Genomic DNA, 57,671 nt, shown 5'->3' with positions numbered 1-57,671 from the left:
ACTCTCGTCAAGCATGTAGCTTTTGCTGTGAAACCTCCAGTTACCCTTGTAAGAGTAGTAGGTAAGCATACGCTTCCACCCCTTTCCTCCTTATGAGGCTGTGTATTGTAGTTAACGGTTTTCTTTCGACTGCTGTCTCCCTCATGCTCACCCAGTCCGTGTACTCTTTCAATATCCTCTCCATTTGCTCTTTACCCACCTTGTGGTCGTTCGGTAGGACGTCTTCCCGTGAGTTTTGTACTTGTGTTTTTCCTCTAGCTGATCGTCCTTTACTACTCTGTTTGATTTGTACGAGGGGCTCGGTGGTCTTTCTCCTCTCCTCCTCTTTATCCCGAGTTTTTTAGTGTAGTAGTGTAGTGTTGATGGTGGTGTCCCTAACTTGGTGACTTGTACTCCGAGTATGCTGCTATTGTGTAAGCGAGGTCTTCCGGCTCGTGTTTTCTCGGTTTAAATCCCTTAAAACTAAGGGTATTAATTGTGTAGGGTTACGGGGTCTATTTCGTAGACCTGCATAAATTTCGTGACCTTTGCACGTAAGTGTTTCTGAAGTAGTGTTTGCTCTCATTACTTCTAGCCCTTTCCCGCAAGTAGTGTTAGAAAGGACAGTTTTTATAAATACTCTATTATTTTTACAACTATTTATCGAATTTGATGATTGTTTAATAACACTCCTAAAAGTGGGGTTTTGCGACCTCACAAGGTGGTGATAGTATTAACAAACTGTTTACACTTTGTTAACAATTAACAGATTAAAGATAGAATAAGGAATTTACTGATGATTTGTCTGTATTCGTTTTAAATAAAGAGATATACTAGAATCGTTTCATTATTTTTAAATTTAAAAATCTTAAAATAATACTTTAAAACTTGATTTCGCATATTTAATTAAGGAAAAAACTCTCTATGGTCTATTTTAATTTTATCATTAAGGTTACCACTGTAAATGCCTTGTATACTACCAGAAATGAAATTGTATATTATATTAATTAAAATCTATAATAAATTTTTCGCATGAGACTAATCTTCTATTTTAAGTAAGAAATTTTTAATAGGTTTTGCTCTACATTACGCCTAGTAACAGTCATTTTAAACTTAATAAGGAGCTAGCAGAGCACAGATCTCTTTCTGTGAGGTATCCACAGTTTATAACTTATCACAGTTATATAACTTATTTTGAATAATTTAGTCAGTTTCTCCGAAACAGAAATATAAAGCTAAATATATTAACGTTAAAACAGTTATAATTAAGTTATAAATCCCATTTAATAAGGACTTTTTTAATATCTTTATCCGTTTTTTGGTAATGATTGTAATGTATTAAAAAATTTTTAATAACATAAAGCTAACATAGTTATTATGGCTATGAAAGGACTACTACCCAACGCCCTCGTGATTTTAGTTATAATGTCTTTTCTTCTTATCGTCAACTCAGTAATTGTCACTACAGCTTATAGCGCGACGCCTTCAGCTGTCCCGGTGTCAAATATCCAGTTCCAATTACCTGAAGTTGAAATAACATCTGCAATACCCTACGACCACGGACTGGTACTAACATTAGAATATGTTAATATATCCTCTATAACTTCTCTCCAAAATAGCCAATCGCAACTACTAGTATGCTTTGTTAATTCCTCCATGAAATACCAGATGTATTCCTCAACAGTAAGTTCCGTCTCAGGGATTATAAGCACGGTATTGAACGGAAACCTAATAGTAATAGTAGAGAGTTCCAATAGTGGGAACCCCCAGTCTATAGTATATAACTTTTCCGGACTCCATTTCGAGGACTATTATACGCTCAACGGTATAATTTTGACCAACGAGCCCCCTTCCTATAATTTAACCTACTTATCGCTTATCCAGTATTCATCCAATTTCAGGAACGCTAATTATACGCTACTGTTCCCCAACGGAAAAGTGACCTTTAAAGACGAACTACCTGTTTTTGCACTCCAGTTACCAGAAGGTATACTGGTCCTAGCCTATAACGTTACTTACCTTTACACCTCAAATAACCCTATCATACCCTATAACCTTACCCTATTATCAAATAACGGGCAGATAATCTGGACTAATTCATATTACCTGAGTTATTATAGCCCGCAAATCCTGTACGGTGGAATAACTTTCTCAAGTACCCTTATTAACTATGCCATACTCGGTAACACGCTGTACATCACTAACTCCACAATGCTCAAGAGCGGTAACAGTTTCACAATAGTAAACGAGAGCCTATTAGGTATTTCCCTAAGTAACGGGGACTTAATCAACAGTTTCCAGGTCTCTCCAAACACAGTGGGTCTTGGGACTACTCAAGGTACCCTCTACGGTATCGTATTTCAACATGAGGGGGTCACTGTTACTAGTCCGGTGAAGTACGTGATAGTCCAGAAATATGAAAGCGGAAACATATACCCAGTTGTGAAGATACCGTTCAAAGAGAGGACCGTTTTGAAAAACATAACGGCCCCTAACGGTAAAGTAACTTCGTTTAATTACACCCAGCCTTTAACTAACATTTTTGTATCCGACGGTAATTTTATCTTGGTGAGCAGCCCGGAAACCGGGTCAAGCGGTAGTAATGTGACGGTGATACATGGGGACAACGTCTATTCTTACACGCTGGACTTCGAGGTAACGCAGTCCCTGACCCCTAACTCTATGATATTATTGGGTAACAGTTCAGATAACTACTATCTCTTGTTCCTTAACCCTAACGGGTCAATGAAATACTACTATAATATAGGGAAGATCTCTAACGCAAATTTGTTAGGCATAATTAGCTTAGTGGGAGTTAAAATAGCCCAAGTTTCACCGGAGTGCTATTATGTAGCGTATACATCGACTTATAGTAACCCGAGTTCCTTACTGCCCGGGACCCAGGTTAATATAGACCTGATCACTTTTAACTCCTCATTGGTATCGAGTGTCCATCCACCTACTACTACTAGTAATAGTAATACATCTAGCCCTTCACCTCTATCCTCCACACTCATCTTAATCTTGGTCGTTATCGTTATTGCCGTCATAGTTGGTCTAATATATATCAATAAGAGAGGTTTCTAGCGAAGGTAAAAGTTAAAAACGGTAATTCTTGTTTTCTCCCCAAATGTGGAGAGCCGGACAAGGGGTATGAAGATGGGTTGATATTAAACATCATTAGACCCTATGAAAGCCTGACCCCCGCGTAACCTCTATTAGAAGTTTACGTAAAATCGCCATGCACTTATTCTGATGAAAATCTTTAAGGCACATTAAAGTAGAATATAAAAAACTGCTGTTAGTAAAAATATATCAAATATTTCCTAAAACGATTTTTGAAGAACGGGATTAGTCCCTCCACACCCTTTATACTGATGGGCTACCTGACTACAGAGGTCAACCCTTTCCAGTCCTCAGCTCCTTTTCGTAATAGACGTTTTTCAATAAACCGCACACAGACCTAAAAACTTTACAGTAATACCAGTTTATTTTACCAAGGAAAAAGTAGAATAACTGCCTGTTACTAATTAGCCCCTGCCCTCTCACGGCGTGTACATCTGCCTTAAGCTGACGATAACGTCGCCCTTTATAACTGACAAGTACAATAAGCGTTTATACAAGAATGAAAAGTTTGATGACGCACTGCATAAGCAGTTACTCTTTATCCGAGTTTAGTAATTCAATGACCTCTCTTATTACCTCATCACCTTACTTAGTTATAAGCACCTTCAGTCTCTTGCCCTCGACTGTGGGGATGTACATCTCTATATACCCGCTGTTGTCCAACACCTTAAGGTGCTGGTATAGCTCAGCCTTATTTTGTCCAGTGGCTTTTAACAGACCCTTAAACCATGCAGGCCTAGTACAGTATAAGCTAAGGGGAGTCCCGGGCCTGACTCCCACGTTTATCTTTCAACAGTCTTATTAACCCCTCTAAGAAAACGAATAGCGGTGGGACTAATAGGGGCAGTAGTTACAGTTGTCAAATATAATCACAAGTGATCTCATAATTTTCGATAATAAAGGCTAAGAGAGAGAACTTTTCTGATATAGGATTTAATGCATAGTACAATACTATATGTGAGCTCCGTTAAGTATTATTATACTGGTTGGGTTCTATAATACCTTTTTTCATAAAATTTTATTAATAAAGTAAATTACATTGATTACACATTAGACACTGTCTCATGACATAACTTTTAATTCCACCGAGGAGCCAGAAGCCGGACTAGGAATAATCACTGAAAGTTTTCTAAAACGGTTTAACTATCCCTCCTTCTCCTATAACTTACCTCCTCTACTTCTTCCCACCTAATTTTCTTCTTATTCTCGACCTCTGAGTAGGATATAAACAAATGCCTTGGGAAGTTGGAGTAACCGTTAACCTTAACCACGAGCTCTCCGGTCAAGTACTTTAATGCGTTTATCAAGTCGGGTGCCCTAAACGGGATTTTCCTTTTCAAGAACTCCTTAACAGCGTTTATGTACTCGTCAACGAAGTCGTTAGCTATGATAGTATACCTACCGTTTCTAAGAGGGTATAAGTAAACGCCGTAAGTTATAAACCCTCCCCTAATGACCTCAAACGGGTGGCCACTGCAATGAGCTTCGGTGTTCAACCACTCCTTAAACGCCTCCTTATCGTCTAACGGTAAGTCCATCATACCGCAATCCCTACCGTCAGCATAACGTTTATATAACTCTTTAAGGTCATTGCCAACCTCGAGCTTGTTTGCCTCATAAACTATTTTAACAGCCTCTAAATAGTCCCTCAAGGTCATGTCATCTGAAGGGAGCTTATTCTTCAAGTTCTCCTTGTAATGTATGAGTAACTGTTTGGCCTCCCCCTTACTCATTATAGGTTTTATAACGTATTTCAGCTCAACTTCTCCGACCAAGTAGTATTTATGAATGTCCTTAGTGGTAATAAATATGGGGTCTTCATATTGCATTTTCATGAACTCGTAAACTCTCATTAACAACGAATTATAGCACTGTGGTAATTCACCATCACCTTTCCCAACCCTTATCCCACCTTTGGTGTGGACGAAGAACTCATACTCGTCAAACTCTTTAAGATAGCAAAAGCTTGTGGGCACGAACTTTATCTTCCCCCTCACGTTAACCGGTAAGAAGAGATAACGATAGCACCTAACGTAATCGTCTTCCCTTGTAGGGTAAACGTAATTTTCCATTTCCTTTAACAGGCCATAAGCCTTAGTACTTTTGAAAGTTTTATCCCCTCCACAACTGAACTCCATTAAGTATAAGACTAACGGGTGTCTTTTGATGATCTCCCAAACCTTATACACAGCAATATTATCTATTTTTATGGGTGGGGGTAAAAAGGGAATAATTTGACGTTTTTCGGAATAGGGATTAATAACCCTTATGGCCTTTCCGTTCCCAGGTTACGATCCAGTTAAGGCTTTATTGTATACACCACCTCCTCAAGTAGTATCGTCATTGGGCAAGGCCGTGATTGACACGATAACTAGTAGGCAGTGGTTCCCGGAGGGTATCGTACCAGCGTTTATGCACGCACTTAGCGTAACACTCTACGTCTCTGTTGCCCTAGCTTTTATAGCTGCGGTGATTTCACTATTTCTAAGGGCTGAAGTTAGGACTTCAGAAAAATAAAGCCTATCTGAAAAATAAAGCTTAGGTGCATGACACGGCCATTTTAAATAAAAAAGATGATAGATGTTTTTAATTCCTTTTACTCCCTCTCCCCCTCGTTTAATGACCTATTTCTTCTTCAGTACCAGCACTACAGCAGCTATGGCGACCACTACGATTATGACCGCTATCGCTAGATCTATAGGTATACTTGAAGGAGTAGACGGGTGGGGTGCCGTAGTCGTGGTAGCGGGTGACGTTGTCGTATAGGGTACGGTTGTCGTGGCCGTACTATTCTGCAACATAGCCTTATACACTACCAGAACAGTCTCAAGACGCGAAGACGACGTGTTGAGGTAGGACTTGACTACATAATACTCTAAGGGGTTGAATTGAGCGACGTAAACGCTGGGGTACTTTATTAAGGTGAACACAGCGGGAGTAATATTACCTATGCCCACTTCCCCCCTCACTATACCGTTACTGTTTAAGAACGCTAACGAGAAATTACCGCTGTCGTTCAGTAATACCACACCGTAAGCGATAAAGTAGTCCGGTACTTTACCGCTTAACGTGTAGTGTACTGTCCCTCCCGAATAGATGTCCGTAACGTCTGAGCCGTTAGGCGCGGGGGTGACGATAATTAAGTATTTCCCGGGGTAATAGAAGAAACCCGTCTGAGGTGTCAGGGCACTGCTATACACCGTAGAAAACCCCGTGCCGTTATATTTTTGCACAGCTACCTCATGGTGCCCTAAGGTGACAGCGTATAACTCACCCCCTATATTTAGGAGTGCTGTCCCGGACGAGAGGCTCCTCATCCCTACCCTCGTCGTGACTTCACCGTTAGATAAGTTTATGCCTACCAGAGTATAGTTGACCGTTTGCCCGTTTACGTTGAGCTGGGACGACGAGGTAGCGTTTATCACGAACAGCTGGTCACCTACTACCGTAGCAAAGCCCTCAGCTACCAATAAGTACTCAGTGGGCATCGTACGTATATCTCCCGGGCTAAGTGAGAGTAAGTACAGTGGTTCGGGAGGGATAATCTCGTAAACACCACTCCACAACGTTTTACCGTCATAACTGTACATGGTGAAGTTGAACGGTATAGCGTAGGCGACCCCACCGAATTGGCCGAGGTACGACATGTTATATGAGGCTATTAAGACCCCTTTAGGTAACTGTAGCGCAATTACGGGGTAGAGTTCGCGTGGCAGTGTAATGTTAGAAGAGTTTAACATTACCGTCACGTTGAAAAACTTATTGAGCAACGGTGCGGACAAGTTGAAGACAGGCTCATCGATACTCCCCCCATACGACAAGATGCCTTCTACCGTATAAGTATTAACAAGGGTTAGCCCCTGAAATACGTATACGTCCGCTTCATAGGGTAGCCTCGAACCCGGTGGGGCCTCCATGTCTACTACGACGTAAAGCTTCCCGCCCCCGACATAGGTGTATACATAGGATATACTCGGCACTGTGACCTCATATAGTAACCGTTTGGTAGTGCTGTTTAAGAAGTACACGTACAGTACGGACGAAATATGTGCCGTACCGGACGGTGTAAAGTTCGTGTAGCCCAGAGTTATGACAACACCGCCGTTATACGGAGTCACATCGTATATCGTGACCGACTTGCTGTTAACCGACTCGGTGCCGACTTGTTTCAGCCCTATTTGTACAGACGCGATAGTAGTTAGGGAGATCAAGAAGACGAACGTTAAGACTAATATTAAATGCCTTTTCATTGCATAAAATAATGAGAAGAACTAATAATAAAAGTTTTCCACAACAGTCATCAATTACCTCTGAATAAGATACACAAAAATTAGCAGAATACTAAAATAGAAAAAGTGGCTAAGTTTATTCTCGGGTCGCTAAGGCGCTGGTCTATCACACGCCCTTTGCGGATCGTAATATTCCCTGTTGAATTAGTACAATTCAGTACAAATAATACAGTACACTTAAGGTCGTTCCGGGTAAATTGAGAAGTTATTAACCCGTAGTCTTACACTGTTACACGGTATCACGTATTAATATTATCACGTAATGTAAATTTGTTAGTTACAACCTAGCTCTGCCTAGACAGAAAAGTATTGCGAAATAAAGACGGATCGCTTGTTAGCTTGCCCGTCACGGTCCTCCGACAAACATTATCGGAAATTTTACTATATTTTACCCTTGTATGGAATAGAATATATTCACCATCACCTCATAAATAAAAATTATAAATAGATAATTCACATAAATATTTAGGTGGAATTGTGGAGAAAAAGACGGTGGTTCTACAGTCATTATACATACTACTCATGTTGAGTGCAGTCCTCTTTTTGCCGACGACTGGGTATGCTGCGACCTCTTCGGGGGCTTTTTTATCACGCCTCGACAGCGAGCTGGGGCTTAACCCGATAAACTATAATTTTGCAGTTCAGGGTGATGTCATACATTTTAGTGAGTTAGCATATTATAATTCTTCTTATTATAATTCTTCACCCCTATACAAGCTTTATAATTCTATCAACGATAAAGAGAGCCTGGCGGAAGCGGCGTATACTTCGCATAACTCTACCCTATGGCTCGAGTATTATAATTCCTCTAGTACGAATAAAGTTGGGGAGTACCTCAGTGCTGTAGCCAACGATTATGAGCACTCGGTTAATTCCTCTTACTCGTTATCAATGAGTGAGTGTTCCATCCACCCGGTAGGCGGTAACGGGTACAAGCTGGTGTCCTATTTTAATTTAGTGTATAAGGGAGTAAAATCGCTGTCTACTATCAAGGTAGTCCTAGTGATAAACAGTTCGGTAGTGGACATGAGGGTAATTGATGGGTTGAGCCTACTCCATGTAGTCCCGTTCACCCCGGTCAATATAACCGCAAACCTAACAAAGTTAATAGAAGAGAAAATCGATAATGGGGTCCAGTGGCAGGACGTACATATAAGACCGGTGTTAATGACTAGGGGCGACTCCTTGGTCTATGTACTTCAAGTTGAGGCTTGCTACCAGCAGGGCGGGGGCTCGTCCTTATATTTGACAGCCTATTTCTACCCCTATAACGTTAGCCTGATCAATGAAAAGGTAACGGGAGGAGCTAACCAAGGGATCGGGGTCCCAGGTTATAACGGGAATTCTGGAGGTGTAAGGGCTATAAGTTATAACGGGAATTCTGGAGGGTCCTTGTTCTTATCGACGTATAATTTGTTCTTCTTGGTAGTCGTTATAATGTTCGCGTTAATTATAGTATATAATAAGAAAAAAGTCAGGTAGTTTATTAAAGACGTTTTCATAATTCATAGTATGGTGAGACAATGAACACGCTTTTGTTGGCATTAGGTATTTTTTACTATATTATTTTCATAGAACCTTTTCTCGTCATGGCTTTTAGTAAGAGGGTTCAACTTATCGTGTCTGTCTTGTTACTCCTCCTGTTGTCTTACCCCACTTATTTACTTACTGTACCTTACAACTTCTTGTTTATCTCTATAATAATGTGCATGTACCCAGCATCCCTAATAATCTTGAGGTTATTTAAGGAGGAGGTATTTAGGAAAAATTATAGGGGGCTCCTCTTTTCCTCCCTGTCCTTCCTCGCGATATACCTATTGGTAGAGGAGAGGGTATATACCCCGTTTGTTTTGTCCTACCCGTTATTAATGCTCTTGTTTGAAATCCCGGTTTTTGTAGTCATATTCGCTAACGACCAGCTACCTACTCTGATGCTCCTAGAGTCCTATATCGTGTCCTTAATTGCGTTATTATTACTTCCGTATGTAATTCCTGGGACTCCGACTTTCGTCTTGTTTGTGATGGTCATTTTATCTTCAGTGTTCATATTCATAGGGAAAAGGGGTATGAAAGTGAAGTTCACTATACTACACTTATATTTTTCTATAATCCTCCTGGAGGTGCTAGCAAGTTACTGGTTTACACTTTACAATTCAAACATCCTCCATACTATTTCTGCGTAAAACCGTGCTAATTCGATAGAGGGTATCTCAATTCGCGATGGAGGCGTGAGCGGCCCTCCCTTTTGCCCACAAGGGAAAACTTAATTATTGCCTACGTATGATAAACGGTCGTGTCACGGTCATTAGTGTAAGAACTGGAAAGGAAATAAAAGAGGGGTTAGAAAAGCACGGGGTCGATTTGACCGAGAGGTCAACGGACTCTTAGAGCGAAGGGATTATGCTTAAAAGTTAAGGCTAAGGAGTACGTTAACTCGTGAATTGAGCAGCTTAAAGACCTAAGACCCGGTGGGGAAGGGCCCTCTGAGGGGTCGTTGAGGGGAGGCCGTGGAAGTAGTTGATCCGTCAACGTTAGTTTAAGTTTTTCTCCAAGGAGAAAGTGCGGGAAAAGTCGCTGAAATAATTTCTGAATGCTAGTAAACGCAGGATTTGGTAATTAAAGGAGTCCCTGGTGCTTTACGGAAGAATAAGGGAAGAAATTGGTCAAGGTATGACAACGGGAATTCTACTTGGAAAGGGAAGCAATAGTTACGGTAAACCATGGGGGATACTTAGTTACAGCATTTAAAATCACTATCAAATATAAAATAACCGTTTATGACGCCTTATTTACATCCTATCTGAATACGTGAAAACGGGATTATACTTTGTTAGGAACTAAAGGGAAACGTCGATTTCCCTTGCTTAGCAAATTTTTACCTTTACACTAACGGCACTGTTGCCCTTTATTAACTGACCGTGTATAATTAGTTCGTCCCCATTAACGACGGCTAATGCACTTGTAAGTGCTTTTACAGCGCTAAATGCTCTTCCTGCAGAATTCCTAATGTGTCTCCCTCTTTCCACAAGGTCAACGAGAGGATAAGATCAGACAAACGCTCAATGGCCCTAGCCTCAACGTACTCTCCCCCAACCTTATAAAGGTCCTTCTCCATAGGTGTTCGTTTCCTGAATACAATTAAAACTATTATTGTTACTTATAGTGGACTATTTGGAGTGGGAGCCTAAATACTAGATAAAGTTATAGACGCAAGGGGGTTTTGTGGTTGTTAATCTCATAAAATCAAGCTATCAGAGAGGGTCGAAATTAGGCTATAAACTCTCCTTCACTCCGTCTTCTTTCCAGCCACTAATACTCCTATTACTACCTCACCCTCCCTTAAGTCAAGTGCTCTATTAAAAATATAGTCATTATGACCACCAACTGCACATATGCCCAGTCCCAATGCAGTGGCAACTAAATACAAGTTCTCCATAACTATCCCGGCGTCTATTAGTACAAACCTCGCACCCCTATTACCGTACTTTGCTAAGACCTTCCAATACTTCGTTGTTAACACGATGAGTAAAGGGACTACGTTAATATCCGGAATGGAGTTTATTACGTTCGTCTTGAGGGTCCTAAACTCGCCGTTAAGCTTCTCTAGGTAGTGACACAATGGGTTATAATGATAAATGCCTACTTGTAAGTCCGAAATGAAGGGAATAATATACACTTCAGTTTCAGCTAATCCTCCCGCTGAAGGGAACATCCTATATATTATCTCACCCTCCCTCTTCCTAACGCCTACAGAGTAGTAAAGTAAGTCGGAAATGGTATAAACATCTACTTTCTCCTCCTTAAACCTCCTAGTTGAAGACCTGGAAGTAATTACTTTCTGAAATTCCTCCTTAATCTCTCTAGGTTTAGGAAGGGGGATAACCTCGGCCCCTTCGTAGACTTTAGGATGATTATCTGGAATTAGCGTAAAAGTGAAATTCTGCGTCTTTAAGTAGAAGTCCTCAAATACGTCCATTACAGCCACCTAAGGGAACGGTACTGGTTCTTCAGTAAATAGTTCAGTCTCACTAAGCCCCAATTTCTTCCTAACAGTATAATATCTGTGATGGCCTAAGAAAGGTATATCCGGGGTATGGGCCGGGGTTAAGTCAGGGACTATTACCTTAACCAGCTTTCCCCTGCCTATGTACTTCTCCACGTTAAAGTCCTTATAGATTATCTTATAACCTTGGTTGAGTACCCCTTCCGCGAGGTCCCTATAACTTAACGACTCCTCCCTTTCCAGTTCCTCATAATTAACTGTGTTTAAGTTACTCAAGTAGTTTATCAGAAAGTCCTTTTTAACATAAGTATAGTAAAGTGGGACTAACCCGAAGTCGACTAAAAGGTCTGGAGTTAGCTTCTTTGCGAGCTTAACATCTTCATCACTTACCTTATTGAAGGAGGAGATGGATTGGTAAACTTCGTAAACAGCCCTCCTTAATGCGTCTTCCACAGTTATATCTGCAGCTGCACCCCCAACGTAAAAGCCGTTAACAAAGCCTATACAGCCTATGACAAAGAGGCCCTTGAACTCGTTAATAAGCCTCATACAGGCGACGTCTTTCAGCACGCTGTATTTTCTCTTAAGCCTCTCCGGTACCCTTATCCTTAAGGGGCTTATCCTTGAGATCCAGGAGATGTTTACTGCGTCCCTTTCTAAATACTCTAATAGGCCGTGAATAAAGGCCTTTTCAAAGCCCTCGTGGTATGAAAGCCCTCCTGTAGTAGAGTAAGCTATTAGGTCTTCACCGGGCCTTATTAAATCCGTTAAGTATACGACTTGTGAGGGTATGTAAACCGTCTCGTTGTCTTTGTACGATACTGCTTTAGTAAACGCCACTTTTGCCTCATCAGAATAGTCTTTGAAAAAGAAGAACTTCTTGAGCTGTTCTTTCGAAAAGAACTTGTAAGTCGTAGGTAAAACGTTGTATTCCCCCTTTAACTCACCCACCTTTCCGAAAATCGCTGTATTGTCGGCAAGAAATGTCAATGAACCGTAAAACCTTTCCAAGAACTCTCCTATAGCACCCACAAGGCTTTCCTCTTCACTCTCTCCTTTACCCCCTGCTGGCACGACATCCTTTAAGTATCTTAAAAGTGGTATGAATTCTGCTGGAAAGTCAGTATACCTAACCTTAATATAATGCGTCGCTATCTCAGCTTCTAGTACGTTGTAATTTACATAATTTAGTAGTTTAGTAATTACGACATTGTCATATTTTTCTGTGGTATAACCGAAAACTGGCCCTAAAAATTCATTGATCAAATCCCGCATTTAGGACACCCGGGAATCTTTAATGGTGTATTTATTATTAAGTCCCCTTCCAATACGTCTATGTATACTAACTTCCCGTCGAATTTGTCACTGTTTAAGAGTAATTTAGAAAATCCTAACAATAGTAGTTCCGCGAAGCTATTTAGGGTAGGGTTTGCTTCACTTATGACGACGCCATCAATTTTTACATCTAGGATTAGTCTGGAGTTCTTTAACCATAGATATATCTCGTACATACAAGGGCTGTTATTTTTAATAGAATATATGAAAAACCTAAAGGGGTCCATTATATATGCTATAAGGACCTTTTTAAACCTTGATATAGGTAAGTTAACGAGGAAGTGGATACTACTAGAGATTACTAGTATCTTTTCACCCTCTGGTACTTCTTCAATAGAATTAAAGACGTTAATTAAGTTATGGTAAGAAAGACTTACTTTATTAACCACTACATTTATCTTTTCCTCCTCTTCTGGGATTAGCATTCTAATTTCTTTTAACTCCTCTACTGGCGTTAAGTTGTCGAATTCATCTTCACATAATTCTACTAATCCCGAAGCCTCTGAATACGCAAAGTATTTATTACCATTCTTAAAGACGGAGAAAAAAGGTGATATCTTTAGGGCTCGTTTCATAATACTTCACCTACTTCCTGCGAACCAACAGCCTATCCAACACCCAACCCAACTAAAAACTACTTCACTATCACTGTGTATTTCTATCGCCTTATTGTAGGTTTGTTCGATCTGCATACGGGTGTCTTTACTCTAAAAAATTTAAAAATATACACTGTAGTTAAAAGTTTTTAACTAACTAAAAAATAAGGATAAATATTGTTAAAAACTTTTAACTAAATCCAGTCTTTTTTAAAAACGTTTTACAAGATAACAGTGGAAAAGAAATGGAGTACAAGTGGAATGTCCTCCTAAATACTACACTAGCCATATTTATCGCATCAGTAGACGGCACAATAGTCCTTATCTCCTTACCAGCAATTTTCAGAGGGATCCAAGTAAATCCGATCGAACCTACAACATTCCAATACCTTCTGTGGTTTTTAATGGGGTACGGGATTATAGGTGCGTCATTCCTAGTAAATTTCGGTAGGCTCTCTGACATTTACGGGAGAGTTAGGCTCTACAATTTAGGATTTGTAATATTTACAATAGGTGCGATCTTACTTACTTTAACCCCTAACACCGGGACTCTCGGCGCACTTGAACTTGTCCTCTTTAGAGCCGTAGAAGCCGTAGGAGCTACCTTCCTTTTCGCAAACACTACAGCGTTATTGACAGACGCCTTCCCACCAAATGAGAGGGGAAAAGCAATGGGTATGAATCAGATGTCTACAATAGTCGGTACAATACTCGGTTTAGTCTTGGGAGGTATTTTAGCCCCTATAGACTGGAGGTTAGTGTTCTTTGTAAGCGTCCCAATAGGGATTTTCGGCACTGTATGGAGTTACCGCACGTTAAAGGAAAAAGGATCCTTAGCCAAGGGGGAGAAAATAGACTGGGTAGGAAACATAGTATTTGCCGGAGGTCTAATACTAATACTTCTGGGTGTAACGTACGGCTTAATGCCTTACGGTACCTCGCAGACAGGCTGGGGTAACCCATACGTAATAGCTTCGTTAATTGCTGGGGCCGTGCTCCTATCCTCTTTCCCGTTCATAGAAAGGAGGGTAAAGTTCCCGATGTTTAACTTATCTCTGTTTAAGATAAAGTCGTTTCTCCTTGGAAACTTAGCACAGTTACTCTTCTCATTCGCCTTCGGAGGTCTAACTATAGTCCTTATAATACTCCTTCAAGGTATATGGCTACCGCTACACGGTGTCCCGTATTCACAAACCCCCTTCTGGGCTGGGATTTACCTAATACCCATGAGCTTAGGAGCTCCTATAATGGGCCCAATAGCCGGGTTTTTGTCAGACAAGTACGGGCCTAGGGTCTTTGCCAGCTTAGGCCTAGCAATAGTAGGCATAGGTTTCTTAGCACTGAGTACGTTACCTTACGACTTCAGCTTATGGGAATTCTTAGTGATAACCTTCATAATGGGTATGGGGATGGGGATGTTAATAGCCCCCACCACTTCAGCTATTATGAGCGGTATCCCAGCGAAGAACAGAGGGGCTGCAGCAGGGATGAGGAACACTTTATGGTCTAGTGCTCAAACTGCAAGTTTTGCCATATTCTTCACTATAATAATAGACGTGCTAGCCTTAACCTTACCTACCGCACTCTCTAACGCGTTTACGGGAGCCGGGGCACCTCAATTAGCACCTATAGCTTCCAAAATACCCGTTACTGCTGCACTGTTCTCGGCGTTCCTAGGTTACGATCCAGTTAAGGCTTTATTGTATACACTACCCCCTCAAGTAGTGTCGTCATTGGGCAAGGCCGTGATTGACACGATAACTAGTAGGCAGTGGTTCCCGGAGGCTATTGCACCAGCGTTTATGCACGCACTTAGGGTTACATTCTATGTCTCCGCAGCCCTAGCTTTTATAGCCTCAGCGATTTCATTATTCCTAAGGACTGAAGTAATAACGTCAGAAAAATAACGCTTTGACGTCTTGGGACGTCATTTTAAATAAAAAGTCATTTCTGATTTTTCTTTTTAATCTCTCTGAGTATTAATAGCATTATTATTCTTTTAAGCTTCCAGATATCAAAGTACATTTGACGATATCTTTAGGACATGTCGAATACTGTATCACTCCTTATTTTAATTAACATTCAGCCTAACTAGAAATCACTCTATTGTCTTTACTTATTTTTATTTATAATAATCTTCGTATACATACTATTTTTACTTTAACACAGACGTAGTTAAAACTTTTTAACCACATTTATCCTTAATTTTTCCCCTTTCTTAACTGGAGATCATGAGGAATCTTTTCATTTACTTTATTAAACAATTAACATTTAGCGAGCCCGCAATTTATAATATTCTGTTAGGCTTTATTATAGCCTTGATCATTTCGAGATTAATAAAGTTCGATGTTAGTTTAAATGTCTCTGAAAACTTGATACTTAGCATACTAGCAGTCGGAGTGAGTTTTGTCTTGCTTTATAATACTTCTTCCCTTCCCTTCCTTATTAAGTTCGGAAAATTAAGGTTAGAAGTTTACTTAGCATTACTTTACCTTTCTGGAGAAATAGCAACACTGTTTTACACGTTACTACTTGTTATAGTGTACAGCTTCCTTTCTAGTATTAGTCTTCTAACTTTTATCCCATACTTTCTCGTTACAGCCCTCTCAGTCTTCCTATTTTTAGTATCCCTTTCCACGCTTTTGTCACTTATAATTACTGGCGGAAGGTTAGATTGCTATATAATTATAGCGATCTACCCCATGATAGTCGTACCGACATTTATATTCTCTTTTTTTGAGAGCGAAATAAATCCTCTTTGGGCATTTGGGGTGGCGAGTGGAAAACATTTACTTAATACGGCTATTCTTCTAGTATTATCAGTCATTTTCATATATTTGTTAATAGTTTTAATAAAAAGGTCTATTTTTCTTAGTAACGACAACTATTATTACACTAATCTTGGCTAGTTTAGTTAAAGAGTTTTAACTTAGTCCATCATTTTTATTACTTTACATGAAACTTATTTCATGGAATTAGAAAAATCTATGATAAAGAGGTTCTCCTTCTCCCCGACCTCAATGTCTTATATGCTAGGCATGATGCTGTTAGACTCAATTGGGCTCTACTTCGCCCTCAACGGTGTTAAAAACATAGACGCCGGGATAATATGGTACAGTGTCGCAATACTACTTTTAGTGGCTAGCCTTGCGACAGGTTTCAGCATAACACTAGTCTACCACTCCTCTGCACTGGCATATTACGTGAGGTTTAGCAAACTCAGAATGGCTAACTACATCTTGAGCGTGTTCACCGGCTCCCTGGTCTCAACAATCTTATATTCCGTGGCCTTCACGGGCTTAGTCACACCGTTAATAACGAAGGTGACACTGGGCAAACTCTATGAAATCCTCTCACTAAGTAACGTCATCCCCTTCATAGTATCTACAGCCATTTCAAGCCTCTTCATACTCTCCTTAACGTTCACAATTATTTCCTCACTGCTAGTAAAGTTAGGGGCGAAGGCCTCAAACTACGCTTACTACATCTTTTTTGCTTTCTTGGCCCTCTCAGACCTCTCGCCTTCAGCCTCATCAGAGTTCAACCCGTTTTATGAGGCAGCGAACGTGATTTCATACTCCTTAATACATGACAGCTTAAGCGTTTACTGTGTGGAAGTACTACTCCTCGCCTTACTACTATTGGCCGTAGGGTCCGTAATACTGAAGAGGATTAAGGCTTTGAGGCTTGAGGAGGTGGTGTGGTGATGTTAGAGGTCAAGGACTTATCCGTCTCCTTTGAAGACTTTACTGTTTTAAGAAACGTCAACCTGAAACTGGACAAGGAAGTCTGTGTAGTCCTAGGCCCTAACGGCTCTGGCAAGACTACTCTACTGAGGGCCGTCTCCGGCATAGTGCCTTACAAGGGTTCAATAAAGATAAACGGTAAGGAGGTCAGGAGTGCAAAGGGGGTCTTAGAGTACTCCACGAACTTGCAGGAGGTCTACACTATAGGTAACTCCGCGTGGGACACTGCAAAGATAATTACTGAAATTAAGGGTGGGGACTTGAAGGAGTTCCTCAGTATAATAGACTACTTTAACTTGGACAGAAAGGTGCTCCGCAAGCCCGTTTACAAGATGTCTACGGGGCAGAAGGCTTTAGTCTCCTTAGCACTTGCACTATTTACGAACCCCCAAGTAGTCACTGTCGACGAGCCGATAGAAAACGTGGACGTTAATAGGAGGGATAAGGTGGTGTCACTATTGAGGGAGAGGGTTAAGGAGGGAATAATCGTAACCCACCAGAGGGAGTTGGTAAAGGCGTTTAAGGAGGCGAGGGTTTACACTATAGTTAATGGTGAGTTAGTTGAAGGTGATAAAATGCAATAGGAAGGCTAGGGGAGGAGAGGTATATATAGCCTGTTGGGTAGGTTGTTGGTTCAGCTGTTGGACATCGAGGGAAGTTAAAAAGTCTTAACCGTAATTTGCTTTTAAAACTACTAAAGTGAATATATAAGTGGTGGAGGCTATAAGTAAGGAAGAGATCATAAAGCAGTCCAGGGAAATAAGCCTCAGAGTATACTATACTGTAATACTTAACTCTTCTAAAGTTATATTAGACTTTGTAGGTTTGAGTAGCCTCATCACTTTTCTATTAGTTAACCTAGTCCAAACCCCCTTTACCTTGAACGTGGGTATACTAGCCTTCTCCACGATTTACGTGATCGTCTCTTTGAAGGTAACCAGGCAGATAGTCCCCCTAGTGCAAGCGATCAACGAGAACTCTATAATATCGAGAAAGTATCCCTTACTCGTTAAGTTAAGCAGTGTTTTATCACTCTTAACACTCTACACGATCTTCCTTCTCTCCTTCTTTTACCACTCCTTATCGATCTTACCAGCAATCTTGGTAGGTGTATACTTGTCCTTCAACGCTTTTCAGCTGATCGAGATCGTTAAGTTCCTTAAGACCAACCGCGTAGAGTACTTGCTGGTCGTGGCATACGTAATTTCCGGGATAGCGGTTATACTTTCTCCGTTTAAACCCCTGCTCCTCTTAACCCCGCCTACGATGGCTTTCCTATATAGGCTGATGAGAGGTGCTGAAAAGTGGAGATAGAGAGGTTAATAAAACTATTGAAGGACAATAAGGAGTTAAACGTCGGGGTCAGGCTGGGGATCCTTTTAGGCTTATACTATACGAGGTCTGCCTGGTTTAAGGAATTGTTGGAGGCAACGAGGTTAAACAAGGCTGAACTCTATCAGCACCTTAAGGTACTGAGTAAGAGCGGGTATATAGAGATGAAGTACATCCCTACAGTAGAAGGTAAGAGGTTGAAAGTATTCATAACTAAAAAGGGTGACGAGGTAGTAAAGGAGGTACTTGAACTGCTAAAGTAGTTTATATTCACGACTTCACGCCTTCTTTACACCTCTGGGTTTACCTCTTACAATCGTAGGTGGCTCACAACTGAAACGAAGTTACGACTGTTTTAGTATAGTAAAACATTTTATCCGACACTTCTTCTTAATTACTGTGGCTGAAGAGTTAAAGAGGGTGTTAAGAGATCAGAGAGAGTACTTAGACACTTTAGAAAAATAAAGGGTTATTGACAGAGACTTGCCTTTCGACGTGAAGCCTTACCTTTCTAGACCTAATGTCCTTGCAATCTTAGGCGTTCTGGCAAATCGACACTAGCCTACTTACTGGTTAAGGGGAAGAACTTCGCGTACGTAGACTTCAGCGACGATAGGCTAGCAGGGTTTAACGACTTCGACTCGTTAACAAGGGCTTTTTATAAACTTTACGGTGATTTCGAATACGTCGTTATAGATGAGCCCCAGTACGTTAAGGGCTGGGGGTTATTTGTAAACAGGTTAAGGAGCGTAATAGTCACCTGGAGTAGTTCAAGTCTACTTTCCGGTGAACTATCTACTGCGTTGACCGGGAGACACGTGGACTTGACCCTCTTTCCATTTTCATTTGAGGTCTAAAGGGGTCGAGATAAATCTCTACTCTACTAAGTCGACCTCTAACATAGAGAGGGAGTTGGAGGACTATTTGAGGGAAGGGGGTTTCCCGGAAGCCCTTACCCTAGGTAAGAGGATTATCCCTTCAATTTATAACGACATCATAACTAAGGGCGTGATAGGGAGGTATGAAATTAGGGAGGTGACTAGTTCAAACAATTTGCCGTTTCCATCACAAAAATACTACTCTACCGAAGTCTCAGTAAGGAAATTGGCAAACTTAACGAAGCTAAGCACTACTACTGTTGAGGAATGGATTAACGCAATCCAAGAGTCCTACCTCCTTTTCTTCATAAAAAGATATAGCAGGAGCCCTAAACAGTTCAATAACCAGAGAAAAGTCTATGTAGTAGACCCGGGGATAGTGAACTATGTCGCACCTTTCTCTTACGGTGGTCTCATGGAAAACGTAGTTGTAATACACTTGTTAAGGAAGGACCAGCTAGAGGGGGGTGAGCTATTTGAGGGGAGAAGACTTCGAAGTGGACTTTGTGGACGAAAAGGGGAATAGGTTAATTCAAGTCTCTTATTTCTCTTCATTAGACGAGTTAAACAAGAGTGAATTGAGGTCATTAGTAAAGGGGAGTGAGATAGTAGGGTTTAAAGACCTCCTTGTAAGTTGGGACTTGGAAGACGAGGTGGGTTTTGAGGGTAAGAGAATTTAGAATAATACGCCTTTGGAGGTTTTTTCTGACTGATTAGTAAATTTCTGTCTCTTTTTCAAGAAATATACACATTGAATTTCTCGAGACTCAATAATCGCTTATAATGTGAGAGTAGATTACCTCCACTCCCTCCTTCTCCAACTCCTCCTTTACTCTCTTCAATATGAAGTTCGCTACTAAGAACACCTTTACCCTCTTATCAGGGTATTTAGCAGAGAACAGTTTCCTCCTAATATCTATCTGGTCTAAGGTGTCCTCATCAGCGAAGTTCTTTACCTCAAACACGTAAACGTAATCATCAGTCTCGTAAAAGTCGACCTCATATGCTCTACCTTTAGATACAATGCCTAAATCGTCTACAATAACCCCGTGGACTACTTTACTGGGGTCTATTCCGTGAAGCTTTAGTGCCTCTTTATATACCTCGAGTATCGTCCTCTCTATCCCCTTCCCTGCCCTCATAGTAAAACCGCCTATCTCAGTCGATAACTTCTTGACCTCCTGCTGTAGAGATGCTATTGCCTCTCCGTGCTTATCCACAGTCTCTGTAAGCTTCTTCACTTCTCCTTGTAAAGACATTATTGCCTCTCCTTGTTTCTCTACAGTCTTCTGCAAAGACAATACTGCTTCAGTAAGCTTCTTCCCTTCTTCTTGGAGTGACGTTATTGCCTCAGTATGCTTATCCACGGTCTTCTGAAGTGATACTATTGCCTCTCCTTGTTTCTCCACAGCTTGCTGTAAAGACTTTATTGCCTCTCCTTGCCTTTTCACCTCTTCTTGTAGTGTCACTACTGCTTCAGTAAGCTTTTTCACCTCTTCCTGCAACGTCCTTATACTAGCCCCGTACTCATCGAGCTTCTTTATCACCATCTCGTCCTTAAGCCTCTCATAAACTTTCTCAGCCAACGCCGAGAGTAACTGCGGGTTATTAAGTATCTCCTCAATTATCTTCTCACTCATAATTAATAATTTGGTGAAACTGTATAAAAAGTTCAAGACAAGAGCTAATCAAATTAAGCTTACACCCAACGTAAGTGTCCATAGTAACACTTGTCTATATTTAAATTATGTAAATATTGGCTTCACTACCCTAAATTTATTTTCGTATATTTGTTCTTGCAACAACTACCCTACACAAGTGCTTCTAATATATATTCTTATCTTACTATTTCTAGAGTCTAGATTAAAAGAGTTTAAATAGAAAATAAATCTTTGGGATCTCGTATGGGCGAGAGCGGAATCGAACCTTAAATTGCCATGATGAGAAACGTTTCTCTAATCTTCTACGCTCTAGACGCTTTCTTCATTATATTTCTATCTATCCTTATATTCAGTGGGATTTCCTTTACGTTATCCGAGTCCTAATCCCAATTACACCACCATTGTAATCCCTTATAGTGGTCTAAACTTTATTGCAGCTTCCTTCTTAGTATTTGGAGCTATGTTCTACGTTGTAATGATAATCTCAACGGAGATCATGATAACTAGACTCTTTAATTTCTCCTTAGTAGTGCTGGTACTTACGATAATTTCTGCAGTATTATACATGATACTAAATGACCTCAGAGCTAGTAGTTCACCTTACGCCCTTACAATTAAACCGTTCGTAGATGTAGTCTCCCTATTAGTAATAGTGTTGAGTATAAGAGCATTTTACAGTGTTTATACGCTTAAAAAGCTGGAAAAGAGGTTGGCAGAATGATCATATATGCTGAAATCCAATGGCATAAGATGAAGGAACTAAAATTCCCCTACGTGTGCTGGAAAGACGTGATCGTAGTATTGAGGACTATCGATAGGGTCTTATACGTCACCCCGTGGAGGCAAGAACTAGCTAAGTTTAAACCCCCTCTACAAGCTAGACAGTTCGACTTCTATGACCAGACAAGTAAACTCAAGAATGATGAAAACGTCAAGTACTTAGAATGCATTGCACTAGAATAACTGAAAAAACCAAGGCCTTGTATAACTAATAAGATAGAATGTAAAGAAGAGGTAACGATACAATTACAGTCGATCTAATAACTCTAATATCCTGCCTCGGGAAGGTAATAAGATACGAGATAAAGGGGAACGAGGTAGAGTCCACTGTATTGAACAGAACAATGCATGTGGGCAAAGCGAAAATCCTAATAGGTGTTTTAAACACTGTAGAAATCGAGTTCCGCGAACCTTACGGGAAAGGTAAGATAGAGTACATGAGAGATAGGGTAGTGGTAACTTATGAAGGTGTTATGGGGAATGAGATGAAAAAGATGTTAGAAAAGTGTGCAATGCTGGCGATCTCTGCCTAGAAGAAAGGAGTTTTCAACCAACGTAATACTAACTCCTCGTAGCACCGGTCTTTGACCAAATCCCCCTTTTGTAAGGTGTGGGGAAAAACCACTCGCCTTTAGAGACTAGGGCAAACCGAACGGTTTTCCGGTCTTTGTTCAGACTGCCCTTGACGTAGCTAACCCAACTCACAACTTTTTTACTTTTCTCGTCCATCTTTCTCTTATGAAAGTCCTTTTCGCACCAATAGGTGACCCCAAAAATTACGAGCAAGTAAACTACATAATAGATTCAAAAACGTTACAAACTAACGCGAGCTTCAAGGCAATAGAACAAGCACTCGACGTAGACGACGTGATAGTATATGCCGGGCTAAGCTTATGCAAGCCACCAAAGGACTACAACACTTGCTTTGAAAACATTTCGACCGATGTAAAACAGAAGTTAAACCTAGACAAAGAGAAGGTAATAGTAGCCCCTAACATTTTCGGCAGTAAGTTTATTCAAGCCGACAGGAAGAACACGCTATACTACAACTTCATCTATTACAACACGTTGAAAATACTAGAAGAGGAGAAACCGGACGAGGTGTACATAGACATAACCCACGGGATAAACTACATGCCACTCCTAGCTACCGATGCAATAAAGTTAGCGACGTATACTTACGTAGTTGAGAAGGGGGAAGACAAGTTGAGGTTAACGATATTCGACTCAGAGCCTGTAATCAGGGGTAACCCGGGGCCTTACAACATAGACAAGGTGTTTGAAGGAAAGGTGTATATGAGGCAAGCAGTACTCTTCATCGTAACGCCTTTCCTATCTTCAGAAAACAAAAGCAACGTGAAGAAGGCGGTGGGGAAAACCTGCGACACGGACTTGATCTATTCCTTAGCTAACGCTTTGTTCTCTGGCATATTCCCCTACATAGTACTGTCGAGGGATGAGGTGAAAAAGTGCTTAGACGGCATTGAGGGGGAGATAAAAGTACTGGACCACAAGGACTTTATAGTCAAAATCCAGTTAGATAACGACGTGTTAACATACAAGACAGTACTACCTATAGAAATAAGTTACGTACACTCACTACTCACAGCAATAAACGGTATTGTAAGGGGGATAAACACTATAAACTATGGAGGAAGCGAGTGGGTGAGCTTAGAGGATATCGAGAGCCTCGCAAAGAAGTTCTCTTCATCAGAAACCATATCCGCAGTAGTGCGTAACGAGGTCGACAAGCTGAAAAGCGTAAAGGTAGGAGAAAGCCCACAGCTTTTGGCAGAGGTCTTAGATGGGGAGAAGCCTAGGAAAAAGTGTAGTGCGGATGAGAGGAACTTGTTCGCACACGGGGGTTTTGAGAAAAACGTCACTTATCTGTTAGGAAAGGACGGGAAGACTTACGTAAGTTATGTGGACTGCAAGGGCGAAGTAAAGAACCACCTCAAGTGACAGACCGGTTTTTGAAGAAGCATTGAACCTCCTTTTCGACCAGCCGAACGAAGTTAGTGCTCACTCTTTCGGATTAGAGTCTGTAACACTCTCTTCGTTGTACGCTGACCAGCGTCTACTACTCCCCTCGGCTCAACTTTATAGAAAAATTACACATTATGACCCCTGTCGCCTCAAACAGCTGATTAGACCTTATCTCCCATTACCAGTCTATATAACTCATACATGTCTATCTCGCTGACTTCTTCTATTTCACTACCCAGCCCCACCGTTTCCTTCACTAACTCACTGATTTTCCCGTCATACTTGATCAAAAACTTGCCATCGCCGTACTCTTTAATAATTTTCACCCCTTGAGGGAAACCCCTTATTTTACCCCTAATATACACTAAGTTCTTCCTCAGTCCTTCCAGGTCGCCGTCCATTATTATCCTCCCGTTTTTTATGAAAATTATCCTCGTAGCGAAGATGGGCAAATCGGATATGTCGTGCGTGGAATATATTATTATCCTCCCTTCTTTAATCAAATTTATCTTGTCGTACAGCATTAGCCTGAAGTTTACGTCTAAATTAGCCGTAGGTTCGTCTAATATTAGGATTTTTGGGTTTTGGAGGAACACCCTATAAAGGCTTAGGAGCTTCTTCTGACCGCTACTCAGCTCTTCAATCTTCTTTTGGGCCGGGAGAGGAATATCAATAGGCTGAGAACCGTAAATTTCAGACCAGAACTCGATAAATTCCCCTACTGTTAGGGTAGTAGGTGGAGAATATTCAGCCGGCATATAGCCTATAAATTCCCTTATTTTCTCCCCTTCTTTAGAGTAAAGATCTATCCCGTCTACCTCAACTTTTCCCCTAATCGGTTTTAAAACCCCGGCTAAGCTCCTCAAAAGCGTAGTCTTGCCGGCACCGTTCGGGCCTACTAACGCGACGACTTCGTTCTCGTTCAATTTCAGCGAATTTACAGTTACTACAGTCTTTCCGTAATAACCTACCTCAGCATCTATAACACTCAACTGCACGTGTGTATTACTCTTCCCTTTTATTTAAACATTAGCGACGAGTACAGCGTGTCAATCGGGGTGAACTTACCAAGCATTTCATAAGGAAAAACTACAATAACCTCTTATTTAATGGTAAGGTGGAGATATCTGTGAAGCTGGCACTAGACCCAGTGCTCAAAGCGTATATTAAGAGAGCTTATATTGAAAATTACAAAAGGAACTCTTACAATAAAATAACTTTAGTTCTGAGTATAGCAGTTTTAATTTTTGTCTTTTCTCTCTTACTTCTCCCCACAAGTCAACTCCACCTACCTACTAATTCGACTTTATATTCTAGAGTGCTGTACGAAGCTTACGGGATCACCTTACCCCCCACTGAGGCAGCTGTAATACTCTCACTAACCCCAATCATAGTCTTCCTCCCGTCACTATTTACTTTAGTCTTGTCCTCGTCTATCCCTTATTATTTCCTTTATAACCTCAGGGTGAACAGCGAAATAGAGGTATTCTTAAGCTACCTGGGAGGGCCGAGAAATGTGTTCTCGATCATTACGAAAGCCACGCTGATATTCACCTTAATTTACTACACAATTTACTACGGGGTAACGACGATCCTAGTAGCAATATTCCTCCCGGTCCTCTTGACTTCAGCCCAGTTCTTAACCCTATTTTATGTGGGCGGGTTCATGGTAATCCTGCTTACAATACTTTTGATGATAATACTTAGCTTAAAGTTCCCGTCACTATCGAGGCCCTCAATGTCCTTCGGGAGAAGCACACCGCCTTCTCTGGCTCTGCCTTCCCTGATAGACGTAGTAGAGCTACTGGTTTTTGAGATAATAAGTGCATCACTCGTGGCCTACTCCCAAATTACGACGTTAGTGATCGTAGGACTCAACTCGCTCATTGTGGTAATTTTAACATTACTGTTCGTCAAGCTCAGAGAAAACGTTACAGTAGAGGATTTTATAAACAGGTGAACAGTCAAACACTGTCACCCTTCATCATTACCCCAGCGGAAGCTGTAAAACCGCAGACAGTGACTTTAAAGTCGAGTTTACAACGTTAAATACTCCTCCAGTACCTTCAAATCCCCCCAGTATTCGCTTGAAGTTGCCACCGCTTCGCCAGTTCCTTCACCTAACGTGTCCCCCAACTTACTATTCCGTCTAACCCTGAAACAGCCTTATTTATAACTTCATAACGTTTATTCCCAGCTTGTCATTGAAGGGCCTTACAAGCTGTGCCACCCTTGAGTTGCCTATAGAGTCATGTAACAAGCTTACCTCACTTCCAGTTTCAAAATGAGGAAAAGCGGATTAAGTATTGAGTCAAACGCTCTTCCCCTAATTCGTTTAAAGCCTCGCCGGAGGGATGTATATTTCCCTTAATGGCTAGGAAGTGACCAGAGCTACTGCTTCGCTCTATCACAACACCTCTAGTCGTTGCCTGGAAGAAGATGCGTAGTTCGTCCTGTTGGATCCCAAAAGGAATTGAAAGACCCTTAACTTCGTTTATAACTGTTCATGTAGTCTTCCTAACACTCCCTTTTCATTAGGATACGGAGTGCCTTAACGTAGTTATTGGCAAGGGCTAGGCTTTCAATTCCTTTGTGGGGAGGAAATGAGCTATGGCAACGACATCTGGTATAATATAGAAGATGTAGGCATGTTTAAGAAAGTTAGAATATCATTTTATAAGATTAATGATACAGACAGTTCAAGGAGATATATGATGAGGTACTGTCACGAAGGTTATCATCACTTAATAATTTTCACCTACTAAAACAAGGGCTTAGTTAACATGTTAAAGCCATTTTTAAAGCAATGAAGAGATTATAAACATCAGTAACTAAAAAGCTCGTCGTGAATTAAGTAGAGCTGAGTTCAATAAGCTTACATACTTGTAATAGATATATATGCGGTTTAGAAGATTATTAATGTGGAGGAAGGAATACTCGACATAAAGTATTACGACATGAACACATGGAACGAATACTTCAACCAAGACGTGTTAAAGTTGTATGAAGCCACAGTCAAGTTACTGAAAATTTACGAACAAGTTAGAAACTTATCTGGTAAGAACGTGATAGAGTTAATAAAGGACGAGGGGTATAATGCAATACTGCTTGGTGGCGTTAGGGAAGATGGAAGTTTTACTGAGTTGAGTGCGTCAAAATTTTACAGAGATGTATTTGGACTTAACTTTGACGTGAATGCAGTAATCTCCGCTATTAAAGTAGGGGAGAGCATTAATGTACCGGTACATTTTAGTGAGAATGATATATACAAGACGCTTCTTAACATTTACTCCAACCTCGATTTCATCCTTAGCGCAAAGGGGATAAGTAAGCCTAACGTTTCCCCTCCTTCACTTACTGACTATCGTAACGTATTGGAGACTCTTAATGAGTTTGTGGAAACCTCGTCAAGTTTTCTTAGCATTTACAATCCTAAAACGTTCTTTGTAACTAGTTTGAGAGGGACAACGTTGAAGGCGTTAAGACTAGCATACCCCAAACTTAACGAGGAGATAATGAAAATGTTTGGCTTAAGTAAAATATTGGAAATAAGCTATTTACCAGACCCTAAAAAGGAGTACACAATTTGGGGTTATGCTAATACTATTAAACTTAATTTATTAGATGATCAATTAGTGGGTACAAGTATTGGTTCAGCAATTATGATAATTAACTGTAAAATATATAAACTTTTAAAATTTGTATTCTATTTATATTTAGATTTAAAAGCAAGCACTGAAAATTATTACCGGAGAATTATAGATGATTACTGGAGATTAGTCTCAAATATTAAAACTCTATCTAAAATCGATATTAGAGGCGAAGGATATTTTACTTGTTCAATTAATAAGTTTAATGTTGACTGTAGAATTTACAGGAATAATCTTGTAAACTTTCTAAATGATATAGGTTTGATACTTATCTATGTATACCGAATAAAAGATTTTTATAATAATGGTGATATGATTTCTATATCATTCGACAGATATCCAGATCTATAAATACTTACGGTGAAGAGATATGGAAAGTAAAAAGAGAGAAGAGAAAGAAAGTTTTACCCCATCAGAAGATATAGAAACTCAACAGAAGAAGAAATTGGCGATAGATAAAAAAGCTGGGGTCTCTTCAGAACTCAGACACATTTCTCAGCCTACTGATAATTTGACATTTAACCCGCTTTTAGTTCTCCAATTCCCATTACCTCCTAAAGTTACGAGTGTAGGAGAGCTGGATACACAATTCAAATTAACTGAGCGTAAGCCCGAAGTCATAAAATTGTCATTCCCTCAAAAACCAGTCGTTTCAATGAGCTCGTTAGACACTTCATTCTCACTCCTTGAAGAGCCGATACAAGTCCAAAAACTACACTTTTCCCCATCTCCTACCGTCATGATGAGCCAGCTAGACACATCTTTTGAGGTCAAAGAGGAGGAAAAAGTTGTGTTGCCAAAGTTGGTCTTCCCTCCCAGAGTATCCGTTTCGATACCCTCATTAGACGTAAGCCTTAAACTGACTAGTAACTACGAAAAGTACGGCAAGGAGTTCCTCGACGTTGATTTCCTGGACAATTTCTTATCATTTACGTCGTCGTTCATAGACAAGGATAGAGGTAAAATTTTAATTATCTACGACGAAAACAAACATGGGATTGAGGATTCTATAAAATACATCGCTACTGAGGTCGCGTTAATTCACGGGCATGAAAGAGACCCGATAACGGTTTCTAGAGTTAACGATCTGTCTAAGTTAACGTTAAAGAACGTTGGTACTACTTCCGGCATTTTCGTGTTGAAGAGGGACAAAGAAAGAGATTTGTGTGAGTTAATTAAATCAAAAGACGAGGTGTGTAAAGACAATTACGAGTGCAAGTCGATTAAGGAAACAGAGGAGATTTTAATTGACTCTCTTAACGGTATAAGTGGTTATAATTACTCGATAATCATTATGCCTAAATGCCTTTATGACATCTTGTCACCTAAACTGGTGTATAAGCCAGATAGGATTGTAGAAGATAACTTGACAAAAGAAGAAGTATCAACGTTGGCCTACTTAGCCTCTGGTTATCAGTTGAATTGGAAGGGTTATGACGCGTTAGATAGAACGAAGCAGAAGTTTGAAGAACTTCTGAGCTCTGCTTGGAGGTGGTTGAGGAGAAATTACATAGATCTAGATATTCCCAACCAAGGTAATGAAAGCCCTTATCACAGAGAATTAAAGGCATTTGTTATAAAGCACTTAATAGAGAATGAAAAGGTAGACGAAAGCGATATCTTGGTTGAAAGTGATGTATGTGGTGGTTTAAAGCCTGACATATATGTGAGTAGTAGGAGGCTTGCAATAGACGTTAAGACCAGTATTGGCTATTTGCCTAGCGATGAAGTGTTAGAAGTGAAAAAATATGCTAGCTGTGCAGAGAGGATTTGGGTAGTAATGAGGCCTATTGCAGCCCTCCTAGATTTAGAAGGAGTTATAGGGAGGATAAAATGCGCTCATAAGCAAGGGATAAACATTGATGTCATGATCCCAGTAAAGGATAGGCTTGTAACGCTAGAGGAGTTCATAAATGGGGGTAGGAAATACATGGAAGATCTCTCGGCTAATAAACATTCAACGCAGAAAACGTAATCCCTTTTTACACTGTGTATAAAAACATATACTTAAGAGAATACATATTTCCTAATATCTACAACGAGGAATTTCCCCCTCCTCTTATGTCGGCGTAGCAAAAATTACAAGTCTGGGGACCAAGCCCTCAAGCTATTCATCACGTTTTCTCATTTTCAATTCTGCAGAAACAATCTAAAAGTCTCTGATTTTGTAATTCAAAGGCTTCAAAATCGTCAGAAGAACGTGTATTACTTTTGGGATTCAACTGCCATGGGAAGTAGGTACAACGCTTAGAGAGACACTAGTCTTTCAATCCCTTTTGGAATTCAACTGTTTGATTTTTATACTACTTGTTGTTTTTTGTTTACATTAATTTACAAGTCTAGTACGCCTGAATGTAATCCAGTGTGAGGGGAAGAGGTTAGATTTATCGAGTAGGAAAAGAAGACGATTAAAAGTTTAGATTGAACTTAGCCTTTACGTAATTTAACGTCCTTTCCGGGTCTTTAACTTTGGGTATTACTATCTCACTCCCGTCGTTTAAAATCACCCTCCAGTCTCCTACACTTTCAGAATAACCGGAAGCGGAAAAGGTACCCGACTGTACTCCGACGCTTACCCCATTATATTTTCCTCTCAATTCGTGTTTCAGCCTTTCGTTAGTGACTACTATAGTCTTCACGTCACTCCAGAGAGCTACTAGAGTGCCTAAAACGTCACTTATGTACCTCCTCTGCTTTAAAATTGCATATGTTATGGGTGGTGCTATAATTATTAAAAGTAGATCCATGCCGGCTACCGTGTCTATCAAATTTGCGAGGCTGTAAAACCCGTTTAATTGTTCATAACCGGCGAAGATTGCTATTCCGAAAAAGGACACGAGTAAAACTGCAAAGACTATAAGCGGGACCTTTCGAGTAGAATATTTAACATAGTAGATACCTTCTGGCGTTACTGAGTAATTCCACGTGATGTCTATTCTTTCATATTTTCTGAGTACCTTCTGCATTTTATGTAATATTATTACTCACACGTTTTTATTTTTATATGATACTGGTAACCTGTCATCACTTCTCCCGGTATGACTTCCTAACTGTCTCTCACTTAAATACTCCTTTATGTGATCTCTCTCCTATGGAACTGGGTGTGGAATACGTACGCGTCTCCCGTTACTGTATTAGGGTGTTTTAAAGAAGGTAGGGAAGAGAGTGAAAGTACTTTCTACAATTCCTCAAGATGACGGGATGCCCGTGATATTGCTTTGGAAAATCGTAGGGGTCGGTATTGACGACGACAGTATTACTATCGGAATATTCACTCTCTTTGCAATGTCTAGCCGACGTGTCTGGAGGTAAAATAGTCAGTGTGGAGATCGCTGACGAGTTTCTTGAGAACTCTATACAGTTAAGTAAGTATTCTGAAAACGTTATGTAACGAAAAGCCTCTCGAAGTTAAATTTCATCTATAAAAGTGATAATACAGCCTAAATCTTTTCTCAACTCATCTATGATTTGGACGATCTCTTTCTCTTTTTTAAATAACGCTTTTACTTTCAAGTAATTTGCAGTAGCAATTACGTAACAGTCTGGTAATGCTATCCCATATTTCTCTTTAATCTCACCAGCTTCTATGATAATATTCTGATTAATGTCCGTAACATTAAGTTTAAATGATAACCATTTTACAAAGTCTTTTGCACGATTATTGGCATCGTTAAGCCCTGCAACTTTATATATTCTGTAACTTACATATAGTACTTCACTTAAACTTATCGGTGTGACGTAAAGGGTACTATCACTGCTGTCTATTAACTCTTTAACCTTTTCATGATTCTCGCTTTTTTCATTAATATATTCTATTAGAACTCCAGTATCAATCACTGCTGAAAATTTCTTCTTCTTTTCTCCTTTCTGCATCTCCCTCCTCCTTAAGGATTTCATCCACCAGCTTAGGGTCTACTCTTACAATTTTAGGCTTTAGTGGACGTAAAATAAGTTCGCCGTCTTTTATATCTGCTATTAGTATGTCGTCCTCACTCACACCGAGCTTTTCCCTAATCTCCTTAGGTATAATTACGACGCCCTTCTTCCTTAATTTTAAGTAAACCATACTACATAAGTTGAACTTAAAGTATTAAGTTTAACTGTTGATAAGCAGTTAATGAGTAGTTGCTACTTTGGAAACCGTTTTATCAGAATGACAGGGAAACGCTATCCCGATTAACTCAGTGTCTCTCGATTAAAGGCTAATTAGTTTGCGATTCAAAGAACATATTATGATATACTTAATTGACGAGTCTTCTACTCCAGTACCTAACGACTTCACTTTAGTAGCCGTAAAAGGGTTCAAGAGTTTACAATTAGACAGGATATCTGGGTTATACGTATTACTAAATGCGAGTGTCGACGTTAAAGAACTGAAAGACTTGCTAGTAAAGGTTGCTGAAGTAAAGACCTTTAGAGGGTTTTCGATCGAGCTTGTTTTCCTGATTGACGAGAACTACAACATCGACACTATTAAGCGGGTAGTCGACTCTTTACCGCTTAACTACACTTACGTAATTAAGTCAACAGCCGACCCGGAGAAACTCCTAACTTCAGACGTGATAAATAGGAGGGAGTCAAGAATAGTCGTAGTAGACGACTAGGTCTATTGGCCAGATAAAGACGTAAAGTTAGTCAAGAGAGTTTCCGGCGACTTGAACGCAGTATATAAGAAACCCGTTTTATGAGGAGTTTCAGGGTAGACCGGAGGACGTGCTTTCTTTTAAAGCAGTAAAGAAGGCTTATCAGTTACAAGGTGCAGTAGGGGTTATAATCGGTCTTAGTCGCTGACTTTTTAAGGGGATAGTGATCGGGTTAACTCACGATTGTAACTTCTCTTCTGGGCACTGTTGCACACCCAGACCCCCACAGAAGTTGAGGCTCGATAAGGTAAAGAGGATCCCTAGAGGAGGCAATTAACTTGACCTTTGTGGACAAGAAAATGAATATATCTGGTGGTGAGCTCACCCGACGTTAAGTGTATTGCTCAACATATTATGAGTTTCTGGTTTATTAACCAGTAACTCCTTTCTAGTTATTATGCGGTTGGGTCGGTTGGGTAAAATTAATGAATACGTGTTCACCAACATAATTTACCCTAACCTCGGTAAAATTCACGACGAAGTCATTGTAAAGCTCCAACACGGTGTAGATACCGGAGCAATAGACTTGGGTGACGGGAGGGTTTTAGTAGTCAAGGCTGACCCGGTATTTATCGTCCCCCAGTTCGGTTTTAGGAAGGCTTCTTGGTTCGCAGTCCACATCCTCGCAAGTGACGCAATGACTTCCGGCATACCCCTAGGTATGCCTTAATAGACTTAAACTTACCGCCTAAGATCGCTGACGAGGAGTTTAAGGAGATGTGGTTGGGGATCCACGAGGCTTTAAAGGAGATAGACGTAATGGTTGTCGGAGGTCACACTGGAGTATATGAGGGTACAGACTACCCTATGGTAGGGGGGTTTGTGATGATGGGGATAGGTAGTAAAGAAAGGTTGGGTATGCCTTCGAAAGTTAAGGTCGGGGATAAAGTGATAATTACTAAGGGGCCTGCAATAGAGGCTACAGCACTACTGGTTAACCTTTACTCGGAGTACTTTAAGGAGAGGTTGAGTAAGGAGGTCTTTCAAGAAGCTTACGACCTTTACTGGCAGATGAGTTGTTGGAAGGACGGCTTAATTGCCTCTAACGTTGGGATACACTTAATGCACGATGCTACTGAGGGAGGGGTGTTCGGTGCTTTGACTGAGATCGCTAGAGTCACGGGTAAGGGGATTAAAATTTACGAGGATAGGTTATTTATGAAGAGATCCGTAATGGAGGTCGCTAAGTTAGTTAATATAGATCCTTGGATTTCGATAAGTGAAGGCACAATGGTCATTGTGACCGATAAGGCTGGGGTTGTAGACGAATTGAATAGAAACGGTATCGAGGCAAGTGTAATAGGTGAGGTTACTGAAGGTGAGGGAGTAACTTTGGTCAAGAAAGATGGGAGTAGGGTTGAGGTTAGGCATCCAGAGGAAGACCCGTTCTGGAGGGCGTTTTTCGATCTAGCTAAAAGGTAGCAATTGAGGTGAGTTTGAGGAAGTTTATGTAAATCCTCGCAACTAAATTGAGGGAGTCTTAAAGGTGATTAATTGTAAAGAAATACCTTAATTATTTATAAACGATATCAAGTTTCGTCGTTGAGGTTTGATTACACCTCTGTTTTGCGTAAAGGTTAGTTATGAAGCGGGATATGTAAGTCAAAATCCCCTCTCTCCAATTCTTCTCAAACAGACTACGTCTATACTGTTTAAGTTAGAGATATTAAAGCCATATCTCTCAAGACAAAAAGTTTAGCCTTAGTGACACTGCTGTTCTACAGCTATCCTCATACCTCTGCTGTTCTACGTACTCTGAGCACTGTTGTAAAGCTCATCTTAGCGTAATAGGATTACTTCGATATTTTAGCTTATGATTTGAATACTTCTCTTAAAGTCTTGTATACCTCTTCTTTATCGTCAAGTATCCCGGCTTCATCTTTGTTTATGTCCATAATGTTGGTATCCTCATTGAAAATAGTCACAGGTGTGAATAGTAGTAAATAATAAAGTAACTGTAACCTATAAACCCCTAATTTCAAGAATTTGAAACCTAAGAAGAAGAGTGAGAGGACTATGAGTGCTACTACTCTTAAAACGTCTACAAGATACTCGTTTCTAACCCACATTGATCCATTGTACACTTTAACGTTAATAGGTACTACATCCGTCTCAGTCCCTTTTATCGGCAATTATAAGTCCTCTTGTTACTAATCCCTACGACTTGTGAGCCTAAGTTATACACCCTTTTATTAGCTTACCCCCGTCTTCGAGCTCAAAACCGGCTAAATACTTAACGTCTATAGGGTCTTCTTTAGTAGTGACTCTACCTCATGACAAGGTCACTAACATTACGGCGGTCTTTGGTCCCTTATTACTTCTTCCCGGTGACGGCTATAAGATCACGGGACTGCTAGAGTCAATAGCAAAATGATGCAGTGCCCTAGTCCATATATCTACAAGTTAGTATTTTCTTACCGTTAGTACTCAATAAAGTGTTTTTTCCTAGTCTTCTACGATTTTCTGAAATCTCACCTTTTATTTCAAAATTTTTATAGTTGAAGTCCAGAGCCTTATCCTCGACCTTGTTCATTACTAGTGTAATAAACCTTATCCCCCCACTCTGAGAGTTAAAAGTAAGAGGTATACTGGATTTATTAACAAGCGCCTCCTAAACTGTTTAAAGTACTCATAGCGGCAAAGCCCGTTTAAACAAGCCTCGTGAAACCTCTCCTACTTCCTCACAATATAAGTCCCCTTTGCTTACCTAGTAGACCCAATCCCCTAAACTACTGAAGTCTATTAATAAGTCAAGGAAGCCCATGCACTAGATAGAAGACGATGAAGCCTAGAAAAGCTGCAATAACTGTCGCTGTCCTTTTTCACAAGCTGATGAGAGACGTTAGTGCAAGGTTGTGTAAAGGTCCAGTGCGTCTGCTGAAACTATTCCCAACGCCATTATTACAATTCCTACAGCGGAGGATTTTTACCCAAAACCCCTAAAACGTCTGTAATTGGTGAGGACAACATGTTGCTAAAGCACTGGGGTTAGCCCAATATGTCTTAGCCAAGTACCCGGAATTGCAGGATCGAGGGGTGTGCGAAGTAATAACTATTTAAAGCCGACTCCGATCCCTTCACTGTAACCACTAACGTAAGGGGACCAGCTCAATACTGTACCGAAGGATGTAAGGAAAAACGACCAGATACAATGATAGACACTTACGTTTATTATCAAATTTAACGTGGAGATGAGATCAGGGATCTCCTTCTGCCCTTTTCTCCTTGGCTTCAGTTCAATAGAATTATATTTTTGTATACTCTCCCTATCCCAGAATCCGTAGTATATATTACAGCACCCTCTTTTTCAGCAAAGGCTATTACAAAACAGTCCACTATGGAAAGGTCTCGGTGCTCGACTTTTATCTCACCGGCCCTTAAGGCGAGTTCCTTGCTAGTACTAACGACCTTTATTGGTGAGTTTAAAATTAATGAAAGCCTGACCTTGGTTTCTTCCACTCCCTTGAGTTTACCATAAATATAAAAGAACTCTGCCAAATTAAGGTCCAAAGTATAGCCTATACTTTTACCCGTGTAGACCTCTTCTACGACTTTCTTAGCCTTATCGTTAAGCCCGGAAAAATATACGTGGAAAAAACCCGTATCAAACAGAACTCTCTTTTTCAATTTCTTCCTTCCTCAGTTCCTCCAACTCCTTTACAGCAGAACCCCCCATGTCTTCATCTATGCCGAATGCGTCAAGTAGGCTCGTTTTACGTTTTAAAATGATTTTATCACCTTCGACCTCTAACTCTAGGACAGAGCCTTCCTTAACGTCAAGTCTCCTCCTGACCTCGGCGGGTATAACTATGATCCCTTTCTTGTGTACTTTTACTTCCATATGAAGTGTTTAGTCTAACAATTATTAAAGTTTAACTTATGATATAGAGTTAAACCATAAGATAAGCATGTGGGGTTTAACAAGGCTTTTAATTTAAGAATTCTATTTGTCGTAGGTTAGAGAAAAACGCGATATCGTTAACGTGCAGTAAAGCCCCGATGTAATACTCAAGGCATCTTAAATACTTTTCCCGCTCAGTAACACTTACTAAGTTTGCTTCCAAGTCAAGTCTAAGCTTAATAATGGCACTAATGTTTGTGCTGGAGCCAACTCTCAGCCTCCAAGTACTGTGGTTTTACATAATGGGGTGGTCACAGCCAAGTAAAGATCAAGTTAGATTACTTTGTTTCCTCAATTTTTATATTCAATTGAACAGGGAATAGTCTAGTACTAAGTACCGATTATAGAATATAACTAGTCGGACAACGTCACGAAGAGAGGTTTATACTACCGTTACGTTAAGCCCTTTAGCGTGACCCCTAACAGTCTTATTGGTCTTAGCACCAGTCAATACCGGGACTAACACTCTTATCTTTATATTCCTCACTTACAGCCTTAGCCTTAGATATTAATTCGTCAACGTTCTTGAACTCAGCCTTCATCTTAACCTCAACCACATAAACCCTATTCTGAGTTTCCACTAAAGCACCTATCTCCCCAACACTACTCTCATAACGTCTATAAACACTTACAACCCTCTCACCTGACTTGTCTAGATAGCCAACAAAGTCCTTGATATAAACCTCTTCAGTGAGCAAAGCCCAAATTACTCCTTGTTGCTTCAATCTTTTTACCTAAATATTCTCTCGTCTCCCCTATTTTGTTTCAAGACTACTCCCTGTTACTTCGATCTCCTTCTCCAAGTAATCCTTTGTCTCCCTTATCTCCTTTTCCAAACCCTCTCTGGTTCCCCTTATTTCGTCCCTCAAATTCTCCTCGACGTCACTAACCCTTTTATCTACGTATTCAATTAGTTGCAGGTTGGAAACATAAACGTGAAACTATCTCCATCTCTACACTGTTCAACTCTTCACCTCTTTTAATCTTCTCTAAAATATTATTAAAAAACAGGAAACCACTTCTTAAGTCCCTACATCATTAGTGAAAATTAGCGAAGAGAGTAATATTATTAAAGTGTTATGTATAAAATCAGTGAGAGAGGTGATAGTGTCGCCATTAATCTATTTATGTTTCTATAAATTTTCAGTACAAAGTAATATGTTAATTCAATATTTATACTCTTTATAAAGAAAGGCCATTTGATAAATTTATATGCAAATGAAGACACTATCACCGCACTCAAATAAAAAGAATATAATTCTTGATATACGGAGTAATAAACTATATTATTTCTAGAGTTGTAGTGATTAATATACTTATAAAAAATTTGGAATCACACATCACGAGCTAAAAGCTGAGGCTAGTGTAGGACGACGCGTAATCATTCTCTAGTTAGAAAAGGAATCCCTCCATACTTATTACTGAACCGAAAATCACAGTCTTGTACAAAGCATATATCTCCTTTCACGGATTTTTATAATATGCTATATAGAGTTAGAGCTAAACAAGGGTTGCTCATCATTAACTTTGACGCTAAGGGTTATTATGCCTTAGATGATAATAAAAGGGTTTTAAATGCTTATGGAGAAAAAGGAAAGCTTTACGTCGATGTTAATACCAAGACTCGTTATGTTTACTTGTTTAAGGCTAATGAGAACGAGTACCCCAGAGACAAGGTCTTTACGCTTTTATATCCAGAAGACTTTAAGATGGTTAAATATGAAGGGTGTGAAAAGAGAACTGAAGTAAAGGATAAAACCTTGCTTAATAACGAAAAGAACTCGTTAGCTTACTTATATTCTAAGAAGGAAGTGGAGGCCCCACTATACTTAGAATTAAGTTATTGTTATGAAGGTGAGGCCGATAACTTATTATTAGGGCTTTTCTCAGAAAACGAGCCGGATAATGTACCGGAGTGCCATGGTAAGGTGTTAGGTGGTTGTAGTAAATATTATTCTAAAGGTAGTGTCGCTGTAGGTTTTGACCCACATTATTCCAAAACCGACCTAGTCGTAATAAACGAGGACGGTAAGTGTGAAATACTTAAGACAAACAAAGATCTAACCGGTTGCCATAATTTAAAACTATTTGCTACGCATAAAATAGGTTTATGGATAGATGAGTACGGCCCTTTGACATTCAACTTCTCAAGGCATAAAGGTTCAGTTTACTTAGTCGCCAATAGCGGGGGTAATACTGCAAGAGTGGAAGTTAATTTTCTAGGCGTATACGAAGGGGAGGCGACTACAGTAGATAAAGTAGAAAAGGCAGGGTTTAGTGAAGTTGAGATCAAGGACTTTAGGGGAATAGCATACGGTAAACTTAACCTTGACAGAGTTAATGTTATAATTGGCGCGAATAATGCTGGAAAAACTACAATTTTAGACGCAATTTATTTACTTTCAGGCCCAGAGCAGAAAATACCAGGCTTTAATACTAGTCTCGAGTTGTTGGCGTACCTCCACGATGTTAAAAAAGGTAATAATAAATTCATTTATAGGTTTTATAATACTGCGACCTCACCTGTACTCAGGGGGGACGAGATAGAATACTACGACATACTAAAATACGTTAATGCTGGGAAAGGTGAGGAAGTAAAGGCTTTATATTTAAGCCCGAGGTTATTGCACCGTTATATCAAATTTATTAAGGACAATTGGGAGGAAATTTCTAATTACACTGAAATATTTACCGATATTTTCAACGAAATTAACGAGATTAACGTAGAAGAGTATTTAACAATGACGTTAGAACCTTTCGGTGGGACTTACACTTTTTACCTGATTAGAAAAGACGGTAAAAGGGTAAGGCTTAATGACGTTGGGGAAGGTGTGAAAATCTATATAATTTCAAGGATATTGTATGAGTACTTAAAGCCTAGTATAATTTTATGGGACGATATCGAGTCCCACTTAAACCCTTCAATACTAGGTAAGGTCATCGCTTGGTTTTCTAATATACCTTCTCAAGTTATAGTGACTACGCATAACCTTGATGTCGCAAAAGATATCGCAAAAGACGGTAAATGCGTTGTTATTGATATAGATAAGGACGGTATACTAAGGGTAGAAGAGGTACAAGACCTTGAGGAGTACAAAAAGTTAGGCTTAGACTCAAGGGCAATAATCAGGGTGATAAGGAGTGGTAAAAGTAAAACTGTTAACCCTTGACTTATCTAATGACTTCAACAGAGTGAAAAGACAACTCAATAAGTATAGAATTGAAATCTGGGAATCTAAAGACTCTAATGAGAAGATCAATGCTTTAATCTTCATTCTGGATGGCGAGATGGATTTTAGAGTAATATTAACTATGTCTGCTATTGTACTAAATTGCAGTAAAACTTTAGCGTTTACAAAAACTTCATACTTAGGAATAACTGGTATAGATAATTGGAACATAATATATAATAAGTTTAAGCTAATAGAGAATAGGATTTACAAACAAGCTAAGACAATAGTTTTTATAGGGGATATCGATAACCAGCGTAAATACGAGAATTTTAGGAGTACATTAGGGGATAACATTAAGGAGGATATTAGCGGGGTTTACATATCTCATGACTACTATAAGGTTCTCGTCATTACTTATAATGGTGATTTAAATAATGATAGGTTCTCGTCACACGAGATAGAAGAAGACATGATAAAATTTTTAGAAAAAATTAATGAAACCGGGGTTAGTGGACGCATTCTAACTCAAAAAGACGTTACTGATGCTAAAGAACTCTATGATAAATTAAATAAAAGTTTTAGAAATTTTAGATTAGGTCCGGAACTTTTTAATAACTTAGATGAACTCCTGGTACACTTAATGGTAAAATATAGAGAATATTCTAGAAAGCCATTCCTAAGATTAAATCGTGTATTAGAACTTATAGCCAATACTTAATGTACTTTAACAAAGAGAAGTAAGGTGATAAGGACAGAATAGTAAGGGGAATACTCAATATTGTGTATGGAGTTAATAACTTACGATATAGTCTGGCGAACGTCTTAAGCATCTACCTCCTTACAGAGATTTTCCGTGAAGCCTTATCCATTCCCTACTTCTTAGCAACTTGATTATTTCTTAAATTAAGATGTTTAAGAACACCTATGTAATAAAATACTCTTCCATAGAATAAATTAAGTTAAATGTAGTCGAAATAGAAGAGTATTGTTAAACTATGAATATGTGAGGTATAATAATTTCGTTTAAACAGAGTAGCGGTTATTGAGGAAATCGCGGCGTTTGAGTATTACCCTAAATATTTACGTAAATACTTATACTTAAATCTTGGCATTTAAGACCTCCTCTTCTATTCCTGATCGTAAAGTATATAATAACTCAAAACCTAATTAGTAAAAACATATCGACGCAAGGATTTTACCTAAAACGTTACATCACAATCACAGGCCTCATTATGCGAAGGGTCATCGACTAGGGCTACTCCCGAGCAAGTTAGTTAGGCGATAAAGGGGGCTTCACCCTTCAGAGCGTCACGTGTCCGGGAATGCTTGGTCAGTCATTATGAGACAGATTCAATGAATCCATTAAATAATTATTTGGAAAGGATTTATAAATGGACGTAATGATACTTTTTCAATGAGAAAAACTTCCTTTCTAACTCTACTGCTCTTTTCCCTCCTCTTTTTAACTGTGGTTATGACAGCACAGCCAGCTCCGCAGGTGAGGCAAGTAGGTTCTTTAACAGTTAACATACCTACGTTGACTATAGACAGCGTAACGCCATATGATCACGGCTTGGTAATAGCACTGAGTTATGTTAACTTTTCCTTTATCAGCCCTAACCAGCAAGAGTCTTCCACATTATACATATATTACGTTAACAGTACTACTAAAGCATTACTGTATAAGTCTATATTGAGCGGTATATCAGGTGTTTTCACTTTTACCAAAGACGGAGACCTCTATGTGGTAGTAGATACCTTTACTCCCCCATCAACACCTTCTGGTGTAGGAAGTTACAAGTATGAGTCTTATGTATACGTCTTCAGCGGTCTGAGGCTGGTCAACACTTTCACCCTAAACGGCTTACTCGCAGGGGGAAAAGAGGCCCAGAGCCCTCTTATAAACGTTTCTGCGTTACAGCTCGCGAAAATAAGTTTATCCTCTTTCAAAAACCCGTCGACTAACCTTACGGAGGTAAGTTTATCCTCCAACTTTACCATAATGTTAAACAACGCTAATATCACTGTAACAAACCTGTTACCTCAAATGGAACTCCAGTTACCCAGCGGCGTCCTCCTTGTGATGGAAAACGACTCCGATTTAGTTACTGGACAGCCCTTAGGTCAAGTGCCTCAAAGTATACCTATTAACATCACGTTATTCAACAACGACGGTAAAATAGTATGGACTGAGGAGTACCACTTCTTTAACGGCTTTATACCGTACGACCTCCCCGAATCGACTAAAGTGTCAACCATAATTACTGAAAGTGTGGCTACTGTGGTCGGAGACCAGCTCTTCATGGTAAACAGTACTCCTTTTGCAGAGACCGCGTTTTACGGGCAAGCCTCACAGTACCCGACCACAAATTCCACAATAGTAGGGATAGACTTGTCTAACGGTGAGATAACGTCTAGTATAAGTTTGACCAATACGTCACCATATATAGCCTTACAGAACTTAGGCGGTCAGTTATACGTCAGTATATTCGGCAGCCATGAAGTAACCGTAGAAAAGTATAACGGTAACGGCCTAACATTAGTGGGAAAAATACCGTTGGTCACGCAAGTTAAGGAAGTAACTCTACCGGGCCCGGGTAGCTTTACGATGAACAGGACTACGCTCTTGACTAACTTTTACTACAACCAAGGGGAGTACTTCTTAGTAGCTAACCCTACACTGGGAGGTACTAACGTTACGGACGTATACGCAGGCGGTATTACGAGCTACGTCTTGAGCGGAAACGTGACCAGTAGCGATATTACTGAGGACAACGTAATACTATTAAATGAAAGTAATCAGTTCACACTGGCATTCCTTAATAATAACGGAACTGTAAGGGGTAGCGTTAGTATAGGGCAAGTAGGTGTCCCCTCATTATACAGCGGACTATCTGAACCGGACGTAGCCATAACACCGATAAACCCTTACGCATATTATGTAGTCAAAGCCTATTCTAACTTGAGCATTACCAACACCATGAGCATCGGGGTCTCTCTTCCTAGCGGCGAGACTCAGGTCACAGTCTACGAGGTAAACTTCCCCCAACCGGTCACCGCGACCTCGACCATGTCGAATACGAGTACAGCCGTAAAGACCCCTATGTCTACAACTCCTGCACCTCCTACCACCTCTGGCACACCCATACTATATATCGGTATTATAGTAGGAATAGCTGTAATAGTAGCAGTTGGAGTAGTTTTAGTCTTAAGAAGATAAAATTTTTTTGTATCTTAAACCAGTTAATTTTATTTAAAGCTTGTGTTAAGCTTAAAGCTCTAAAGCCATCCAGGTGTCTTTTGTGAATTCCATTTGCCTTAGCGTAGTGAGGTTTTAACTATTAAATATAGAATGCAAATATTAATTAGGGTCTGGGATAAATTAGTTTCAGGACTCCCCAAATTAGCGTTTTACGTAAAACCATTACGTCGTCATGTTTTTACTAATTAGATGTATAGTATTACTACGTCTTTCCGGTTTAGGGCTTTTGGGGTCTAAAGCATTTTAACATGATAAGTATTTAAGGAAAGTGTTAAGGGTTTAATGTCTAACTGTCACGATTTTTCATAAATGCTATCCTAGATATTTTATCAAAACAAGACAGCGAGGAATAAGCATTAGTATATACTTCACTCTCACAATTACTTTTGTGAAAAAATAGCGTAAGACGGTGCGTGGAAAAGTCGTTTTGGCTTCATCATCTACTTCCCCGCTTTTACCATTCTCTTCTTAACGTCTAGGATTATTTTATCAATATCAGGGGAGGAACCGTTAATTACTAGCTCGAACATGGCGTCAATAATCTCCTCATACACTTCATAGAGCTCTTTATCCTTTCTTATCTCCTCTAAAGCCCTCTTCTTAAAGTCTGGGCTACTATCGTCTACCTCTACTAGGTCTTCCACACATTCTAAAAGGGCTGAAAGTTTTACTACAAGGTCTTTCTCTATTTCAGCCATTTCAAGTAGTTTGACCGCTAATTGACTCATAGAGCATATCTAACCTCATGTTAATTTCTTCTTCGAGGTAATAATCTTCGACCTTTACCCTCCTCCCAGTGCGTATAACTAGCTCTACGCCTAAAGCAATAACAAGTATCGGGGGAGTGTATGGCGATATAGGTCTGTAGTATATAATTCCGTCCTCCCCTTCTCTTACGAGTCCCAGTTCTACGACTGAGACCCCGGTTTCAGGCTCTACGACCTCACTTAGACCCGCTTCTCCCACCGAACTTCACCGCCCTAATATACCCGGCCCCAGGCTTCCTCAGGTCTATTAAACTCAACTTATGCCTTATACCCCCAAGGGCCTTTGCTGCTACGTTGAACCTAGCCCACTCGTCAAGGATCTCTATGAAAGCCCTCGCTTCGTGGATACACGCACCGGCGGAAAACGCCCCGTGGTTTTGAGTTATCACTACTCTAGGTACTTTCATGCCCTCCCCTTGGAACGCGTCTCCTATATATTTAGCCAACTCTTTCGTCCCGGGGTGGGCGTAAGGTACTATCTTTACCTCACCTAGTATTGCTGCAGCCTCTCCGTGAGTAACTTCCAAGTAGCCTGAGATAGAAGCCCCCATAACGTAAGGGACGTGGGCGTGGATAACTGAATTTACGTCAGGCCTCCTTTTGTATACTTCCAAATGAGCAAAAGTCTCTATTGACGGTTTCAGGTCCCCTTCGATTACATTACCGTCTAAGTCTACCGCTATGAGGTCATCCTCCGTTAAGCTCATCCTGGGATAACCTGAAGGAGTGATCCAGACCTTATTACTTCCCGGCAGCCTGGCACTCTGGTTCCCCCCTGCATTGGTGATCAGCCCTTTATAATAGAAAGCCCTTACACTCTTCACTAGCTCTTTTTTAAGCTGTCCTTCGTCAGACTGGCAGAGCTTACAATAGGTATTACCGATCATGTATACCGTACTTATCACCTCTTACACCTAGGGACGTAATTAACGATCTTGTGGTGGGCCCATATCCAACACGTCCCCTCCTGGGACACCATGGGAGAGCCTTTAGGGTCTTCAGGTGTACAAGTCTTCATATAGAGTGGACATTCGGGCGGGTCAATCAGTCCCATAACCACCTCTCCACACCTAGCGCCTGCTACATACTCGTCTTTAGTTGAAATACCTTTCCTCAGCCCGTATTTCTCTCTGGCGTCAACGTCCTTAAATTCGTCTTTTATCTTAAACCCCGCTTTAGGAAAAACAGCGACTCCCCTCACATACCCGTCCTCGAGGTCAAATACCCTATCCATGACCTCCTGGGCCTTAACATTTCCCTCCCACGTAACAGCCCTTGTGTATTCGTTTTCTAACATGGGCTTCCCCTCATGTATTTGCCGTAATAGCATGTAAATGGATAATAGCACGTCTATAGGTTCGAACCCGGAAAACACTACTGGTTTTTTAGTCCTCAGGAAGTACTCGTAATAGGGTTTCATCCCCGTTATAGTTGCCGAATGTCCTGCCGACATAAAGGCATCAATACCGAGCACGTTAGACTCCATGACGGAGCCCTGGATTGAGGGCGTATATCTGTAAGATACAAGAAAGCTCAAATTTCTGGGGACGCCTCTAAGGATCTCGAAAGCGGTAGCCGGGGCAGTAGTGTCCATACCTACAGCAAAAAACAGGAAGTCCTTGTCCGGCTCTTTTCTCGCCATTGCTACAGCGTCTTGGACTCCGTAAATGACTCTTACATCTGCACCGAGTGCTTTTGCGTCTTGGAGGCTCATTTTAGTCCCTTTACTCCTGCTCATATCACCGTAAGTAGTAACGACTACCCCGTCCAATGCCAGTTTGACAGCGTCGTCAATATCAGTAGCGGGAGTTATGCAGACGGGGCAACCTGGTCCAGCCCTTACTTGTACGTTATCCGGCAGGAGAGCCCTTATACCGTAATGCGTGATTGTCCACTCGTGGGAGCCACATACGTGCATTATGGCAATATCCTCTTGGATTTTTCTGGCGACGTCATTTATCTTCTCTACTACAGCTTTAGCTAGAGTGGGGTTTCTGTAATACTTTAGTATCTGAGGTAATCTCTCCTTTTCTTTTCCTTTATTTTCACTTTGGTTACTCATCTTTACCACCTATTGCCTCATATAAGTCCCTTTTCCTCTGTTCTTCATCCATTTCTTTAGTCATTTCTTCCCACATTTCAATAGTCTTCTTAGCCTCTTCTTCATCAACTACCTGAATTGCATATCCTGCGTGGACTAAGACATAGTCGCCTACCTTGGCGTTTACTAACGAGATCAATACGTTGTCTTTCACAGTACCTCCGAAGTCTACCTTTGCGAACTCTCCGCTTATTTCGATTACTTTCCCGGGGTAAGCTACACACATTTTAACCACCGTAAATTTTTTTCATTTCTTCTATCTCACTTTTGCTTAGTGCTGAAATGGGTAAGTAGTCCTCATCAGTGTAAAGCATCGGGATCGAACAGTGTAAGGGTACTGTTACCTCATACCCGCAAACCTGGCACCTCAAATATTCGTATTTCCTGAAGTTCCCTTTCAACACGTATACCATCTCCCTACCGCAGTGCATGGGAACCCTTTCTTCGTGCCCACAATTTAAACACACGAGCCTAGCCATGACCCTCACCTAACAGATCCTCGGGACGGGGTCACCTACTGGTCTTGTCACAAGCCTCTTCCCTCCGACCACAGTCTCTAGGATCACACCTTGAATATCCTTCCTCACTTCACCTATTACCTCTGCGTCCTTTCCCCACGGTGTTTTATGTAACGTGTCTAATATGTCCCTGACCATCTCGGGTGATACTGCGAGGACTGCTTTTCCTTCATTTCCCAGTTCCATCAGGTCTAAACCTAGAAACTCTACTGCATTTCTTACGTCTTCTCTGACCGGTATATCGTTTTCCCTAATGTATATTCCCAGACCGGACTTTTCACTCCAGTCGTTCAATAGGTCTGCCAGACCCCCTCTGGTAGGGTCTTTAGCGTCAGCTATCCCTCCTACTTCTAATACTGCTTTCATCATTTTGTTCAACGGTGCTACGTCGGATTCGACACTTATTTCGAACTCTATTCCCTCTCTGGACGAGAGGATTGCAATGGCGTGGTCTCCTATATTTCCCGAGACGATTATCTTGTCTCCGTCCCTCAAATTCATCGGGACTAACCATTCGTGTTTGACTTCTCTAGTCTTCCTGAGGACTGAAAAGTTGTACTTTAGGGCATCTGAAGAAACTCCTATACCGCTTGTATTAATTATCATCTTATCTAATGCACCTTTTTCCATTACTTTAGTGTCCCCGGTCACTATGTGGACTCCTGCCTCTTCTGCCGTTTTCTTAATACTCTCCGAGATCTTTGCAAGGTCAACTTTGCTGAAGCCTTCTTCAATTACAACAGCTAAGCTCAAGGCTACTGGGTCTCCCCCCATCATAGCAATATCGTTAACTGTCCCGCTTACAGCTAACTTACCGATGTCGCCCCCTTTGAAAAACAACGGTCTTACGGTAAACGAGTCAGTTGTGAAGACCACACCGTTAACTACTGCACCGTCATCAAGTACATCTAGCCCTATCTCTCCGTAACCGTCGTAGAGCGGGAGAAAGTACTCTTTTATAAGGTTATGCATATAAGAGCCTCCTGCACCGTGTAGTCTAGTAATTACACTCTTAGGATCACTCATAGGGGTTACAAACTTAATATCACCACCAGCCTTATTAAATATTGTGTTCTAAAATATCATTTTAATGATATTATAGTATTTCCAACTAAAAAATAAATAATTTTTATTTTACGATAAAACTACCTTGTAGTATCTGATAGGGCGATTCATAGGTATTTTGTGGACTCTATCTGTATAGTATGCACAAAACAATATTGGTGCATAGTACGTATAAAAGTGTAAGGTGACGGGTTTATAATTTACTTCACCCGGGTGATTTTGCATAATTATTTGTCCACGAATTGTACTAGTTCGAGGGAAAAATTTCAGTTTGCAACGAGTGCCTCAGCGACCCACCTGATATAACTGAGCCCTACTCTATTTGATAGGATTTTTATAGCCCTCACGGCGAGAAACTCGGTAACCGATAGACAGTTCTTAATGGAACTTGAAATAAATCCATGTTTAACTATTAGATTTTTATCTAACCTTAAATGTTTAAATACCTGAAAAGTGATAATTTTCTATGGACTATTGTGAAGTCTTAGAAAAAGTATTGAAAAGCAATGTAGTCTGGATAGAGGCGCAATCCTGCTCAGGTGAGAGCGTATCGATCTTAAAGTCCGGTTGTAAGGCACTAGACGAAATGTTCTTCCAGTCTTCGCCATTTAAGATATTCTCCCTAATGTGTGCCGAAAAAAGCGGGCTAGAGTACCTCAAGGACGTTCTATCACAAGAGGACTTTATCCTGGTAATTGAAGGTGCGATACCTAAAGACGAAAGGTTATGTTACGTAGGGGATATGACGTGTAATGAGCTCATCATGAGGCTCAGCCAAAAGGCTAAAGCAATTATAGCCGTAGGCTCATGTGCAGTAAACGGAGGTATAATAAGGGAGTTGGGGTACATGGGGGTTAGGGAGTTCTTAGGAAAACCCGTCTATGAAGTCCCGGGCTGTCCGGCTTCAGATAAAATGATGATAGCCATGATCTACCAAGCCCTCGCAGGTGGAAAGCCTTGAAATTGGAACCTATTACGAGGATCGAGGGCCATTTAGGTGTAGATGTAAAAGTTGACGGTAATGTCTATAGCGACGCCAACGTCGAGATTACGATGTTCAGGGGCTTTGAGATACTGCTGAAAAACAAGAAGATAGACCTGGCCCCTAACCTTACCGAAAAGATATGCGGGGTCTGCGGTGCGACTCACGCTTTAGTATCTATTGAAACACTAGAGATGGCCAAGGGTGTCTACCCGAGTGAGGGATATATAGACCTCAGGAATATGGCTTACGCGTTAGCTGACATAATGTATAACAATGTCGTTGTTGCCTTCATGTTTGAAGCAATAGACTTCTCTACGAACGTAACCTCCAGACACAGCCCCTCGTTATTAGATAGAGCAAAGGAGACTTACTGTACCTATAAAGACCATCACGGCTACACCAAAATGGTCGACTTAATGCAACAGCTCTATTTCAGCGGTGATGTATACAAGACGGCCCTGAAAGTACAGACAAAGATCAGAGATCTGGCAACGTTAATCTGGTTAAGGTATCCTCAACCTGTTTCATTGAAAGCTGGGGGATTAGAGGTAAGGGACCAGAACGCGGACCAGAAGATAAAGGAAGGGATCAAAGAGCTCAGACCTGAGCTGGAGAAGTTGTTCTACGTAGCTAAAGAGCTCAGGGACTTCTTCCAAGGGATGTATAAAAACATAGGAGAAGACTTCGTTACCTACGGTCTTTTCGAGTCCCACGATTACGACGCTACTTATGAAAACATGGGTAGCTGGGCTTCAAAAAGAGTTATTCCTCCTGCATTAATAAAGGGCGGAGAAATAGTGACCCGAGACCTCAGAAGCATCCTCTTAGGGGTAAGAATAGACGTGGACGGGACTCCCTATGAGAAATGGGAGAAGACCGTAGAAAAGGACCCTCTAGGTAATGAAGTCGACGAAAGGCACCCTTGGAATAAGGAGACAAAGTTGAAGGTATCGGGCAGGAACTATTTATTTACCGTTAGACAGAGTCTGGGTAAGGAGGAATATCTCCCGACGACGGGTGATATAGCCAGGCTATACACTTACAGAAAGGTGAAGGGTAAGCCTAGAGCTTTTGGTGAGGAGTGGGAGTATAGAAGTAATGATGTTATAGAGAGGTTCTTCGCGAGAGTCTTCACAGTTTACTTCCTCGCAGACTTCCTGTTAAACTATGAAGTCATAAAGAAGTTCAACAGTAACTCAACTGGAAAAGTAAACGAGATGGCTGTAGGGGCTCACGATGCCCCCAGAGGCGGTAACGCTCACTGGATGATCTCCAAGCAGGGGACGATACAGAGGTACCAGATAGTAACGCCTACAGATAGGAATTTCAGTAAAGGAGGACCGGTAGAGAGGTCGATAGTCGGTCAAAGGGTCACTGAAGAGAACGGGGTAACAGGCTTAGACGTACTCAGGATTGTCAGGAGCTTCGACCCGTGCTCGGCTTGTGCGGTACACGTCTACAACAGTAGCGGGGAGAAGATAGTGAGTATTAATGCCGTCCCGTAAGAATTTATAGAAAAGTTGGAAAACAGCGAAGACCTTAAAATTTTTAGATAATACCGGACGGTGCAACTATCCTTACGGCTGGTTGAGGCAAAATGAGATGAAATTGAAGACGGCTCAAGTGTATGTGGAGGACGAGTTACATGAGTGTGTCCTGAGTCTTAGCAAGCGGTCGGAAAGGCGGTCAAAGCAATGCTAAGCTTCCGCCATGTAGATCCCTGGGGCCTCTCCGTCCCCCTTTTACTCCAACGTTGCGGTGCATTGATCCCAAGATATCAAGGCCTGCGGGAAAGAGCTGGGTAAGGAGCATCCCGTCCGGTTACCTGATGTATACGATTAAGATGGCTAACTATTATAATCACAAACCTACAAGGTCGTAACCGGGATGTGGTAAGAAAACCCCGTGTGAATAAAGGGGTTAGGAGATTTTGCATAAAATATCCCAACCCAAACTTGATCCTAGAGTAGTAATACTTTTCGGTACTTATGCTAAGGGAGACCACAGGGACGTGTGTGACATTGCGTCTTAGCCTCCTCAGATAGCTCACTTGGAGATACTAGGGAAGGCTTCAGCACATTGCTTTACCCTAATGAGTCCAGAATTGAGTCCGTGGCGATGGACAGTAGGTGTTCATAAAAAACTTAAGAGTGGTAAAACTTTATATCTTAGAGGCTGTTGAGAACGGGAAAAATACCCTGTGGAGATAAGGGGTTTACAGCGGAAATGAAAGGAACTTGTGCTGAAATGAGAATAAGGGGTTTAAGGAGAGAAAGAAGAGTAAGGTGTAGGGTTAACACGCGTAAGCCCTTGAGAGAGGAAAACGAAGGCCTTAACCATTCAGTGCATAATAATAGACTTGTCCTAAGGCGATCCCTCCGTCATTCGCTGGGACTTTTCTGGGTAGAATGACCTCAGCCCCTTCACTGTTTTCGAGCATCCCCCTTAAAATGTACTCATTTACAGCGGCTCCCCCTGATACAACCACTCTGTTATCGTATTTTATTGCAGCCTTAATTAGGGCTTCTCCCAACCTGTACTGTACAGTATAAGCTATGTCCTTTACGTCGTACTTATCCATGTTCTCGATTAGCCACTGGAAGGCCGACGGTGTGTCGATTTCCTCTCCCTTAATTTTTATGGACAAGTCTAATAGCCTACCACCTCTGGCAACCGCCTCTAGTTTCATTGCAGGTTCGCCTTCATAAGTCCTCTGGTCGCAGACGTTAAGGAGTGCCGAGACAGCGTCTAAAAATCTACCCGTACTTGACGTCATTAGACCCGGTTTCCTGATGACCTTTTCCAATATCCTTGCTTCTTCCTCTCTTATCCCCGCAAACTTGACCGCTTCGTCCCATTTCATCAGAGTGGACAAGAACATTGCGAGCATCCTCCTAGGCCTCATTGCATTTACGTCTCCACCCGTGTATGGGACGTACTTCAGGTGGTGCTTCCTTTCGTAGCTAGCTCCTTCAAATTTTATTATCTCTCCACCCCACCCGTTTCCGTCATCTCCGTATCCTATGCCGTCTATCCCTATCCCTACCCCCCTCTCAATTCCGTTCTCGGCCGCTACGCTGAGGACGTGGGCTACATGGTGTTGGACTTTCACTAGTTTAGCTGAGAACTTTTCCGCTAATTTTTCACCTAAATAAACGCTTTGGTATACTGGATTTTTATCCACTATGACCACGCGGGGTCTTAAAGAGTACATCTTGACAAACTTCAAGATATAGTCCTCGAGCTCCATCAATGTAGAATACTCATCGGTATCTCCTATATATTGGGTTAGTATTACCTTGTTTTTTAGCGCGACAGCACCGGCATTTTGGAGTTCGGCCCCCAAGGCAATTACGTCCTCTTTTAATACTCTGTCTTTTAGCTCTATCCATAAGGGGGCAAAACCCCTACTCCTCCTCAACAATATTGTCCTATCTGCTGATACTCTTATCACGCTGTCGTCTACTCTATTTACTATCTTTCTGTTGTGGAAAAGTACGTAATCGACTATTCCCTTTAACTTCTCCCTCACACATTCCTCATTAATACACATAGGGGAGCCGTGTCTGTTACCACTCGTGGCTATGAAAAGGTGCTGAGGGTATTCTTCCAAGAGCAGGTAATGGAGAGGGGTATAAAACAGGAAGAACCCTTCTCTATCCAACCCGGGTGATATGTACTTAGATAGCGTATAGTCGTCACCCCTCTTTCTCAGGAGGACGATAGGTCTTTCGGGAGAAGTCAAAAGCTCCCTTTCTTTATCAGTGATTACGGCATATTTCTCTATTACTTCTAGCGACTTCGCCATTACTGCAAAAGGCTTTTGCGGTCTGTTCTTCCTGTTCCTCAACTTCAAGACTACATCGTCGTTAAACGGGTCGGCTATGATGTGGAAACCTCCTATCCCTTTCACCGCTATAATATATCCCTCCGAGAGGAGCTTTGCTGTAGTTACAAAGGGGTCTCCTCCCACTACATCTCCGTCTATAGTAGTCAGATAAAGTTTAGGACCGCATTGGGGGCAACTTATCCCTTGAGCGTCGAACCTCCTTTCGTTATCGGGGTCACGGTACTCATGTAGGCAGTCTTCGCATAGCGGGAAGTCTTTCATTGACGTATTCTCCCTGTCATAAGGGGCCGTATACAGCATGGAGTACCTGGGGCCACATTTTACGCAACTGTTGAACGGGTACCTGAACCGCCTGTCCTTTTGGTCTAGTACTTCCTTTAGACAATCTTCACATACTGCAAAATCAGGAGGGATCTGGCTGGGCTCTTTTATCGTGTCCCCGCTGGGGAGGATAGAGAAGTCATTCCACTCTCCACATTCGACTTCTTCACTGACCACTTTCTCTATCTTAGCCACTTCGGGGACATCCCTAAATAGGCGTTCCATGAAATACCCTATATTCTGCTTGTCCCCTTGTATCAATACTTCCACTTCACTTCCGCCCAGGTTTTTAACGTAACCCCTTAACCCGCTTTTCCTCGCTATCCTGAATATAAATGGCCTGAACCCTACACCTTGTACGATCCCGGTAATTGTTAATTTATAACAAGCCATTAGACCACCAGTAGTATATCCCTCAAGCTCTCGTATAATCTGGTCTCTTTGTCTGAGAAGTTCTTGAATAGAGAGAGATGAAAGTCTACGGTGAGCCCGGTAGAGAAATAAGTTACGTTCAGTTTTTCTGCTTCAGATCTGTATAGGACTGTAGTTAACCCTTCTCTCGCGCTGTCTATTCTTTCGTTAGAGGGTACAAAGTAATATTTGGGTTTATACTCAATTCCGCAAGACGTTACGAATTTCTTATCAATTAACCTCTTAGATATGTCGTATTGTGTAACCACCACTTTATCGTTATCACATATGTCGTCTCTTGAATTAGCTAGCACAACTTCGTCCTTATACAGCTTGGTCTCGTGGGCTAATAAGTCCCACTCCTTTAAAGCCTTCACCACATAGTAGGGAGACAGTATTATGCTCGGCTTAGTTATACTTAGTCTGAGCTCGCCGACCTTTATTTTCTCATTAAAGATTAACGAAACGATGACGTCTGAAGGTAAGTATAGATAGAGGGGCTTTATTACGGGATTTCCTTCCACTACTTTAGCCAACTTGTCTCTGGCGACCCATATGTTCATGTTAAGGAGCAGGAGCGTATTGTAAGGTATTTCGCCCACAATCTCGCTTAAACTGTTTCTATTGCTAGAAAGGTCTATCAGAACTTAACACCTCTTGGAAGGCTTTCAGTGTACGGTCTTTATTTATCTTCACGTTATACGGTTTCAAGACCTCTTGGAGTATGTCTAAGATTTGGGGGACTTTCTCTCTCAATTTCTCCGATATACCGCTCATGGGCTCTAAAACATATGGCTTATGCCCTATAATATAGATTTTCGGTGAATAGCCCATAAGCTTCAGGATGAAGAGGGTGCTCTGGATCCCGAGACCGTGTGAGCCAGAAATTTCCATATCTAAAACCGTTGACGTAACTTGGTCAGTATCCCCTTCGTTTATCTTTTCTTCCGAGACGAATACCCCTTCCTGATCTACTGCAACAGCGTCTAAAATAACGATCACGTCAAACTCTTTAAGGTAGTCTATTGCGTTTATTCCAGCACTACCTAGGTCGATGACTTCAGCCCCCTCAGCGTTACCGTATAACGCTTGGGCTAGATAAGACCCGAGCCCGTCATCACCCATTATCCTGTTACCTACACCTATTATACCTACCCTCATCATTAAAAGTCACGCCAGTACTTGGCATCTTCAGGCATTGGTTCCCAGCTCTTTTGTTTGGGTGAGTTCATTATTCTCCCATGGAGCTTTACTAGCTTTGATATCACCGGCATTAACTCGTCCCTTTCTCTTATTTCGTCCGTTATTAGCTTTGAGACCAACTCCCTGCTTTTTTGTAAGTTACTGGTTACGTCTTTCCATAGCCCCCAGTCCCTTGATGTGAGGTCTAACACCTTGTCTTCAGGGATATCAAACAACATTAGGGCGATTATGTCTGACAGGTCTTTATTGGTAGGGAAGTGCATCTGGAGTTTCGATAAAAGTAAGTCTTGTCTATCAAACGTAAACTCGGAGTTCCAGTTTATCGGGATTATGTGGCTGAATTTCATTTCATCGGAGTAGTAAACCTTAACCGTTATTTCCTCTTTAAAGAACATCCCGGCTATCTGACCTAATGTCCTTTCCAAGTGAATGTATGGAGTGTAGTCGAGACTGTAAATTACCTCTTTGAATTTGTCCCTACTCTCTGGTTTTACGATGAAATTTATGTCCTGAATACCGTTACGTCTATAGAGTCTAAGTAATTCTACGGCTATTTTATTCTCTTTCACATTACTGTATATCCCAACTGACCCGTAGAGTAATAGTTTTACTCCTTCCTTGGAGCAAGCGTCGTATATCCTTTTAGCTTCGTCCAAGCTTTTATCTAATTGTTTTATCACGTCTACTTTTCTTAGTTGCAAGTCAAACGGAGAGATCTCGGACATTTTTTAACACAATAATAATATAATTAACTAATTATTTAAATGTGATGTAAAAAGAAAATCATCTATAGTCTTCATAATTGACTTCCTTGGAAGGGCTCCCTCCCAGAGGGCTCATCGCTCCCACTATTGATTCGGAATTACATTTGGTGGACAGTCGAGTGGGTCAGATTTCCGCTCTGGAAAGTGTGTACCCATCACAGAATGCCTCCGGATCCCGTGAAAAAGGAGCGATAGGTGTCCCCTCTCTCAGTCCCATTAAGCCCTCAATCGAGCTGGTGAGGAGCATCATTAACGTCACTAAAAATGTTTCAACAAGTGGGTATGTAAATATAAGGGGCTATTCTCTTGGCGAGGCTTTCCCCTACCCCCAATTTTGTTAATATCGGTGAAATATACTCTTGCCTGTGGTTACAGACGGGTCTCGGGTGGTTTTAGCATGTGTCCGTTAGTCTCCCCTTAAAGTATCAGCTACTATGGTGATGTTATAAGTTTGCTTATTAACTCCCCTAATTCCGTCAATACGTTCTGGATCTTGATAGGTTTTTCATCTCTCTTAATTACTTTTACCGTCCTATCTATTTGGACTGTCGTAAATTTCCTGACTCTCATCTTCAGATCGGGGTCATTACTTATTATGATCCCGGTGTTCGTCACATTGCCCACGAGGGGTAAAACAGAGGGTACTTTCACTAAGCTTACTTTTTTCTTTAACTCTACTTCAAGGTATATCTCATAAGACCAGACTACATCATCAGGGTTAATGTTATTCCTGAGGAGTCTGGCGAGTAATGAGTCGACGTAGAACTGGACATCGCCTTTAAGGAATGCGATCTGTTTTATGAAATTCGGGCTCCTCTCGTCTGGTATAATGTCCGCAGCTATACCGTCTAACAGTTTGTCTAATAGGTCTTTGGGGATACCCCTGGTGAAAGTGACCAAGTATGCCTTCTCTTTCACCTCTCCTAATGCTTCACTCCCAATAGTTTGTACACCTCCTCTTTCATTAGTTTGATGCACTGTCTTCCCCATTCGCTTACTTCACCCTCTCCATTTTCTACTTCACACTCCACTACTATAGTATTTTCGGGTAGACTGCCTAATGCGTTCCCCGCTTTAATTAGACTATCTACGTCCATATAATAGGCTTTCATGTTATTATAGAGGTCGGCCCACTGAGAGAACGCGTCTTCACTTTCCGGTCTATACACTCTTAACTCTCTCTTCCCCCTCTTCTCACTTGCCAATAGGATAAGTTTTGAGGGAGAAATTTCGGATAAAAAAGTAGATGCCTTAATCGCACCCATGCTCAGGTCTAATACTTCTATTCCTTCCTTTCTCAGCTCTTCCATGACGATGAGCGGTATTTGGTAGTCACCTTGGTACCAATACCCGACAGCACCTATAATAGCCAATTTTATCCACGCTTTTTCGGCTTGAGCTCATTAGTAAGTTTCTCTAACATCTCTTCCCTTGAAGTTTTCTCATCTACATTTATTCCGTAAAGCGAGAGTATTTCTTTTAAGACGTCATTATTGTCCTCCGAAGGGACTCTGATGGTAAGCAGTTCTTTAAACAGAGTATACTCGTCGAGGACTGATCTCTTTATCTCATCTAATCCTAAGATCCTAGATAATATACTCACTTTACTATCGCCCCATCTAATATAGTAGTGATGTCAATCACCTTAAAGCTCCCTTGGTTATCTTTGACCCCGCTCTCTAATGAGAGTTTACAGTTAGGGTCGAATACTACTACGGTTTTTCCGCCCCACTTATTTAGCTGTGTCATAACGTATTCCCTAGCTTTCTTTACAGTGTCTTTCTTCTCGTCCAATAGCTCCAACATATGTCCGCACGTGTAGAGCTTATCCGAGGAAGGCGGGACCTTGGGCTCCTTAAATTGAGGTACTGTAAGTCTGAGTAATTCTCTAGGTGGTTCCTCTACTCCCCCTAACCTACTCAGGAATTCAGAGTAGTGGACTGCAACAGGGGTATCCACGTCAGCTTTCTTCAACTTGACGTTCCCACCTTTATATTTCTCGTAGACTACTTGTGTAATATGCTGTATTTCAGAAGGTAGTTCCATTCTAGTGCTCTTAGGTCCCTGCCACCTTAACCAGAAATACGCTGTGCCGTCCGTGGTTACGATCTTTTTAACTCCTAAAGTCTTTACCGCTTCGGCTATATTTTCATAGACCTTTCTAGCTGTTTCAAAACCTCCTAACATATAAGCATAGTAACCTGGGTCAGATATTACGGAGCTTACAGTATAGTTAACTCCCAGTTTTGACATAACGGAAGCAACGCTCGTTAAAGTTTTACCCGTTTTTATTTCTAGAGGAGTAGGGATATATAAAGTGTCGGCTCCTTTCTTATCTACCGGCAGTCCTGTGCTGTTTGCTGTTGCAGTCCATTGGTCTTTTGTTATACCTAATGCGTTTCCAGTATCCTTAGTATTACTTACCATCTTTTCGGCACTCGGCAAATTAAACCCAGAAAGGTGCAACACCCTCCTCATTAGAATTGCAGTATACCAGTTAGGGACCTCCATTGGAGATGTCATGGTACAAGCACCGCAAGCAGTGCAGTTATAAGCTGACTCAGTCCACGCCATAAACTCCTTATTCGATAACCTCCTTAACCTCAAAAACCTTGCCACCATACCATATGCAGTATAATACATTGAGTATATTTTGTTTATCTCATACGTCCTCCAAGCAGGGACGTCTGTAGATGACTTGCTTGATAACCAGAACGGGCAGGTATATGAACATACACCGCACCTCATACAGTTTTCGATACCTATAACATCTGCCGGTGCTAGTTCATCGGTAACTCTTGAAACTATCTTTCTATTAATTTCAACTCTCTTTCCGCTCACCTTTATCCCCCCACATTTAAATTCTCCTTCTGCCATAGCTATAACCAGCGAAACCTTTACTTACATAGTACCAGAACATGTGGAATGCCTTACTGAAGGGAGTATAGCCTATGAATATGCCAACCAGTGCTATATGAAGCCCGTACCAATTTGCTTGGTTAGGTATACCTAAATACGGAACGCCCCAGTCATACGCTGCCCCCAGTCCGGTGACGATTATAGCAGCTAGCAGTACCAAGAATACGTAGTCACCTACACTGCTTAACCTCCTGTGCTTAGTGATGTCATCCAGTATCCTTGTTACCAGATACCCTGCCAGTCCTGCTAATGCTAATAGCGCCATAAAGTCACCGTTCACAATTACAGATAGGACACTCCAAGGAGAAATAGTATTAGTGGCTACCTCAGCTGAATTCCATGCACCTACTGGGTTCAGTATGCCACCGTGGGCGAACGATGAAGAACCTAAAATCCCCAGTTGGTAACCTGAAGTAAACGACTCTGG

General features: G+C 41.0%; 60 protein-coding genes and 3 pseudogenes (2 of these 63 running past the window's edge). 29 read left to right on the top strand and 34 right to left on the bottom strand.

The window, feature by feature from the left end; genetic code table 11:
* Positions 1–476, bottom strand: a pseudogene (locus KN1_RS00855) (IS1 family transposase) (it extends 411 nt beyond the left edge of the window).
* Positions 477–1,356: 880 nt separating this feature from the next.
* Here KN1_RS00855 and KN1_RS00850 point away from each other — a divergent pair.
* Complete coding sequence (locus KN1_RS00850) at positions 1,357–3,066, top strand: hypothetical protein (RefSeq protein WP_221288831.1); 1,710 nt, start codon at positions 1,357–1,359, stop codon at positions 3,064–3,066.
* A 624-nt stretch (positions 3,067–3,690) separates the two neighbouring features.
* Here the strand turns inward: KN1_RS00850 and KN1_RS00845 are convergent.
* Together KN1_RS00845 and KN1_RS00840 are read right to left on the bottom strand one after the other, a co-directional pair.
* A complete protein-coding gene (locus KN1_RS00845) occupies positions 3,691–3,885 on the bottom strand; it encodes a hypothetical protein (RefSeq protein WP_221288829.1) in 195 nt (64 codons plus the stop codon).
* A 359-nt stretch (positions 3,886–4,244) separates the two neighbouring features.
* The gene (locus KN1_RS00840) at positions 4,245–5,294 is read right to left on the bottom strand and encodes a hypothetical protein (RefSeq protein ID WP_225905747.1); all 1,050 of its coding nucleotides are present in this window, start codon (positions 5,292–5,294) and stop codon (positions 4,245–4,247) included.
* A gap of 79 nt (positions 5,295–5,373) precedes the next feature.
* On the opposite strand from KN1_RS00840, the gene KN1_RS00835 reads away from it, so the two are divergent.
* Positions 5,374–5,622, top strand: coding sequence for a hypothetical protein (locus KN1_RS00835; RefSeq protein ID WP_221288827.1), 249 nt, complete (start codon positions 5,374–5,376; stop codon positions 5,620–5,622).
* Positions 5,623–5,729: 107 nt separating this feature from the next.
* On the opposite strand, the gene KN1_RS00830 is transcribed toward KN1_RS00835, so the two are convergent.
* Positions 5,730–7,355 carry a hypothetical protein gene (locus tag KN1_RS00830; RefSeq protein WP_221288826.1) on the bottom strand — a complete coding sequence of 542 codons (1,626 nt, stop codon included), beginning with the start codon at positions 7,353–7,355 and terminating at the stop codon, positions 5,730–5,732.
* Positions 7,356–7,871: 516 nt separating this feature from the next.
* Between KN1_RS00830 and KN1_RS00825 the strand changes: the two genes are divergently transcribed.
* Both KN1_RS00825 and KN1_RS00820 read left to right on the top strand, forming a co-directional pair.
* A complete protein-coding gene (locus KN1_RS00825) occupies positions 7,872–8,876 on the top strand; it encodes a hypothetical protein (protein ID WP_221288824.1) in 1,005 nt (334 codons plus the stop codon).
* Positions 8,877–8,917: 41 nt separating this feature from the next.
* The gene (locus tag KN1_RS00820) at positions 8,918–9,577 is read left to right on the top strand and encodes a hypothetical protein (protein ID WP_221288822.1); all 660 of its coding nucleotides are present in this window, start codon (positions 8,918–8,920) and stop codon (positions 9,575–9,577) included.
* 741 nt (positions 9,578–10,318) lie between these two features.
* On the opposite strand, the pseudogene KN1_RS00810 reads toward KN1_RS00820, so the two are convergent.
* From KN1_RS00810 to KN1_RS00795, 4 genes and pseudogenes are all read right to left on the bottom strand, one after another.
* Positions 10,319–10,509, bottom strand: a pseudogene (locus tag KN1_RS00810) (PaREP1 family protein); the annotation flags it as partial.
* Positions 10,510–10,680: 171 nt separating this feature from the next.
* Positions 10,681–11,370: a SagB family peptide dehydrogenase gene (locus KN1_RS00805; RefSeq protein ID WP_221288820.1), complete on the bottom strand. Its 690-nt coding sequence runs from the start codon at positions 11,368–11,370 to the stop codon at positions 10,681–10,683.
* Between the two features lie 9 nt (positions 11,371–11,379).
* Entirely contained in the window at positions 11,380–12,672 is a 1,293-nt protein-coding gene (locus KN1_RS00800) for a YcaO-like family protein (protein WP_221288809.1), read from the bottom strand.
* Positions 12,660–13,307: a hypothetical protein gene (locus KN1_RS00795; RefSeq protein ID WP_221288807.1), complete on the bottom strand. Its 648-nt coding sequence runs from the start codon at positions 13,305–13,307 to the stop codon at positions 12,660–12,662. Before KN1_RS00795 ends, KN1_RS00800 begins: the two co-directional genes overlap by 13 nt.
* Positions 13,308–13,573: 266 nt before the next feature.
* Between KN1_RS00795 and KN1_RS00790 the strand changes: the two genes are divergently transcribed.
* The 9 genes from KN1_RS00790 (at position 13,574) to KN1_RS00750 (ending at position 19,964) form a co-directional block, all read left to right on the top strand.
* A complete protein-coding gene (locus tag KN1_RS00790) occupies positions 13,574–15,235 on the top strand; it encodes an MFS transporter (RefSeq protein ID WP_221288806.1) in 1,662 nt (553 codons plus the stop codon).
* A gap of 324 nt (positions 15,236–15,559) precedes the next feature.
* Positions 15,560–16,237, top strand: a complete 678-nt coding sequence (locus KN1_RS00785; RefSeq protein WP_221288805.1) for a hypothetical protein — start codon at positions 15,560–15,562, stop codon at positions 16,235–16,237.
* Positions 16,238–16,297: 60 nt separating this feature from the next.
* Complete coding sequence (locus KN1_RS00780; protein ID WP_221288804.1) at positions 16,298–17,035, top strand: hypothetical protein; 738 nt, start codon at positions 16,298–16,300, stop codon at positions 17,033–17,035.
* Positions 17,035–17,658, top strand: coding sequence for an ATP-binding cassette domain-containing protein (locus KN1_RS00775; RefSeq protein ID WP_221288803.1), 624 nt, complete (start codon positions 17,035–17,037; stop codon positions 17,656–17,658). Before KN1_RS00780 ends, KN1_RS00775 begins: the two co-directional genes overlap by 1 nt.
* A 130-nt stretch (positions 17,659–17,788) precedes the next feature.
* Complete coding sequence (locus KN1_RS00770) at positions 17,789–18,388, top strand: hypothetical protein (protein WP_221288802.1); 600 nt, start codon at positions 17,789–17,791, stop codon at positions 18,386–18,388.
* On the top strand, positions 18,379–18,669 hold the full coding sequence (locus KN1_RS00765; protein WP_221288800.1) for a transcriptional regulator: 291 nt from the start codon (positions 18,379–18,381) through the stop codon (positions 18,667–18,669). The genes KN1_RS00770 and KN1_RS00765 overlap by 10 nt, the downstream gene beginning before the upstream one ends.
* 306 nt (positions 18,670–18,975) lie before the next feature.
* Positions 18,976–19,263: an AAA family ATPase gene (locus KN1_RS15070; RefSeq protein ID WP_221290413.1), complete on the top strand. Its 288-nt coding sequence runs from the start codon at positions 18,976–18,978 to the stop codon at positions 19,261–19,263.
* The gene (locus tag KN1_RS00755; RefSeq protein WP_221288798.1) at positions 19,253–19,810 is read left to right on the top strand and encodes a DUF4143 domain-containing protein; all 558 of its coding nucleotides are present in this window, start codon (positions 19,253–19,255) and stop codon (positions 19,808–19,810) included. The genes KN1_RS15070 and KN1_RS00755 overlap by 11 nt, the downstream gene beginning before the upstream one ends.
* Positions 19,761–19,964 carry an ATP-binding protein gene (locus tag KN1_RS00750; RefSeq protein ID WP_221288796.1) on the top strand — a complete coding sequence of 68 codons (204 nt, stop codon included), beginning with the start codon at positions 19,761–19,763 and terminating at the stop codon, positions 19,962–19,964. Before KN1_RS00755 ends, KN1_RS00750 begins: the two co-directional genes overlap by 50 nt.
* Before the next feature lie 87 nt (positions 19,965–20,051).
* On the opposite strand, the gene KN1_RS00745 is transcribed toward KN1_RS00750, so the two are convergent.
* Positions 20,052–20,924: a DUF3782 domain-containing protein gene (locus KN1_RS00745; RefSeq protein WP_221288794.1), complete on the bottom strand. Its 873-nt coding sequence runs from the start codon at positions 20,922–20,924 to the stop codon at positions 20,052–20,054.
* Positions 20,925–21,405: 481 nt separating this feature from the next.
* On the opposite strand from KN1_RS00745, the gene KN1_RS00740 reads away from it, so the two are divergent.
* The 4 genes from KN1_RS00740 to csx1 all read left to right on the top strand — a co-directional run bounded on the left by KN1_RS00740 (position 21,406) and on the right by csx1 (position 23,687).
* Complete coding sequence (locus KN1_RS00740; RefSeq protein ID WP_221288792.1) at positions 21,406–21,666, top strand: hypothetical protein; 261 nt, start codon at positions 21,406–21,408, stop codon at positions 21,664–21,666.
* Entirely contained in the window at positions 21,663–21,908 is a 246-nt protein-coding gene (locus KN1_RS00735; protein WP_221288790.1) for a hypothetical protein, read from the top strand. The genes KN1_RS00740 and KN1_RS00735 overlap by 4 nt, the downstream gene beginning before the upstream one ends.
* A 149-nt stretch (positions 21,909–22,057) precedes the next feature.
* A complete protein-coding gene (locus KN1_RS00730) occupies positions 22,058–22,258 on the top strand; it encodes a hypothetical protein (RefSeq protein ID WP_221288788.1) in 201 nt (66 codons plus the stop codon).
* A gap of 205 nt (positions 22,259–22,463) precedes the next feature.
* Positions 22,464–23,687 carry a CRISPR-associated CARF protein Csx1 gene (csx1, locus tag KN1_RS00725; protein WP_221288784.1) on the top strand — a complete coding sequence of 408 codons (1,224 nt, stop codon included), beginning with the start codon at positions 22,464–22,466 and terminating at the stop codon, positions 23,685–23,687.
* A 185-nt stretch (positions 23,688–23,872) separates the two neighbouring features.
* Here the strand turns inward: csx1 and KN1_RS00720 are convergent, their stop codons facing one another.
* On the bottom strand, positions 23,873–24,709 hold the full coding sequence (locus tag KN1_RS00720) for an ABC transporter ATP-binding protein (RefSeq protein WP_221288775.1): 837 nt from the start codon (positions 24,707–24,709) through the stop codon (positions 23,873–23,875).
* A gap of 131 nt (positions 24,710–24,840) precedes the next feature.
* On the opposite strand from KN1_RS00720, the gene KN1_RS00715 reads away from it, so the two are divergent.
* From KN1_RS00715 to KN1_RS00700, 4 genes are all read left to right on the top strand, one after another.
* The gene (locus tag KN1_RS00715; RefSeq protein WP_221288773.1) at positions 24,841–25,671 is read left to right on the top strand and encodes a hypothetical protein; all 831 of its coding nucleotides are present in this window, start codon (positions 24,841–24,843) and stop codon (positions 25,669–25,671) included.
* A gap of 643 nt (positions 25,672–26,314) precedes the next feature.
* Positions 26,315–26,476: a hypothetical protein gene (locus tag KN1_RS00710; protein WP_221288771.1), complete on the top strand. Its 162-nt coding sequence runs from the start codon at positions 26,315–26,317 to the stop codon at positions 26,474–26,476.
* A 156-nt stretch (positions 26,477–26,632) separates the two neighbouring features.
* The gene (locus KN1_RS00705; protein ID WP_221288769.1) at positions 26,633–27,712 is read left to right on the top strand and encodes a hypothetical protein; all 1,080 of its coding nucleotides are present in this window, start codon (positions 26,633–26,635) and stop codon (positions 27,710–27,712) included.
* A 19-nt stretch (positions 27,713–27,731) separates the two neighbouring features.
* Complete coding sequence (locus KN1_RS00700) at positions 27,732–29,336, top strand: hypothetical protein (RefSeq protein ID WP_221288767.1); 1,605 nt, start codon at positions 27,732–27,734, stop codon at positions 29,334–29,336.
* 433 nt (positions 29,337–29,769) lie between these two features.
* Here KN1_RS00700 and KN1_RS00695 read toward each other — a convergent pair whose 3' ends face one another.
* Positions 29,770–30,327 carry a hypothetical protein gene (locus KN1_RS00695; RefSeq protein WP_221288765.1) on the bottom strand — a complete coding sequence of 186 codons (558 nt, stop codon included), beginning with the start codon at positions 30,325–30,327 and terminating at the stop codon, positions 29,770–29,772.
* 275 nt (positions 30,328–30,602) lie between these two features.
* Between KN1_RS00695 and KN1_RS00690 the strand changes: the two genes are divergently transcribed.
* Positions 30,603–30,752 carry a hypothetical protein gene (locus KN1_RS00690; protein WP_221288763.1) on the top strand — a complete coding sequence of 50 codons (150 nt, stop codon included), beginning with the start codon at positions 30,603–30,605 and terminating at the stop codon, positions 30,750–30,752.
* 17 nt (positions 30,753–30,769) lie between these two features.
* On the opposite strand, the gene KN1_RS00685 is transcribed toward KN1_RS00690, so the two are convergent.
* Both KN1_RS00685 and KN1_RS00680 read right to left on the bottom strand, forming a co-directional pair.
* The gene (locus KN1_RS00685; protein WP_221288760.1) at positions 30,770–31,234 is read right to left on the bottom strand and encodes a PIN domain-containing protein; all 465 of its coding nucleotides are present in this window, start codon (positions 31,232–31,234) and stop codon (positions 30,770–30,772) included.
* Complete coding sequence (locus KN1_RS00680) at positions 31,191–31,427, bottom strand: AbrB/MazE/SpoVT family DNA-binding domain-containing protein (protein ID WP_221288758.1); 237 nt, start codon at positions 31,425–31,427, stop codon at positions 31,191–31,193. The genes KN1_RS00685 and KN1_RS00680 overlap by 44 nt, the downstream gene beginning before the upstream one ends.
* A 166-nt stretch (positions 31,428–31,593) precedes the next feature.
* Between KN1_RS00680 and KN1_RS00675 the strand changes: the two genes are divergently transcribed.
* Both KN1_RS00675 and KN1_RS00670 read left to right on the top strand, forming a co-directional pair.
* A complete protein-coding gene (locus KN1_RS00675) occupies positions 31,594–31,965 on the top strand; it encodes a hypothetical protein (protein ID WP_221288756.1) in 372 nt (123 codons plus the stop codon).
* 436 nt (positions 31,966–32,401) lie between these two features.
* A pseudogene (locus tag KN1_RS00670) lies at positions 32,402–33,426 on the top strand (AIR synthase family protein).
* A gap of 389 nt (positions 33,427–33,815) precedes the next feature.
* Here the strand turns inward: KN1_RS00670 and KN1_RS00665 are convergent.
* The 5 genes from KN1_RS00665 to KN1_RS14635 form a co-directional block, all read right to left on the bottom strand.
* Positions 33,816–34,136 (bottom strand): hypothetical protein, encoded by a 321-nt coding sequence (locus KN1_RS00665; protein WP_221288754.1) that lies wholly within the window; start codon positions 34,134–34,136, stop codon positions 33,816–33,818.
* A gap of 251 nt (positions 34,137–34,387) precedes the next feature.
* Complete coding sequence (locus KN1_RS00660) at positions 34,388–34,537, bottom strand: hypothetical protein (RefSeq protein WP_221288752.1); 150 nt, start codon at positions 34,535–34,537, stop codon at positions 34,388–34,390.
* 698 nt (positions 34,538–35,235) lie between these two features.
* Positions 35,236–35,631: a type II toxin-antitoxin system VapC family toxin gene (locus KN1_RS00655; protein ID WP_221288750.1), complete on the bottom strand. Its 396-nt coding sequence runs from the start codon at positions 35,629–35,631 to the stop codon at positions 35,236–35,238.
* The gene (locus KN1_RS00650; protein ID WP_221288749.1) at positions 35,609–35,845 is read right to left on the bottom strand and encodes an AbrB/MazE/SpoVT family DNA-binding domain-containing protein; all 237 of its coding nucleotides are present in this window, start codon (positions 35,843–35,845) and stop codon (positions 35,609–35,611) included. Before KN1_RS00650 ends, KN1_RS00655 begins: the two co-directional genes overlap by 23 nt.
* A 497-nt stretch (positions 35,846–36,342) precedes the next feature.
* Complete coding sequence (locus tag KN1_RS14635) at positions 36,343–36,630, bottom strand: hypothetical protein (protein ID WP_225905746.1); 288 nt, start codon at positions 36,628–36,630, stop codon at positions 36,343–36,345.
* A gap of 756 nt (positions 36,631–37,386) precedes the next feature.
* Between KN1_RS14635 and KN1_RS00640 the strand changes: the two genes are divergently transcribed.
* From KN1_RS00640 to KN1_RS00630, 3 genes are all read left to right on the top strand, one after another.
* Positions 37,387–39,075 carry an AAA family ATPase gene (locus KN1_RS00640; RefSeq protein WP_221288746.1) on the top strand — a complete coding sequence of 563 codons (1,689 nt, stop codon included), beginning with the start codon at positions 37,387–37,389 and terminating at the stop codon, positions 39,073–39,075.
* Positions 39,047–39,796: a hypothetical protein gene (locus KN1_RS00635; protein ID WP_221288742.1), complete on the top strand. Its 750-nt coding sequence runs from the start codon at positions 39,047–39,049 to the stop codon at positions 39,794–39,796. Before KN1_RS00640 ends, KN1_RS00635 begins: the two co-directional genes overlap by 29 nt.
* A gap of 696 nt (positions 39,797–40,492) precedes the next feature.
* Positions 40,493–42,298: a YncE family protein gene (locus KN1_RS00630; protein ID WP_221288741.1), complete on the top strand. Its 1,806-nt coding sequence runs from the start codon at positions 40,493–40,495 to the stop codon at positions 42,296–42,298.
* Positions 42,299–42,780: 482 nt separating this feature from the next.
* On the opposite strand, the gene KN1_RS00625 is transcribed toward KN1_RS00630, so the two are convergent.
* Genes KN1_RS00625 through hypE form a run of 7 tightly spaced genes read right to left on the bottom strand, consistent with a single transcriptional unit; the run spans position 42,781 to position 46,752 of the window.
* Positions 42,781–43,068, bottom strand: coding sequence for a hypothetical protein (locus KN1_RS00625; RefSeq protein ID WP_221288740.1), 288 nt, complete (start codon positions 43,066–43,068; stop codon positions 42,781–42,783).
* Positions 43,040–43,306: a hypothetical protein gene (locus KN1_RS00620; RefSeq protein WP_221288739.1), complete on the bottom strand. Its 267-nt coding sequence runs from the start codon at positions 43,304–43,306 to the stop codon at positions 43,040–43,042. Before KN1_RS00620 ends, KN1_RS00625 begins: the two co-directional genes overlap by 29 nt.
* Positions 43,284–44,012, bottom strand: coding sequence for a class II aldolase/adducin family protein (locus KN1_RS00615; RefSeq protein WP_225905745.1), 729 nt, complete (start codon positions 44,010–44,012; stop codon positions 43,284–43,286). The genes KN1_RS00620 and KN1_RS00615 overlap by 23 nt, the downstream gene beginning before the upstream one ends.
* A complete protein-coding gene (gene hypD, locus KN1_RS00610) occupies positions 44,009–45,169 on the bottom strand; it encodes a hydrogenase formation protein HypD (protein ID WP_221288738.1) in 1,161 nt (386 codons plus the stop codon). Before hypD ends, KN1_RS00615 begins: the two co-directional genes overlap by 4 nt.
* Positions 45,162–45,434: a HypC/HybG/HupF family hydrogenase formation chaperone gene (locus tag KN1_RS00605; RefSeq protein ID WP_221288737.1), complete on the bottom strand. Its 273-nt coding sequence runs from the start codon at positions 45,432–45,434 to the stop codon at positions 45,162–45,164. Before KN1_RS00605 ends, hypD begins: the two co-directional genes overlap by 8 nt.
* 1 nt (position 45,435) lies before the next feature.
* Positions 45,436–45,687: a hypothetical protein gene (locus KN1_RS00600; protein ID WP_221288735.1), complete on the bottom strand. Its 252-nt coding sequence runs from the start codon at positions 45,685–45,687 to the stop codon at positions 45,436–45,438.
* Positions 45,688–45,696: 9 nt separating this feature from the next.
* Positions 45,697–46,752: a hydrogenase expression/formation protein HypE gene (gene hypE, locus KN1_RS00595; RefSeq protein ID WP_221288733.1), complete on the bottom strand. Its 1,056-nt coding sequence runs from the start codon at positions 46,750–46,752 to the stop codon at positions 45,697–45,699.
* A gap of 505 nt (positions 46,753–47,257) precedes the next feature.
* On the opposite strand from hypE, the gene KN1_RS00590 reads away from it, so the two are divergent.
* A complete protein-coding gene (locus KN1_RS00590; RefSeq protein ID WP_221288731.1) occupies positions 47,258–47,752 on the top strand; it encodes an NADH-quinone oxidoreductase subunit B family protein in 495 nt (164 codons plus the stop codon).
* The gene (locus KN1_RS00585) at positions 47,749–49,281 is read left to right on the top strand and encodes a nickel-dependent hydrogenase large subunit (RefSeq protein WP_225905744.1); all 1,533 of its coding nucleotides are present in this window, start codon (positions 47,749–47,751) and stop codon (positions 49,279–49,281) included. Before KN1_RS00590 ends, KN1_RS00585 begins: the two co-directional genes overlap by 4 nt.
* 827 nt (positions 49,282–50,108) lie before the next feature.
* Here KN1_RS00585 and hypF read toward each other — a convergent pair.
* From hypF to KN1_RS00535, 9 genes are all read right to left on the bottom strand, one after another.
* Entirely contained in the window at positions 50,109–52,340 is a 2,232-nt protein-coding gene (gene hypF, locus KN1_RS00575) for a carbamoyltransferase HypF (RefSeq protein WP_221288718.1), read from the bottom strand.
* Positions 52,340–52,960 (bottom strand): hypothetical protein, encoded by a 621-nt coding sequence (locus KN1_RS00570; RefSeq protein WP_221288716.1) that lies wholly within the window; start codon positions 52,958–52,960, stop codon positions 52,340–52,342. Before KN1_RS00570 ends, hypF begins: the two co-directional genes overlap by 1 nt.
* Before the next feature lie 25 nt (positions 52,961–52,985).
* Positions 52,986–53,522 carry a hydrogenase maturation protease gene (locus KN1_RS00565; RefSeq protein WP_221288714.1) on the bottom strand — a complete coding sequence of 179 codons (537 nt, stop codon included), beginning with the start codon at positions 53,520–53,522 and terminating at the stop codon, positions 52,986–52,988.
* The gene (locus KN1_RS00560; protein WP_221288713.1) at positions 53,522–54,286 is read right to left on the bottom strand and encodes a hypothetical protein; all 765 of its coding nucleotides are present in this window, start codon (positions 54,284–54,286) and stop codon (positions 53,522–53,524) included. Before KN1_RS00560 ends, KN1_RS00565 begins: the two co-directional genes overlap by 1 nt.
* A 471-nt stretch (positions 54,287–54,757) precedes the next feature.
* Complete coding sequence (locus tag KN1_RS00555) at positions 54,758–55,315, bottom strand: hypothetical protein (RefSeq protein WP_221288711.1); 558 nt, start codon at positions 55,313–55,315, stop codon at positions 54,758–54,760.
* Complete coding sequence (locus KN1_RS00550) at positions 55,249–55,698, bottom strand: hypothetical protein (RefSeq protein WP_221288709.1); 450 nt, start codon at positions 55,696–55,698, stop codon at positions 55,249–55,251. The genes KN1_RS00555 and KN1_RS00550 overlap by 67 nt, the downstream gene beginning before the upstream one ends.
* A 2-nt stretch (positions 55,699–55,700) precedes the next feature.
* Complete coding sequence (locus KN1_RS00545) at positions 55,701–55,928, bottom strand: hypothetical protein (protein WP_221288707.1); 228 nt, start codon at positions 55,926–55,928, stop codon at positions 55,701–55,703.
* Positions 55,925–57,202: a (Fe-S)-binding protein gene (locus tag KN1_RS00540; protein ID WP_221288706.1), complete on the bottom strand. Its 1,278-nt coding sequence runs from the start codon at positions 57,200–57,202 to the stop codon at positions 55,925–55,927. The genes KN1_RS00545 and KN1_RS00540 overlap by 4 nt, the downstream gene beginning before the upstream one ends.
* On the bottom strand, positions 57,183–57,671 hold the 3' portion of the coding sequence (locus KN1_RS00535; RefSeq protein ID WP_221288704.1) for a hypothetical protein. Its footprint extends 399 nt past the window's final position; only the last 489 of its 888 coding nucleotides appear in the window; its start codon lies off the right edge, out of view; its stop codon occupies positions 57,183–57,185. Before KN1_RS00535 ends, KN1_RS00540 begins: the two co-directional genes overlap by 20 nt.

Origin of the sequence: Stygiolobus caldivivus, assembly GCF_019704315.1 — an archaeon.
GTDB lineage: Archaea > Thermoproteota > Thermoprotei_A > Sulfolobales > Sulfolobaceae > Stygiolobus > Stygiolobus caldivivus.
This window is presented reverse-complemented; position numbering and strand designations above follow the sequence as displayed.

Excerpts from the sequence above, each read along its gene's own strand:
- hypD (WP_221288738.1), bottom strand. The coding sequence starts at position 45,169 with ATGAGTAACCAAAGTGAAAATAAAGGAAAAGAAAAGGAGAGATTACCT.
- KN1_RS00540 (WP_221288706.1), bottom strand. The coding sequence starts at position 57,202 with ATGGCAGAAGGAGAATTTAAATGTGGGGGGATAAAGGTGAGCGGAAAG.
- KN1_RS00805 (WP_221288820.1), bottom strand. The coding sequence starts at position 11,370 with ATGGACGTATTTGAGGACTTCTACTTAAAGACGCAGAATTTCACTTTT.
- hypF (WP_221288718.1), bottom strand. The coding sequence starts at position 52,340 with ATGGCTTGTTATAAATTAACAATTACCGGGATCGTACAAGGTGTAGGG.
- hypE (WP_221288733.1), bottom strand. The coding sequence starts at position 46,752 with ATGAGTGATCCTAAGAGTGTAATTACTAGACTACACGGTGCAGGAGGC.
- KN1_RS00700 (WP_221288767.1), top strand. The coding sequence starts at position 27,732 with ATGGAAAGTAAAAAGAGAGAAGAGAAAGAAAGTTTTACCCCATCAGAA.
- KN1_RS00800 (WP_221288809.1), bottom strand. The coding sequence starts at position 12,672 with ATGCGGGATTTGATCAATGAATTTTTAGGGCCAGTTTTCGGTTATACC.
- csx1 (WP_221288784.1), top strand. The coding sequence starts at position 22,464 with ATGAAAGTCCTTTTCGCACCAATAGGTGACCCCAAAAATTACGAGCAA.
- KN1_RS00745 (WP_221288794.1), bottom strand. The coding sequence starts at position 20,924 with ATGAGTGAGAAGATAATTGAGGAGATACTTAATAACCCGCAGTTACTC.
- KN1_RS00685 (WP_221288760.1), bottom strand. The coding sequence starts at position 31,234 with ATGCAGAAAGGAGAAAAGAAGAAGAAATTTTCAGCAGTGATTGATACT.
- KN1_RS00680 (WP_221288758.1), bottom strand. The coding sequence starts at position 31,427 with ATGGTTTACTTAAAATTAAGGAAGAAGGGCGTCGTAATTATACCTAAG.
- KN1_RS00625 (WP_221288740.1), bottom strand. The coding sequence starts at position 43,068 with ATGAGTCAATTAGCGGTCAAACTACTTGAAATGGCTGAAATAGAGAAA.
- KN1_RS00790 (WP_221288806.1), top strand. The coding sequence starts at position 13,574 with ATGGAGTACAAGTGGAATGTCCTCCTAAATACTACACTAGCCATATTT.
- KN1_RS00710 (WP_221288771.1), top strand. The coding sequence starts at position 26,315 with ATGAGCTATGGCAACGACATCTGGTATAATATAGAAGATGTAGGCATG.
- KN1_RS00795 (WP_221288807.1), bottom strand. The coding sequence starts at position 13,307 with ATGAAACGAGCCCTAAAGATATCACCTTTTTTCTCCGTCTTTAAGAAT.
- KN1_RS00590 (WP_221288731.1), top strand. The coding sequence starts at position 47,258 with ATGGACTATTGTGAAGTCTTAGAAAAAGTATTGAAAAGCAATGTAGTC.
- KN1_RS00785 (WP_221288805.1), top strand. The coding sequence starts at position 15,560 with ATGAGGAATCTTTTCATTTACTTTATTAAACAATTAACATTTAGCGAG.
- KN1_RS00835 (WP_221288827.1), top strand. The coding sequence starts at position 5,374 with ATGGCCTTTCCGTTCCCAGGTTACGATCCAGTTAAGGCTTTATTGTAT.
- KN1_RS00555 (WP_221288711.1), bottom strand. The coding sequence starts at position 55,315 with ATGGGGAAGACAGTGCATCAAACTAATGAAAGAGGAGGTGTACAAACT.
- KN1_RS00630 (WP_221288741.1), top strand. The coding sequence starts at position 40,493 with ATGAGAAAAACTTCCTTTCTAACTCTACTGCTCTTTTCCCTCCTCTTT.
- KN1_RS00565 (WP_221288714.1), bottom strand. The coding sequence starts at position 53,522 with ATGATGAGGGTAGGTATAATAGGTGTAGGTAACAGGATAATGGGTGAT.
- KN1_RS00560 (WP_221288713.1), bottom strand. The coding sequence starts at position 54,286 with ATGTCCGAGATCTCTCCGTTTGACTTGCAACTAAGAAAAGTAGACGTG.
- KN1_RS00735 (WP_221288790.1), top strand. The coding sequence starts at position 21,663 with ATGATCATATATGCTGAAATCCAATGGCATAAGATGAAGGAACTAAAA.
- KN1_RS00660 (WP_221288752.1), bottom strand. The coding sequence starts at position 34,537 with ATGAACAAGGTCGAGGATAAGGCTCTGGACTTCAACTATAAAAATTTT.
- KN1_RS00675 (WP_221288756.1), top strand. The coding sequence starts at position 31,594 with ATGATATACTTAATTGACGAGTCTTCTACTCCAGTACCTAACGACTTC.
- KN1_RS00650 (WP_221288749.1), bottom strand. The coding sequence starts at position 35,845 with ATGGAAGTAAAAGTACACAAGAAAGGGATCATAGTTATACCCGCCGAG.
- KN1_RS00780 (WP_221288804.1), top strand. The coding sequence starts at position 16,298 with ATGGAATTAGAAAAATCTATGATAAAGAGGTTCTCCTTCTCCCCGACC.
- KN1_RS00775 (WP_221288803.1), top strand. The coding sequence starts at position 17,035 with ATGTTAGAGGTCAAGGACTTATCCGTCTCCTTTGAAGACTTTACTGTT.
- KN1_RS00640 (WP_221288746.1), top strand. The coding sequence starts at position 37,387 with ATGCTATATAGAGTTAGAGCTAAACAAGGGTTGCTCATCATTAACTTT.
- KN1_RS00695 (WP_221288765.1), bottom strand. The coding sequence starts at position 30,327 with ATGCAGAAGGTACTCAGAAAATATGAAAGAATAGACATCACGTGGAAT.
- KN1_RS00605 (WP_221288737.1), bottom strand. The coding sequence starts at position 45,434 with ATGTGTGTAGCTTACCCCGGGAAAGTAATCGAAATAAGCGGAGAGTTC.
- KN1_RS00850 (WP_221288831.1), top strand. The coding sequence starts at position 1,357 with ATGGCTATGAAAGGACTACTACCCAACGCCCTCGTGATTTTAGTTATA.
- KN1_RS00600 (WP_221288735.1), bottom strand. The coding sequence starts at position 45,687 with ATGGCTAGGCTCGTGTGTTTAAATTGTGGGCACGAAGAAAGGGTTCCC.
- KN1_RS00820 (WP_221288822.1), top strand. The coding sequence starts at position 8,918 with ATGAACACGCTTTTGTTGGCATTAGGTATTTTTTACTATATTATTTTC.
- KN1_RS00830 (WP_221288826.1), bottom strand. The coding sequence starts at position 7,355 with ATGAAAAGGCATTTAATATTAGTCTTAACGTTCGTCTTCTTGATCTCC.
- KN1_RS00740 (WP_221288792.1), top strand. The coding sequence starts at position 21,406 with ATGTTCTACGTTGTAATGATAATCTCAACGGAGATCATGATAACTAGA.